The following is a 57671-nucleotide window of genomic DNA, read 5'->3' on the forward strand; positions in this document are numbered from 1 at the left end:
CAAGTTTTTGCAGAACCCAGCGCGGGAAATCATCAGATTTCCCGTGATGTGTTCTGCGTACCCGACTGTCCGGCAGTGGGTGTCCTAGGAGCAGTTTGCAGCGCGGGTGCATATCGCAGCGGCATATACAGCCCCAGTACCTCCCCGGCATCCCTGTCATTAAGCGTCCCCGTCCGCGCCGAGACTAAAGCTCGTCGCTATATCCCGATTTAGAAGTAATTTAAAAATTCTTCTGCGGCTTTCGAAAGCGGCATCTGTTCGTTATAAGCGATGACCAGCTCTCTTTCCGGCAGTTCCTCTTTTGTCTCAACTATGAAAAGATCCTTCTGTGTATCCGTGATACAGTAGTCCGGGATAAATGCAATGCCCAGGCCGATGCGGGCAAGGTCTATGAGAAGGTCATTGCTGGTCAGTTCGATCTCCGGGACAAGATCCAGCTGGTGCTGCTGGAATAACCGGTGAAGAAATTCACTCGTGGTACTGTGTTTGTCCAGCATAAGGATCGGATACTGGGAGAGCTGTTTGTAGGTGAGTTTTTTCCCTTTCAGATCATGGAATGCCTGGTTTGCTATAAATACATCATGGAAGGTTTTGATTTTCTTGATGGAGGATACGTTGCTCAGATAGCTGTTGGGGTAGTTGACAACGATCAGGTCAACCTGACCGGTTTCCAGCATCTCCACGCATTTGATGGAGGTCTGATTGTTTACTTTGATGTGTGCGTTTGGAAATGTTTTGTGGAATCTTTCCAGATATGGAACAAGGAAATAGCGGCAGATTGTGTCGCTGGCTCCTATACGGATCTGCCCTCCTGTCGAAGCGGCATCCAGCAGCTGGGCTTCACCGCGCTGAATCAGATGCATGGCCGGCTCGATATGCCGGAGCAGAATTTCCCCCTCCGGTGTCAGAAGAACCCGCTTGGTACTCCGGATAAACAGGGTCTGATCCAGTTTGCGCTCCAGTGTTTTAATAGACTGACTGACTGCTGACTGTGAGATAAAGAGTTGTTTTGATGCTTCCGAAAAACTGAGTGTGGATGCAACATGAAAAAATACTTTATACAGTTCGTAATTGATATCCATTATTAGACCTCCTAATAAGTACTGCTTGTATTATAAGCCAAATTGGGATGAATTACAATCCGTATTATGATAAAATAAAAACGTTAAATAAAATAAGATCTGTACTTATTGAATCACTGTCTGCCGGGAAATGTCTGCCGGGCCGGAAAAGCATCAATAAGATACGGTAAGGACAGGAGATGGCAGGATGAAAAAAGTACACTGGGTATTGGGGGTTATACTGTCGCTGGCTGTGATTCTAATCCTTTTGATCACAGGCTTTCAGGCGGCGATGTATGCAGATTTTGGCTTCTATGAGAAAGAGTATGAAAAATATGATGTGCTCACGGATCTGGACATGGAGATGGAGGATGTGATGTATGTGACGCACGAGATGATGGATTATCTGAAAGGAGACCGGGAGAAGCTGGAAGTGATCACAACGGTTGAGGGGAAGGAACAGGATTTCTTTAACGATCAGGACAGGCTGCATATGGCGGATGTACAGGGACTTTTCATCGGAGGTCTGCGTCTGAGGACCGGAGCCATTGTGGTGCTTCTGGTCTGCCTGGGAATTCTGATTGCAACAAAAGCAAGATGGAAGTATCTGATCCCGAGAGCCTTCCAGATTGCGCTGGGGATCACTGCGGCGGGAACGGCGCTTCTGGCGTATGCGTTTACCAGGGATTTTTCGGCCGCTTTTACAAAATTTCATGAGAACTTTTTCTCGAATGATCTGTGGTTGTTTGATCCTGCCGAAGATTATATGATCAGAATGCTCCCGGAAGGCCTGTTTTCCGATATGGTAATCAGAATCGGCGTTATTTTTATAGCGGGGCTTGCAGTGCTTTTGATTGTCAGCATCATATGGAGAAAAAAGACAAAGATTAACTGTACTAATCAATAAGTTTAATTATATTAATTGTACTAATGAGAAAAAATATGGTAGGATAGTAAAAGAGCTGAGGAAATGTGCGCAGTTATCTGCGGCAGAATAAAATGCGAAGGAGATAGTTTATGAGTAATGTAAGACGTGTGTATGTGGAGAAAAAACCGGAATTTGCTGTTTCGGCAAAGGAACTGCGGCATGAGATTAAACACTACCTGGGAATTCAGACGGTGAGCGCTGTCCGCGTTCTGATCCGTTATGATGTGGAGAATATTTCCGATACCACTTTTGAAAAAGCATGCAGCGGGATATTTGCAGAGCCTCCTGTTGATACACTTTATCAGGAGAATTTTCCTATGACAGAAGAAAGCCGTGTGTTTTCTGTGGAATATCTTCCGGGGCAGTTCGACCAGAGAGCAGATTCAGCAGAGCAGTGCGTTCGGTTTATCAATGAAGATGAAAAGCCGATCATCCGTACTGCAACTACTTATGTAATAGAGGGAAGTGTAACAGAAGAAGAGGTTGAGGCGATTAAGAACCACTGCATTAATCCTGTGGATTCCAGAGAGACAGGGATGGATAAGCCGGAGACACTGGTTGCCGTATTCGAAGAGCCGGAGGATGTGAAAGTATTTGACGGTTTTCAGAATATGCCTGAGGAGGAGCTGAAAAAGCTCTATGATTCTCTGGGACTGGCTATGACATTCAAAGATTTCCAGCATATTCAGAATTACTACTGCAGGGAAGAGTACAGAGATCCGACGATGACAGAGATCCGTGTGCTGGATACCTACTGGTCAGATCACTGCCGTCATACGACATTCTCTACGGAATTAAAGGAGATTACATTTGGCGAGGGCGATTATAAAGAACCGATCGTGAATACATACAATCAGTACCTGAAAGACCACAGCGAGATTTTTGCCGGCAGGGAAGACAAGTTTGTCTGCCTGATGGACCTTGCGCTGATGGCGATGAGGAAGCTGAAAAAAGAAGGAAAACTCCAGGATCAGGAGGAGTCCGATGAGATCAATGCCTGCAGCATTGTAGTGCCGATCAAAGTGGACGGAGTGGAAGAAGAATGGCTGATTAACTTTAAAAATGAGACACATAACCATCCGACAGAGATCGAACCTTTCGGAGGGGCTGCGACCTGTCTGGGCGGTGCGATCCGCGATCCGCTTTCAGGGAGAACCTATGTCTACCAGGCGATGCGCGTGACCGGTGCCGCAGATCCTACCGTGTCCGTAAAAGATACCTTAAAAGGAAAACTACCGCAGAAGAAACTGGTGCGCGGTGCGGCGTCCGGTTACAGCTCCTACGGGAACCAGATCGGACTTGCAACCGGTGCAGTGAAAGAGATTTACCACCCTAACTATGTGGCGAAACGCATGGAGATCGGTGCGGTTCTCGGTGCGGCTCCAAGACGTGCGGTTATCAGAGAGACTTCGGATCCGGGAGATATCATTATCCTTCTTGGCGGACGAACAGGGCGTGACGGATGCGGCGGGGCGACCGGATCTTCCAAGGTGCACACGGAAGAATCCATTGAGACCTGCGGTGCAGAGGTACAGAAAGGAAATCCCCCTACAGAGCGTAAGATCCAGCGCTTATTCAGAAGAGAAGAAGTGAGCGCTTTAATTAAAAAATGTAATGATTTCGGTGCGGGCGGCGTCTCAGTTGCAATCGGGGAGCTTGCGGACGGACTCAGGGTAGATCTGGATAAGGTGCCCAAAAAATATGCCGGCCTTGATGGAACGGAGATTGCGATCTCCGAGTCACAGGAGAGAATGGCTGTTGTTGTTGACCCCAAAGATGTGAAGAAGTTCCTGGATTATGCAAGAGAAGAGAATCTGGAGGCAGTTGAAGTGGCAGTTGTTACGGAGTCACCGAGACTGGTGCTGGCATGGAGAGGAAAAGAGATCGTCAATATTTCCCGTGCATTTCTGGATACAAACGGCGCTCACCAGGAGACATCCGTTGAGGTAGAGATTCCGAACAAAGAAGGAACTCTTTTCGTTAAAGAAGAAGTAAAAGATGTAAAAGAAAAATGGCTGGCTATGCTGAGCGACCTGAATGTATGCTCTCAGAAGGGGCTCGTGGAGATGTTTGACGGTTCCATCGGCGCCGGTTCTGTTTTCATGCCGCATGGCGGAAAATATCAGATGACAGAGACACAGGTTATGGTTGCCAAGGTACCGGTGCAGACTGGCAGTACGGACAGTGTTTCTATGATGAGCTACGGTTTTGACCCCTATCTCTCCAGCTGGAGCCCCTATCACGGCGCGGTTTATGCAGTAGTGGAATCTGTGGCTAAGATCGTGGCAGCCGGTGGAGATTACAGTAAGATCCGGTTCACCTTCCAGGAATATTTCCGCAGAATGACAGAAGATCCTAAGAGATGGAGCCAGCCGTTTGCAGCCCTGCTCGGCGCTTATGACGCACAGCTGGGATTCGGCCTGCCTTCTATCGGCGGTAAGGACAGTATGTCAGGAACATTCCAAGATATTGACGTGCCGCCGACCCTGGTATCTTTTGCTGTCGATATGGCAGTGGAGAAGGATATTATCACGCCGGAACTGAAAAAGGCGGGGAATAAGCTTGTATGGATGAAGATCGAGAAAGATGAGTATGATCTTCCTGTATACAGCCAGCTGATGGATCAGTATGGAAAATTTGAGAGTGACATTCACAGCGGAAGAATTGTATCCGCATATGCTCTGGACCGCCACGGCGTTATGGCAGCGGTCAGCAAAATGGCCTTCGGAAATGGCCTTGGGCTGAAGATTGAGCACAATATGGACGCCGGAGAATTGTTTGCGCCTGCATTTGGAGATCTGGTTGCGGAAGTGCCTGCCGATAAACTGGGAGAGTTGTCCATTACTTATACCGTGATCGGTGAGGTGGCAGACAACGGTACCTTTAGTTATGGAAATACAGAGATCGTTCTGTGCGAGGCAAAGAAAGCCTGGACAGAGACACTGGAGAAAGTATTTGCTACGAAATCTTCTGCGGACAGCAGCGAGGTGCTGGAAGAAAAGTTATATGATACAAAAGATATTCATATCTGCAGCCATAAGATCGGACAGCCGACCGTATTCATCCCTGTATTCCCGGGGACGAACTGCGAGTACGACAGCAAGAGAGCTTTTGAACGTGCAGGGGCAAAGGTAATCACAAAGGTATTTAAAAATCTGGACGCGGAAGACATCCGACATTCTGTGGAAGAGTTTGAAAAAGCAATTTCACAGGCACAGATGATCATGTTCCCGGGCGGCTTCAGCGCGGGTGACGAACCGGACGGTTCCGCCAAATTCTTTGCCACAGCGTTCCAGAACGCAAAGATCAAAGAGGCGGTAGAAAAACTGCTTCACGAGAGAGACGGACTGGCTCTTGGTGTCTGCAATGGCTTCCAGGCGCTGATTAAGCTCGGACTTGTACCTTACGGCAGCATTACAGGACAGAAAGAGGATTCTCCGACACTGACTTATAACACCATCGGACGCCATATTTCCAAGATGGTGTACACAAAGGTCGTTACAAATAAGTCTCCATGGCTTCAGGAGGCGGTTCTTGGCGGCATATACACAAATCCGGCATCCCACGGGGAAGGCAGATTTGTTGCAAGTGAAGAGTGGCTGGACAAACTGTTTGCAAACGGACAGGTTGCCACGCAGTACTGCGATATTGACGGCGTGATCAGCATGGATGAAGAGTGGAATGTCAATGGATCCTACCGGGCAATTGAAGGAATCACAAGTCCGGACGGGCGTGTGCTCGGTAAGATGGCACATTCAGAGAGACGGGACAATTCTGTTGCCATAAATATTTACGGAGAGCAGGATATGAAAATCTTTGAGTCCGGAGTGAAATATTTCAGGTAGGTTTGGCAATTAAATAATAAAGCGGGCCGCATCCGGATCATAAAGTATATCTAAAAAGTGGATGCGGCCCGTGTTTATACGGGGTTCAAAGTGTAGCACCTGGAGAAGATTCTGATTTGTTAAAAAAATTTGAAAAAATAGGAAAAAAGGTGTTGACATTTGATGAAAAATAATAGTATAATAGCAAAGCGGGTTGCGGGTGAGACAAACTAACAAACGCAAACCGGGAGAAATATGGGATCTTAGCTCAGCTGGGAGAGCATCTGCCTTACAAGCAGAGGGTCATAGGTTCGAGCCCTATAGGTCCCATACATTTCAAAAATTTAATATGGCGGAATAGCTCAGTTGGCTAGAGCACACGGTTCATACCCGTGGTGTCGCTGGTTCAAATCCAGTTTCCGCTACTGAGAAGCTTCGGAAATTTCCGAAGCTTTTTTGTGTCTGATTATGGCAATACTTATCTAAGTATGATAGAATCAGAGAATGAAAAATTAAACGGAGGACAAAAAAATGAATGAAAAATCCTGGCTAGTGATAAGAACTGTAGCCGGCCTGTATGTGGTTTATCTGGGGTATCAGATCGTAAGCGGGGTGCTGGCTGACAGACCCGGAAACATGGCATTTATGATGACTGCGGGCATTTTCTTTATAATCATAGGAGCAATCATAGCGATTATATCAATAAAGAGTGTGATTGCGCTGAGAAATAAAGTGCAGACTGAAGAAGAGGAGTCGTCAGAGGAGGAGAATTCTCTGGAGGAGGAAGACTCAGATGAGGAAGAGATTTCAGAAGAAGCAGTTCTGGAAGATCGCGGTGAGGAGAATAACAAAACCGAAACTGCAGAAGCTATAGAGGACGATGCAGCTGCGGGGATAGAGAAAGATACAGATGGGGGCACAGGTGAAGATGATACAGCTGTGGACACACAGAACGTTATAGCTGCGGACACCGTTGAAAATATAGCAGAGGATGCGGTTATAAATATTGACGAAGATGTTCCGGAAGAGGTAATTGAAGAGACAGACGAGGAAGAAAAATAGAATTTAAATAAGGAGTGACAGGACATGCGTGTAGGTATGGGATATGATGTTCACAGACTTGTGACAGGAAGAAAGCTGATTCTCGGAGGTGTGGAAGTTCCATACGAGAAAGGGCTTATGGGACATTCGGATGCAGATGTGCTTGTTCATGCTATTATGGATGCACTTCTCGGTGCAGCGGCTCTGGGGGACATCGGAAAGCATTTTCCGGACACGGATCCGCAGTACCAAGGTATTTCCAGCATCAGGCTGCTGGAGCGTGTGGCGGCACTTCTGGAGGAACAGCAGTTTATTGTTGAGAATATTGATGCCACGATAGTTGCACAGCAACCGAAGATGCGTCCCTTTATTGATGATATGATTAAGAATGTTGCGGATGCCCTTGGCATTATGCCGGATCAGGTTAATATCAAGGCAACCACGGAAGAGGGGCTTGGATTTACCGGAAACGGGGAGGGGATTTCCTCTCAGGCGGTTTGTGCGCTTGAAAAGATTATGAATTACAGCAGTTATGATGTTACCCCTAACCCAAATGGATGTGAGGGTTGCAAGGGGTGTTCCAGGAAGTAGGAAAAGAGGAGAGATATATGCAGCTTCGAAAGCTGGACAGCAGTGAACACAGCGGAACAAGAAAGTTGTGGGAAATGGTGTTTCCGGAAGACAGCAAAGAATTTCTGGATTATTATTATTTTATTAAAACCAGAGACAATCAGATTTATGTAATAGAAGAGGACGGGGCTGTACGTTCCATGCTTCAGCTGAATCCTTATGTACTGCAGATTGGCAGTACGCAGCGGCTATGCAATTATGTCATTGCCGTGGCGACAGAGGAGGCATATCGTAAGAGAGGTTACATGGGCAGGCTTCTCAGAGCCTCCATGGCGGACATGTATGAACAGAAGCAGCCGTTTACCTTCCTGATGCCGGCAGCGGAGTCCATATACAGGCCGTATGATTTCCGTTTTGTCTACGCACAGAACCAGGAGGAGTCCTGCGGACAGCCGGGCACAATGACGGTCAGCATATCTGACGCCGGCCTGTCTGATGCTTCGGCTATGGCAGCATTTTTTAATACCCATTATGCCGCCGGATATCAGGTATACGCCGTGCGCGATGACCAGTATTACCAGACAATGATCTTTGAACAGCAGAGCGAAAACGGCGGTGTAAAGCTCTTAAAGAAAGGCATCGATATCGTGGGAATGTTTGCTTATGCCAGGGAAGAGGAATCGATTGAGATCAGGGAACCACTGTATCTGCCGCAGTTCGAATCAGAATTCCGGACAGCCGTATATCAGATGAGAGAAGGTCAGAGCGCCCCGGCAAAGATATATGCGGGAGCGGAAAGCGGACAAACCAGAAAAGTACCGCTCATTATGCTGCGCATACTGCATCTGGAGACACTCCTGTCTGCCATGCGGGTGAAAGAAGGCAAAGAGATAAACTGTTCTTTCGCTGTGCTTGATTCTATAATTACAAAAAACAGCAGAGTGTGGAGATTAAAGAACAGTGATGAAGATCAGAAAATACTGGTAAGCGAGACAGAGGACTCGGAAGGCGTACTTACAATCGGAGCATTGACGGCCCTTCTGTTTGGGTATCAGACAGTAGAAGAAACAGGACGGGAAGAAGGAGTAATCCTCTCGCCGCGTCTAAAACAGGAACTTGGGAAATTGCAGCCATTACACCCCCTTTACCTGAACGAAATCGTGTGAAGGGGAGAAACTGGGGGGAGTTTAGGATGTCTTTCTATATGATGAAATTATGGCTTTAGAGATATCTGTAATATTTTCTTACAGATGCATGTCACGCATATCCAGTCACATCCGCCGCTCCCGTTAAAATCCCCCATGCAACGAATTCTTTTCCGCCAGGATGCACCCAGCCTGTCCGGTACGGGGATTGTGCTGTGGGGTGGGGGAGGTTTCGTGTGCTTTCTGTATGCATAGAGTGTTTGTTGCAAACGGACAGCATACAGAAAGCACACGAAATCTCCCCCGCCCCACAGCACAATCCCCGTACCGGACAGGCGTCCCCCTCCCCGCGAAAATTCAGTTGACAAATTTTGCTTTTTTGCATAATATATATCTATATTGATTTTGTGAAAAGCTATGAACGGAAAGAGTAGCTGATTCTGAGATTGCAGAGAGGGACCGCCACCGGCTGAAAGTGGTCTTAAAGGAAGAATCTGTGAAGTGCGTCCGGGAGCTGATTCTGTGAACACGGTAGATCGCTGTGAGTAGCAGAATACGTTTGGCATACGTTACATGCATCGAGTGAAAGAAGAGATTCTTTTAGTAGAGTGGAACCGCGGATATGACTTCGTCTCTAACAGGAGACGGGGTCTTTTTTTGTATTGACAGGGAAAACAAACGCTGCAAAGCGTGGTTTGAAATTAAGGCAGAACTGGTAAATATTGTATCTAATTGGTATGGAGGATCATTAAATGGGAATTATATCTTATATTAAGAATGAGATTCAGGTCATCCGGGAGCGGGATCCGGCGATTAAATCTAATATGGAGGTCTTGCTTTACCCAAGTTTTAAAGTTATACTAAGGTACAGAGTTGCACATAAGCTATATCTTAAGAAACACTATTTCCTTGCCAGATGGATGTCACAGAAGGCTGCGAGAAAGACGGGGATTGAGATTCATCCAGGTGCGACTATAGGAAAAGGGCTGTTTATTGACCACGGGAGCGGCGTTATTATCGGCGAGACGACGATTATCGGGGACAATGTAACACTTTACCAGGGCGTGACTCTGGGCGGTACAGGAAAAGAGCAGGGCAAGCGGCATCCTACGCTGAAGGATAATGTTATGGTCAGTGCAGGAGCAAAGATACTCGGATCCTTTACGATCGGTGAAAATTCCAAGATCGGGGCGGGATCGGTTGTGCTCGAAGAGGTGCCTCCGAACTGTACAGTGGTCGGCGTGCCGGGACGTGTGGTGCGTATGGGTGACCAGAAGGTTCCGAGAACGGATATGGATCAGATTCATCTGCCCGATCCGGTGCTGAATGATATCAGAGAGCTTCAGAATGATAATATACGCCTGTATAAGCAGTTGAAAGAGATGGAGAGACATATGCGATGCATGCTGCCGGACGACGCAGAATTTGCCGGTAATTCGGGGAACACAGAAGAGCAGTGCAGCGGATGCAGAGAAAAAGAAAAGAAAGAGGAGAAATCAGATGAAATTATATAATACACTTTCAAAAAGAAAAGAAGATTTTGTACCTATTGAGGAAGGGAAAGTAAGAATGTATGTCTGCGGGCCTACAGTCTATAACTTTATCCATATAGGGAATGCAAGGCCGATGATCGTTTTTGACACGGTCAGAAGGTATTTTGAATATAAGGGATACGATGTAAATTTTGTCTCCAACTTTACAGATGTAGATGACAAGATTATCAAAAAAGCAATAGAAGAAGGCGTTACTGCGGATGAAGTGTCCAAACGTTATATTGCGGAATGCAAGAAAGACATGGAAGGCATGAATGTGAAGCCGGCCACAAAGCATCCTCTTGCTACCGAAGAGATATGCGGAATGGTGGATATGATCGGGACATTGATTGAGAAGGGCTATGCATACGAGAAAAATGGTACGGTTTACTATCGTACAAGAAAGTTTAAGGAGTACGGAAAGCTTTCCCATAAGAATCTGGATGACCTGCAGTCAGGAGGGCGTTCCCTTCTTGTAACCGGAGAGGATGAGAAGGAAGATTCTCTGGATTTCGTATTATGGAAGCCGAAAAAGGAAGGAGAACCGGCATGGGAGTCACCCTGGAGTGAAGGGCGTCCGGGCTGGCATATTGAATGTTCTGAGATGTCTAAAAAGTATCTGGGAGAACAGATTGATATCCATGCGGGCGGTGAAGATCTGGTATTTCCGCATCATGAGAATGAGATCGCCCAGAGTGAGGCGGCGAACGGCAAAGAGTTTGCACGCTACTGGATGCACAATGCATTCCTGAACATTGACAACCGGAAAATGTCAAAATCGCTGGGGAACTTCTTTACCGTTAGAGAAATCAGCGAAAAGTATGATCTGCAGGTACTCAGATTCTTTATGCTCAGTGCACATTACAGAAGTCCGCTGAATTTCAGTGCCGATCTGATGGACGCTGCTAAGACCGGGCTGGACAGAATTATAACCGCAGCAGATAACCTGAAATTCCTGAAAGGCAATGCAAAAGTACAGGAAATGACATCTGCGGAGAAAGAAGCTTTCACAAAGACACAGGAATATATTGACAGCTTTGAGAGAGCGATGGATGATGATTTCAATACGGCAGATGCAATTTCTTCCGTATTCGAGCTTGTAAAATATATCAATACCAGTGCAGACGGAGAAAGCTCCGCTGAATATCTGCAGGATCTTCTGGATCTGCTTGTTAAGCTGACGGATGTTCTTGGAATCATCGTAGAGAAGGACGAAGAGATGCTGGCGGAGGATATTGAGGCTCTGATTGAAGAACGCCAGGCCGCCAGAAAGGCGAAGAACTTTGCCAGAGCAGATGAGATCAGAGACGAGCTGCTCTCCAGGGGGATTGTCCTGGAGGATACCCGAGAAGGAGTAAAATGGAAGAAAGCATAAATTTTGAGTTTCATGATTATATAACAGAAGTATTAAATCTTCAAGAGGTGGATGCGGCAAGCTATTCACCTCTTGTTCTGGCGTATATAGGAGACTGCGTATATGATCTGGCAATCAAGACAATGATCATCAGCAGAGGAAATAAGCAGGTACATAAGCTGCATGAAGAGACAAGCAGATTTGTGCAGGCATCTACCCAGTCCCTGATGATGCGCACCATGCAGGAACATCTGACGGAAGAAGAACATGCCGTCTACAGAAGAGGCAGAAATGCAAAATCAGTCTCCCCGGCTAAAAACCAGTCCATCACAGACTACCGGAGAGCCACGGGCTTTGAGGCTCTGATCGGATATCTTTATCTGAAAAAGGAATACAAAAGACTCATGGATCTTGTTAAAACCGGGCTGGACAGCCTGGACGAAGAGTATTTCAGGAAACAGTAAAATCTGCTGCCCTTAGGGGATACATTAAGGGCAGGTCTGCAGCAAGGCTATAGAATAAAGGATGAATAAATGGAGAATAAAATGCAGGAAAATAACAGAAGTGAAAATGGACAAATCGAAAATACACTGATAATTGAAGGCAGGAATGCAGTACTGGAAGCTTTCCGTTCAGGCAAGCCGATCGACAAGGTATTTATACTGGACGGCTGTCAGGACGGCCCGATCCGGACGATTGTAAGGGAGGCAAAAAAGCACGATACCATATTGAATTTTGTAGAAAAGGAGAGGCTTGCACAGCTTTCCGAGACCGGAAAACATCAGGGAGTTATCGCTTATGCGGCGGCATATGAATATGCGGAGATTGAAGATATGTTTAAACTGGCGGAAGAAAAGGGGGAAGATCCATTTTTTATTCTGCTGGATAACATAGAAGACCCGCATAATCTGGGGGCAATCATCCGTACAGCCAATCTGGCAGGGGCCCATGGTGTTATCATACCAAAGCGCAGGGCAGTTGGACTGACAGCTACAGTGGCAAAGACTTCTGCGGGCGCACTGAATTATACACCGGTGGCAAAGGTGACAAATCTGGCGAAGACTATGGAAGAATTAAAGGAGAGAGGTCTGTGGTTTGTCTGCGCTGATATGGGCGGAGAATCCATGTATAAAATGAACCTGACAGGTCCCATCGGGCTTGTTGTAGGCAATGAAGGTGAGGGTGTGGGACGCCTTGTCAAAGAAAAATGTGATTTTGTTGCTGCCATACCGATGAAAGGGGAGATAGACTCTCTGAATGCATCTGTAGCGGCGGGCGTGCTTGCTTACGAGATTGTCCGGCAGAGATTGCAGTAGGAAAACGGGAAGGCCTGATAGCAATACGGGTATCTGATAACAGAACTGGTTTCCGGCAGGAAAGGAAAGAGCTGATGGAGAAATATGATGCAGTTGCGGATGAACAGCTGATTTCTGAATTTCGGGAAGGTAATTCGGACATTATGGATTACCTGATGGTAAAATATAAGTCTATGGTACGCAAGAAGGCGAGAGCCATGTACCTCATAGGCGGTGAGAACGAGGACCTGATCCAGGAAGGCATGATAGGGCTTATCAAGGCGGTAAGAGATTACAGTCCTTCTCAGGGGGCCTCTTTTGCCAGCTTTGCGGAACTGTGTGTATCACGGCAGATGTATACGGCAATTGAAGCTTCCAAGAGGAAAAAGCATATGCCGCTGAATTCTTATATATCCCTGTATGAAGCGAGGGAAGGGGCGGACGAAGAAAAGAAAATCCCTCTTATAGACACGATAGAACCGGCGGTGGAGAACAATCCTGAGACGCTGTATTTCGGTAAAGAGTTCACAGAAGTATTTGTGGAAGAGCTAAAAGAAAATCTCAGTGCGCTGGAGAATCATGTTTTGTATCTGCATCTTCTTGGAACAGACTACAGAACAATTGCAGAACTGTTGGGAAAGAGTCCCAAAGCTATAGATAATGCACTTCAGCGGATTCGCAGCAAGGCAGAAAAACTGCTGGCAAGATAAGCGGGAGAACCATTGATCATAAGAATCATAAGCGTATAGAAAAATCTGGCAGGACCGAAAGTCTTACCAGATTCTTTTATTTTATAGGAAATTACTCCTGTGAAATAAAAAGCCCTCTTGGCGGGATGTTCACTGCGGTGTAAGCTGTAGATGTTGCGATGCGATCGCCGCAGGCGCGAGTTTCGCAAGCGAAACTTTATTTCATCATGTGGATAAACAGTATAAAACAGTTGACAACAGTATTGCACTGTTATATACTGTTTATAAATAAAGGAGGGGCAAGATGAAGCTGATTATTAATAATTCTTCCATGCAGCCAATCTATGAGCAGATTGTTGCACAGGTCCGGAATAAGATCATGCAGGGGGAGCTAGAGGAAGATACAGCGCTTCCATCCGTCAGAACATTGGCGAAGGACTTAAGGGTCAGTGCACTGACTGTAAAAAAGGCCTATGATGCCCTGGAACAGGAAGGCTTTGTTGTGACCGTCCATGGAAAGGGCAGTTTTGTAGCCTGTGCGAATCAGGAGCTTATGCTGGAAGAAAAGAAAAAAGAAGTGGAAGCCGACCTGGAGAAAGCGATCAGGAAGGGCAGAAGCTGTGGAATGAGCAGTGAAGAGATTACGGAGTTATTTCAGATTATCTTGGAGGATTAGCGATGGTATTAAAATTAGACAACGTTGAAAAACATTATGAAAAGTTTGATCTACAGTGTTCTCTTGAGGTACATAAGGGATGTGTTACAGGACTGATCGGTCAGAACGGGGCAGGAAAGAGTACAACATTTAAGGCAGTACTGGGATTAATCGGTATTGACGGCGGGAAGATGGAACTCTTCGGAAAAGATATTCAAAAAACTGGAAAAGAAGAAAGAGAAAAACTGGGTGTCGTACTTTCTGACTCCGGATTCAGCGGTTACCTTTGTACAAAGGACATTATTCCGGTGCTGGCCAGTATGTATCCGGGGTTTGATAAAGGCGAATTTGAGAAAAAGTGCAGAGCATTTGAGATTCCATTTGACAAAAAGATTAAAGAATTTTCAACCGGCATGAAAGCAAAGCTGAAAGTACTGGTAGCGATGTCGCATAAAGCCCGCCTGCTGATTCTGGATGAGCCGACGGTCGGGCTGGATGTGCTGGCCAGAAATGAGCTGCTGGATATGATGCGTGAGTATATGGAGGACGGAGAGGGTTCCATTCTGATCAGTTCCCATATATCAAGCGATCTGGAGGGGCTTTGTGATGATATTTATATGATTCATAACGGCAGGATTATTATGCACGAAGAGACCGACAGGCTCCTGAGCGACTATGGACTGATCAAGGTGACAGAAGCACAGTATGAGAAGCTGGATAAACGTTTTATCATAAAAAGAAAGAGAGAAGGGTACGGCTATAGCTGTTTGACAAACGAAAAGCAGTTTTACCTGGATAATTATCCGAATGCCGCAATTGAACGGGGAAGCATTGATGAAACAATTGCAATGATGATACGAGGTGAAGGAATATGAAAGGACTAATTATTAAAGATCTCTGTTTACTAAAAAATCAGTTGAATTTCTTTTATATTATATGTATTGTTGGTGTCATGATGGCATTTACCAATATGAATCTGGTATTTATCGTGAATTATATTACAATTATTTTCACGATGTTTATACTGACCACCATCAGCTATGATGAGTTTGACAATGCGAGAGAGTTTTTATTTACACTTCCCATTACCAGGAAAGGGTATGTTGCAGAGAAATATATGCTCGGTTTTCTGATAGCAGTTGTGGCATGGGCAGTTTCGGGCGGAATTGTTTTGGTATTCACAGCGTTCCGGCATCCGGGTAAGGATATTGTGGAAAGTATGATAACTATGGTCTTTTATCTGATCATAGCGCTGGTATTCCTGGACTTCACACTGCCTGTTCAGCTGAAGTTCGGGGCTGATAAAAGCAGAATAGCGATTATCGGAGTGATCGGGTTTGTTTTTTTGGTAGGATTTGCTGTGGTGAAGTTTTTGGGGCTGATGGGAGTAGATCTGGGGCTCTTATTTAACAGCCTTTCATCGGCAGGCCTTGCAGTTGTGGCTTTATTTGCGGGGGCAGTATGCGTTGTGCTGACGGCGGCCTCTTATTTCGTGTCGGTAAAGATTATGGAGAAAAAGTAGTATTAGCATATGGGGGATGGGGACTTACTTTTCAGGCGGGGGGATTCGACAAGTTTTTGAATTGGTGGGGGCGCGAAATGAAGGAATTGGCACTGTTCGGAGTCACTCCCGACAGGGTTCAGGCTTCCCGGTTTTTTAGCGTCCCCAATCATTCGCAACCCCGAGGCTCCCTCTATTTATAAATTTTCAAATATATATTGACAATTACACCAGATTTAGTGTATATTAATATCGTTGCGTATGAAGCACGCACAGGCTGTCGTGGCTCAGTCGGTAGAGCGTCGCCTTGGTAAGGCGGAGGTCGGCGGTTCGATTCCGCTCGACAGCTTTTTAATTTTTAACTCCCTCAGGGGAGTATTTTTTTTGCAGTAAACCAGAAAAAGATATAAGGTAAAGTGTATATAAAGAAATGGTTTACAAGAAAAATCAGGAATGCTAAAATTGTCATGTACTAAGTTTAAAATGACAAAGGATAACATTATGCCAGATTCATTGCTTTATACCATATTAATTTACTGCCTGGATTCTCTCAGTTCCCATCTCGTCCTGTACTTTTTTCTGTTTGCTCTTGCAGATTATCATATCCGCTGGAAAGCAATCGGAAAGATCTTTCATGTTACGATACCGATCACTGTTTTTGTGAGCTATTCCGGGTTTCAGATATTGGGCGAGGGCTCGGTTGCTGCCTATGCTGCCGCTTCTGTTGTTACCCTGATTCTTAATATCTTTATGACTGCCCGTGTGCTCGAATGGAACTTGTGGAAAGCTTTTTCTGCAATCTGTCTGGCCGCTGCCCTCCAGGTGGGATGGGGAGCGGTAATGAGCTCATTTCTTTCTCATGCAGCGCTGTCCCGTCTGGCAGGGGTTCTCCGGTATTTACAGCAGATGTTTGTTCTGTATCCCCTGAGTGCGCTGGTACTCAGCTGCATTCTGATCCGGCTGGGGGTGGGAGGGAGACTCCGCTTTTTATACGAGGATAAAAGACATCTGCATTTTACTGCCGCAGCGGCTTTTCTGCTGGAACTGCTTGTAGAAGTTATATTTACGGTGGGAAGACTGCTGGATCACAATTATATTTTTTTCTATGTGGTCAGCGTGATCTTGCTGCTTCTTCTATGCATACTTGTTTTTGTCTATATTTCCGAACGGGGAGAACGCGACCTGAAGATCCAGATGCAGAATGCAATGCTTCTGGAACAGAGACATTATATGGAAAAACTGGAGGCCATGCAGAAGGAAATGCGGGCATTCCGGCATGATTATAAAAATCTGCTCTCAGGAATGTCGCTGTATGCAAGGGAGGGGAATACCGAGGCAATACAGGATGAGCTGCAGCGGCTGGAAGCCGATTTCGATGAAAAAGTAGGAGAAAATATCAGGCAGGCAGTTCAGCTTGGGAATATACGCATCCCGGAGCTGAAGAGCCTGATCCTTGCTAAATTGAGCCGGATGAATGAAAAGGGAATCACCTGTAATCTGGAGGTGCTCTATCCGGTCACCCGGCTGGCGATGAATGTACACGACTGCAACCGCTGTCTCGGAATTCTGCTGGACAATGCGATAGAGGCAGTGGAAGAGGAGGAGACACCGTCCATTGATCTGATGATCAGCAGCCAGAAATCAGAGGTTGTGATTCTGATCAGAAATACATGGCATGGGGAGATCGCTCTTCACAGCATCTGGGAGGAAGGATATTCTACCAAAGGAGTCGGCAGGGGGCTGGGACTGTCAGGGTATCAGCGCATTCTGGAAAATTATCCGAATGTGCTTCCGGCGACCCGGTGGGAAAACCACGTATTTACACAGGAACTGCAAATTATTTACGGGAGATAATAGACCATGCTGCCAGTTTATATATGCGATGACGATGATAAGATTAGAGAGGCTCTGTGCGGGGAGATCAGCCGGCAGATTATGATCGGGGATTACGATATGCAGATTGTACTGAGTACGGGATCTCCGGATGAACTGCTGGAAGCGGTTTGGAAGGAAACAAAAAGGGGAGTCTATTTTCTGGATGTAGATCTGAAGCAGGAGGATGAAGGGCAGGACGGTTTCTGGCTGGGCAGAGAAATACGCGCCCGGGATTCCAGAGGCTTCATAATCTACATTACATCCTATGGGGATCTGGCCTTTAAGACCTTTCAGTACCACCTGGAGGCACTGGATTACATCGTGAAGGATAACATGCTGAAAATGATACCAGCAATCCGGGAATGTCTTCGTGTGATTGTGAGGCGGATCCAGGAGGAAGGAAGACTTCTTTCACCCACAGCCTGCTTCACTGTAAAAACAGGGGAAGTAGTCCGACACATTCCTCTGACGGATATTATCTGTTTTGAGACTTCCTCACGGACCCACAGGATTATTCTATATACAGAAACAGAAAGGCTGGATTTCATAGGAAAAATGTCTGAGATCGAGGAAAAAGTGGGGGAGACATTCATCAGAGCTCATCGTTCTTTTCTGCTCAATAAGGAAAAAATCCAATCTGTGGATTTCCGGAAAAATGAGATCACAATGATAAGCGGACAAACATGCCTGCTGTCACGTTCCATGAAGAATAGGCTGATGAATATTCTGGAAAAATAGGCCTGCTGCCTCCGTAACAGATGCTCTTACGGGCGGTGCGGCAACAGTCTGCAGAGCAGGCATATATCCGGGAGTGTCCGTTTGGGCATTGAAAACTGCAGTTCAGGCATTATTTTCCACGCCGTATGGAAGAACTGGTATAGTAAAGTACATCACACGAAAGAGAGGATGATTACTATGCCGGAGGCAAAGAATAGGGAAATGATCACGCTGCGCCATATTTCTAAAAAATACAAGACAGAAACAGCTCTGAAAGATATCAGCTTTCAGGTACACCAGGGGGAGATTCTCGGATTTCTGGGACCATCAGGAGCTGGAAAAACAACGACTATTAAAATTCTGACAGGGCAGCTGATGCAGACTTCAGGGGAGGCATACATTCTGGGGACAAACACAAAAGACATCGACTGCTCCATCTATGAGCAAATTGGAATCGTTACGGACAACAGCGGGATCTACGAGAAAATGTCCGTCTATAATAATCTGTTATACTTTGCAAAAATCTTAAAGGTCAGCCGTGAGAGGATCAATGTTCTGCTGAAGAGAGCCGGCTTGTGGGAACACCGAAGAAAAGCAGCGGGCAAGCTTTCAAAAGGCCAGGGACAGCGCCTGATTCTGATTCGTGCTATTCTCCATCAGCCCCAAATATTGTTTCTGGACGAGCCAACCAGCGGCCTGGATCCATCCACAGCGCTGGAGGTCCACAAGCTTCTTATGGAACTGAGGGCCCAGGGCATGTCAATATTCCTTACAACCCACAATATGGAGGAGGCAGCAAAGCTGTGCGACACAGTTGCCCTGCTCAATGAGGGCAACATTGTAGAGATCGGAGCTCCAAGAGATATCTGCCTGAAATACAATACCAAAAAGCATTATCGGATTCTTTTAGATACCGGGGAAGAAAGACTGCTGGAACAAAGTCCGGCGAACGCGGAAAAGATCGCCGCATACATGATCGGTGACAGGATTGAATTTCTCCACTCCTGTGAACCAACCCTGGAGGATGTATTTTTAGCAGTAACCGGAAAGGAGTTAAGATAATGAAGATTAACAGACGAAAATTACTCGCAGTAACAGAAATGAAAGCAAGGGCACTTTTTGACAAAAATGTGATTATGGTACCGATCATGATTCTGGGAATTACGATGATACTGCGGCTTGTATACGGCGCGATGATGAATGGGAAAGAACTCCCGACTCAGCTGCTTGCGACAGTCCTCAATCTGGGGCTGACAATGAACATTACGATGACAGGGACATTTGTCACAAGCGCCGCACTTGCGGAAGAAAAGGAAAAATATACACTCAGGACGCTTATGACCTCCTCCGTAAATGGAACCGAATTCTTTCTGGGAAGTATTATCCCGCCGTTTATTGAGATTATGATTCTGAATGTGGTTCTGATCCCAATCAGCGGACTCTCCCTGGCGACGATCAACCTGGGCACGTATCTGCTGGCAACGGCGCTTGCCAGCATTACAAGCTGCATTCTGGGCATGCTGCTCGGCATTTATGCTAAGAACCAGATGAGTGCCAGTACGCTGACCACGCCGGTGATCCTTGTATTCATGCTGATCCCCAGTTTTTCAGCGTTTATCCCTTCACTGGAGAAGATCTCAAAGTTCCTATTCACAGGAGTTGTCTCCGAGATGGTGTATTCCTATGCGAACGGAACTGCATTTACCATGAAGGCTCTTCATATGATCGTTCTGGTGGGAGAAATCCTGCTTGCGTTTATACTGTTTCTCTTCTGTTATAAGAAGAACGGCTATGAAAAAGAATAAGCGTATCAGAACTTAAAGCTGTTCTGAATCCAGTATAATCGTGAAAGGACCGTCATTGATAAGACTGACTTTCATTTCCGCCCCGAAACGCCCGGTCTGCACGTTGGGTACGGATGCTCTGCATTTTTCTATGATATATTCATAGAGGGCATTCGCCCTGTCCGGCTGGCCTGCTTCTATGAAGCTGGGGCGGTTTCCTTTTTTACAGTTCGCGTAGAGCGTGAACTGGGAAATAAGCAGAAGACTGCCTTCCACATCTGCAAGGGACAGATTAGTCTTACCATTCTCATCCTCAAAAATTCTTAAGCCCGTCATTTTACGAATCAGCTTATCTGCCGTTTCTTCGCTATCACTGTCGGATACTCCGATCAGCACGAGAAATCCCTTTTCAATTGCTCCGATCACATCGCCGTCCACGGCTACGGAAGCTTCTGATACTCTCTGTATTACAAATTTCATGTTTCATTCCTCCATATTTACATTTCATACAGCATTTATTTTATACTGGGGGCACAATAAAGTCCAGATGGTATGAAGAACAAAATAAAATATTTGTCCGAAGCCAGTAACGGTTCGGACAGGTCTGAACTGTTATCGAGGCCATTTCAGCTGACGCATGATCCGGCTGCACCTGAGGGCTGTTTTCTTACCACTTGGATTCACTTTTATACCACATACATCTTTTGGGTTTACAAGACAATTGATTTATGGTTAGATAAATGCGTGGAGAGGGAAATGAGATGAAGATACGAATTGAAATTGATGAGAACTTAACAGAGGAAGAAGTCATAATCAGAAGCAGCAGCCTGAATGATCAGGTACAGAAAGTGCAGAAGGCACTGAGTGAGATCTCCAGGCAGGAGCAGCGGATTGTATTCTACAAGGAAGAGACAGAGTACTATCTGATGCTTTCCGAGATTCTTTTCTTTGAGACTGACGGAAAAGCGATTCATGCACACACGGCAGACGATATTTACAAGATCCGGCATCGTCTGTATGAACTGGAAGAAATTCTGCCGGGATATTTCATGAGGGTATCGAAATCAACGATATTGAACACGAGAAGCATATATGCGATCAACCGTTCCGTATCCACTTCCTGTGTGGTCCAGTTCAAGGACACACACAAACAGGTATATGTATCCAGATATTATTACAAGCCGCTTCGCAACCGGCTGGAAGAAAAGAGGTAGAGACATGAAAAAAGAGAGATTATTCTGGGGGATATTTTTTATTATCGGAGCGGTGCTCCTGATTATCAGCAGGCTGGGAATACTGAATACAGAGATCAGTATCTGGATGCTGCTCCTGTCAGTGATATTTGCGGCGACACTGATCAAGAGCGCTATCCACCGCAGTATACCGGGGGTACTATTTTCACTGGCATTTCTCTGTATTATCTATGCAGACCCTCTGGGAATTACAGCGCTGACACCGTGGACGGTTCTGGGAGCCGCGCTTCTCGGAAGTATTGGTTCCGCGTTTTTGTACCATCCAAAGCGGAGCTGGCATCATCACAGCACTCATTACGATGACAGCTTCAGCGATGTCGAAACGATAGAGGGGGAGGCGATGAGAATGGAAAGTTCATTTGGTTCCAGCATTAAATATATCAACTCGGAGGATTTTAGAGGAGCCGGTATCCACTGTGCTTTCGGAGCAATGAAGATATACTTTGACCATGCAGAGGTTCCTCAGGGGCAGGCATCTGTTAAGCTGGATGTTTCTTTCGGCGGAGTGGAACTCTATGTTCCGCGCAGCTGGAAAGTGGTAAATCAGATCAGCGCGGCCTTCGGGGGGGTTGATGAGAAGGGGAGATACCAGCCGGACGGTTCCGTTACTCTGGTACTCAACGGAAAGGTAAGCTTCGCCGGAGTCACAATTATTTACATTTAGAAACTGTATTTTAAGGGAAAGGCAGCCCTGCTCATCCAAAATGAAATGAGCATCCGCTGCTTTTCCCTTATTTCACACCATGATACTGTCCCGGGCCATTTCTCGATTAAGCACATCAGGAGGGCGGAAGAAAAAGGCCGGCTGCGGGCGGATAATATGTGAAGATCAGAAAGCATACTCCTGTTATAATGAAGCATAAAAAATAGAAGAAGGTATAACCAGACATACCATGGCGCTTACCCTGCGGGCGCGTCCTGAGCATGCTGCCAAACAATGTGTGCTGTATATGCCCGGGCAGAAGAAGAGAGCGGCAGCGCACGTAAAATGCAAACAGGATACCAAGTAGAAAGGTCAGGATATCCAGGGGAAGCGTGTGGAACCCCAGAATTCCTGTGTAAGTATAAAAAATGACGGGAATCAGCCATGTCCCAGCCAGTATGCCGGCGAGGTCAGCCCGGATCAGCCGCTGATAGTGTCTGTACAGGAAAAAATATTCCGCAGCGCAGAAAAGCAGCATAGGAAAATACAGAAGTTTCATATGTTCCCAGGTGGATTCGTTCACCGGCGCAAACAGCCCGGTGATAAAATTGTTACCTGTCCAGCTGTAGACAAAATGAAGCAGTGTTCCGGCAGCGGATACAAAAATAACTCCGATTATCGTACTGATATACAGCCGTTTATTTCTTTTGTCAAAAGGTTTCATTGCGGCACCCTCCAAAAAGGATATTTTTTCTAATAGTATGTACGAAATAATAAGATATATACCGGAATTTTAAAGAACGCCACATTTTGTCGATTTTTGTAATAATATGTCGCAAAGTAGAGTGATCTATATGAGATTATGATATAATACAAAAAAGATTCAGAGGTGATTTTTCGGTGCGGGCCCGACTGAGGGGGAATACCATGACGAGCCTGGACAGAGAAGAACTGGTTCCATTGAAAGAATGCCTTGATGAGCTGCTGGATTTTATCCGTGAGCTGCAGATTGAAGAGATTCCATATTTTTACAGATGTCTTGAAAATATGAAATACAATCTGGAGATTTGTTTTCTTGTACGGTATGAGGGCTGGGAACAGATGGAACTGATTTTAATGCGGGACTGGAGCGCAGCAAATCATGCGCAGATTGGTATATCGGGATTTGATTTTTCTGCAGATAGTGCAGCAGAGAAGGCAGAATTAGACTGCCGGTTTATTGAACTGATTGCCAATATCGAAGGTTTTTTAAGGAAATAGCAGTTTTTGTTTATAATCAGTAGGTGTCATGCCTGTATAATTTTTGAACAGGGATGAAAAGGTGTTTGGCTTTTGAAAGCCGCAGAGCAGAGCGATTTCTTTTATAGAATACTGTGGATTCTCAAGCAGTAACCGGGCTTTGGCCATGCGGAGATTTAAAAGGTAGTTGTAAGGCGTTTCACCGATTGCTTTCCTGAATGCAGTTATAAAGTATGTGCGGGACAGGCCGCACATCGAAGCCAGTGTATCAATCTGAAGGTTATCCGCATAATGCTGGTTCATATAAGAGACAATCTGATGGATTCCCTGCTGATATTGCGGGGGAGCCTTCAGGCGGTCTCTTTTTTCCTGAAATTCACATTCTGTGAATACAGAGGCAATAAGGGCTGCGAGATGGTAAAGCTTGGAAGGATCGCAATTATTTTCTTTTGAAAATTCATCTTTAAAGTACTGGATGTAGGTTCCGGCTTCTTTTGTCAGTTCAAAACGCTGATCAAAATTTTTTCCCATACAGTCTTTCCACACACAGTCTTTATCGATCAGGATCTGTTCAAAAAAATCCTTATCGATGACGATGTTATCGTAGGCAATATTGGGACTCCTGAATCTGTAACTGTGGATCCGGCCGCTTGGTACAGGATATACATAGCCAGCCTCCCCTATATAAACGGCATTTTCATATATAATGAGGGGAAGAGGGCTGTAGGGTATCATAAATTCATAAGCGCTGTGTGAGTGACAGAGGGGATTGGAAATAAATTCCTGTGCATTCGCAGCAGATACAATCGAAAGTACATCACAATAATAACACAGACAGTTTCTACTTATAAAATGCTTATCATCAAAATGTGCCTTCAACAGGCATTCTAATTTATTATTCATAATGCCACCTCCTTTTTTATAGAATAACATGGATATAAACTGAAAAACAATTAAAAGAAATCGTAATGTTAATAATATTTCGAAATATTACGATAGAATTCAGAAAAGAATCAGGACAGTAGTTGTACGGAATGATAAAATAGAAAGTACCATTTCTTTTTATTTTTCTAACTGTGGTGTGAAACTATTTGAGATACCGCTTCGTCTAATAAGTGAAAGACAATCAAGCCGGCATTGATGAGGGGAAGGAGGTCTTCTTTTGAAATACCTGATAAAAAGGGCACAGAAGCACGACGATCAGGCTTTTGTGGAACTGATCGAACTGGTAAAGAAGGATATGTATAAGACTGCAAGAAGCTACCTGCATACACAGGAGGACATTGCAGACGCCATACAGGAGACGATTATCACATGTTATGAAAAAATCGACAGGCTGAAAGAGCCTAAGTATTTTAAAACATGGATCATACGCATTCTGATTAATAAGTGTAAGGACATTTTGAGAGCCGGAAAACGGGAATATCTCTCAGACACTGTTCCGGAACAGGAGGATACATGTATGGCACTTCAGAATTATGAATTTGAAGAACTGATGAACCAGATGGATGACAAGTATCGGATTGTTTTGCTTTTGTACTATTCGGAGGGCTTCAAAATCAGAGAGATTGCGCAGATACTGGAGCTTGAGGAGAGCACAGTCAAAACGAGACTGGTCCGGGGGCGCAGGCAGTTTGAAAAAGTATATGGGCTGGAAGTAGCAGTTCAAAGGAGGTAGTGGGTGTGAGGAACGAATATTCAAAAAAGGAAATAGAAAGAATATTAAAACAGGATGTAGAGATTCCGGAGAAAATAGAAGAGCGGATTCAGGACACTTATGAGCAGCTTGGAATCGGGAAAAAGGTTACAATGAAGTATACGAAGAAGCGCCGTACATGGGCTGCGATTGCAGCAGTGGCGGTGCTGGCAGCGGGAATGTCGATTGTTACGCTGGCGGCAAACAAGTTTCTTTCCGCAAATCTTGTGGAGAATGAGGACTCTGTTAAATATGATTTTCAGGTGGACAGAGAAAAAGAAGCCCATAGGATATCCGTGGAAGAAACCTATATACCTGAAGGGTATACGCTGTACGGAGAGGACAGCCCATACGGAAATAAGTGGCATAATGAAGAAAATGGAGGAGCCATTTCTATTATTCCGTATAATGCGGCTGATCTGGACTACTTAGAGCGTACCGGCGGCGCGGAATTCATGTCCTATTCAAAGGACTCTCATTTGGAATCGCTGGATATCAGCGGCATGAAGACAGATGTATTCGTTAATGACAGTTTTTACACAGACAGTGAAGAGACTGTAAAGCGTATTTATCTGTTTAACGAAGAGTATGGATACGGAGTAATGGTATGGAGTGAAAGTGACCTTCCGGCAGAAGAAGTGGTCAAGGTTGCAGAAGGGCTGAAGATTGAGGTACTGGATGAGACCGCTCCATACATGACGGATGAAGAAATTGATGAAGAAATTAAAGCGAGGGAAGCTTATGCAGAGGGCAGTGCCGAGTCCTATCAGGCAGGTGTTGCAGCCGACGATATCTATGCAATCGGAGAGGAAATCAGTTCTCCGTATATCATGATGGAAAACGGAGAGCAGGTGGAAGGGACGGATGATGTCCGTTTTACCGTGCAGGATGTGGAAATTCTGGACGCACTCCCGCTTTCAGAATACCCGGCAGAGAACTTTGCCCGTTATGAGGAAGTGGCTCCGTGGATGGCGGAAGACGGAACTCTGAAACCTCATGAGAGATACCGGTATACGGTAGATGGCGATGGTTTACAATCACAGGACGGTGTGCTTGAAACCGTGAATTCCAAGTATGTTGTTGTTAAGATGAAGGCGAAAAACTATTCAGATGTGCAGTCAGAGAGCAATCAGCTCATGGGCATTTCAATCGCCCCTGATCTGACAACGCTGATACCAAGAGCGGACGGCAGCTGTGCTTATCCGACCGACAGCTTCAGATCAGCAAATGAAAGTTATGGCATGCAGTGGCTTTCCGGCAATGGCAGCAGCTTCCCGATCTACTTCGATGATATCTATTATACAGAAGGGATCGAAAGACTGAAATCTTCATTTTTCCGTCCTATGGCTGCAGGCGAAGAGATAGAATACACTCTTGTTTATGTTGCAGACGAAGACCAGCTGGATAATCTGTATCTCAAGCCATTTCAAGGCGGTTCGAATGGGGACGGCAGTGCCATTACAATACCTTACGTTCGAATCAGCGAGTAGGAGACAGGCAGGAATTTGTACGGAACTATAATTATGAATGCAGCTGTTTACAGAAGGCATAAAATCTCATATAATAGAAAAGCGGGACGGGGAAACATCCTCGTTCCGCTTTTCTAAGAAATTAAATGCAGCAGGAGGAAAACAGATGCCATCATTTTTAAAAGATATTACGCCATTTTACGGAACCCATGAAAAGAATCAGGCAGGACAGACTCTGGAAGAGTTTCTGGAGGATTATGATCCTTATAAATATAAAACACCAAGCTGTACCACAGATACAGTTGTATTTTCCCATGACGCAGCACTGTCTGAATCCCTGGAAGGACTCAAGGTCCTGCTGGTAAAGCGCAGCAACCATCCCAGCATCGGTTTCTGGGCGCTGCCCGGAGGATTTATTGAATTGGAAGAGGATCTGGAGGCAACAGCAAAAAGAGAACTTATGGAAGAAACAGGAGTCGCGAATCCTATAATGGAGCAGATTGCCACATACGGGGCATACAACCGGGATCCCCGGGCCAGAGTCATCACGACAGCCTATATGGCCCTGGTGCAGGAGAAGGATGTAACCGTAAAAGCCGGCGATGACGCGGCAGATGCGGTATGGTGCAGCCTGGATCTGGAGCTGGCTGCAGAGAGCAACGAAAAAGAAGCAGTAAGAAGAACCTATATCCTTCAGTTCGTGAACAGAGAAAAGGGACTTGATACAAGAGCCGTAGTAGAACACACGCTGAGACGCGGCCTGGTCCGCGAGGAACACTTTACCGTTTCCGAACAGGGTATGATTGCGGTAGATCATGCGGCAATTGTGGTGCAGGCTATGCTGATCTTGAGGGGTAGGCTGGTGGGGGAGTGATTACGCCATTCTGGGGCGGGGCTTCTGCCGGTGGGCGGGGATCATTGTGTGCGCTTTCTGTATGCGTTCCGTTTGCCCACAACTACTAAATAAAAACCATGCCGGATGGAAAGGCACCGAGTAGGCGTTCCCCATACGCCGCTCCCGTTTAATGCACACTATAGGGTATGGGTTTCACTCCAATTTGGGTGCGCCTAGCTGAGTAAAAGGGAAGGAGGCGTTCAGCCGGGACTTTGCATGCCGTTTTTAAATCCTCATAGCGCGCGGTTAGAATCCGTTACAGGAAAAACAGGGAAAAGGGAGGGCGAGATTTGATTTACAAAATCAAATCTCGTAGCCGCCTGCGGTGTGAAATTATCAAATTTCACGCCAAATGCGGCTAGTCCCTCCCTTTTCCCTGTTTTTCCTGTTACGAATTCTCCGCAAGCGGCCGGCTTTAAAAACGGCATGCAAAGTCCCGGCTGAACGCCTCCTTCCCTTTTACTCAGCGTCCCCCAGTCTTCTTCCGCCCGGTAACAAACAATATCATTGCAAGGAAAGCCAGCGCTATAATCATCCATATTGTGAAGATGGCTGTGCTTTGTTTGCTGAACATATCGTAGTAGCCCTTCAGATAGATGATGACGACGATCCATGGCAGTACGTAAGTCATATAGCCGCGGACTTTTTCCGGGAATTTCATTCCCTGGCCGCTGTTGGCCTCCTGAATGAAGTTTTTCCATCCCCAGCCGTTTTTGTGGGTGCAGAAGAGCAGGTATACCACGGAACCGAGGGGCAGAATATTGTTTGATACAAGGAAATCTTCCAGATCCATGATGTTTGTTCCGGTGCCAAGCGGCTGGAAGTCTGACCATACGCTGAATCCGAGAATACATGGAATACTCAGCACTGCAATCAGAAGGATGTTGATTCCAACGGATTTTTTGCGGCTGAAATGAAACAGATCCATTCCAAAGGATACAATATTTTCAAAAACACCTACAATCGTAGAGAGCGCGGCGCAGAACAGGAACAGGAAGAACATAGCCCCCCAGATCCGGCCTCCTGACATCTGTGTAAAGATGTTGGGCAGTGTGATGAATACAAGTCCCGGGCCTGCGGACGGCTCTACGTTGAACGCAAAACAGGCCGGTATGACGATGAGGCCCGCCATGAGGGCTACAAAAGTGTCCAGAATCACGATGCTCAGTGACTCCCCTGTCAGGGAACGGGATTTGTCCAGATAGCTTCCGAATATGGCCATACCGCCCATTCCGATGCTGAGCGTGAAGAATGCCTGGCTCATTGCACCGAATATAACATTTCCGATTCCATTTTCCACCATCTTATGGAAATCCGGCACCAGATAGAAGCGCAGGCCTTCGCTGGAACCGCTCAGAGTGACTGAACGGATTGCGAGAATGACCATGATGCACAGAAGGCAGATCATGGTTACTTTCATGATTTTCTCAACGCCCTTCTGCAGTCCGATGCTGCATATTCCAAAAGCAAGAAGAATGACAATCACGGTCCAGAACATCAAAGTTCCGGGAGATGCCAGCATTTGATCATAGTTGACGGTGATCTGTTCCGAAGAAATGCCGGAAAAATCACCTCTGGCCATGCGGAAGCAGTAATACAGCATCCAGCCACCCACCATGGAATAAAACATGACAAGTATGTAATTGCCCGCGATTGCGAACCAGCGTGTAAAATGCCATCTTGTGCCGTCCGGTTCCAGGGCGTTATAAGATGTGGCAATACTTTTCTGACTGGCTCTTCCCACACTGAATTCACATACTATAATAGGAAGACCAAGGATCGCCAGGAAAATCAGATATATCAGAATGAATGCCGCGCCCCCAAATTTACCGGCCATATACGGGAATTTCCACACGTTACCGAGCCCGATGGCACATCCCGCTGATACAAGGATAAAGCCAAGACGAGAACCAAATTTTTCTCTTTTCATAAACAACCTCCCAAATTATCAGAAAAAGGAGAGCAAGGGGGTCAGACCCCTCTGCAGAGGGGTCTGACCCCCTTGCTCTCCTTTTTCGCTTTAAACCATAACAGTATATCATATTTTAGCACAAAGTGAAATGAAAATATTGCGCAGCAGTCCTTGTCGTTGTATACATTTTATGGTAAGATAATTGGCAGAATGTTACTACTTGAGGAGGAAACTATGGAAAACGAGACAGTTTCAAAGAATTTTATTGAGCAGGAGATAGATAAGGACCTGGCCGAGGGCGTATATGACCATGTGTGCACAAGATTTCCACCGGAGCCGAATGGTTACCTGCATATAGGACATGCCAAGTCTATTCTTTTGAATTACGGCCTGGCTCAGGAGTATGGCGGACAGTTTAACATGCGTTTTGACGATACCAATCCTACAAAGGAAAAGATTGAATTTGTAGATTCTATTAAGGAAGATATTAAGTGGCTGGGGGCGGACTGGAAGGATCACCTGTATTTTGCTTCCGATTATTTTGACCAGATGTATGAGTATGCTGTTAAGCTGATTAAAAAGGGAAAAGCATATGTCTGTGACCTTACAGCAGAAGAGATCCGCGAATACAGAGGAACTCTGACGGAACCAGGCAAGGAAAGCCCTTACAGGAACCGTACAGTGGAAGAGAATCTGGAATTATTCCAGAATATGAAGGACGGAAAGTATGGGGATGGGGAAAAGGTTCTCCGTGCTAAGATTGATATGTCATCCCCGAATATTAATATGAGGGATCCGATTATCTACCGTGTTGCCCGTATGAGCCATCATAACACAGGCGACAAATGGTGCATTTACCCGATGTATGACTATGCACATCCGCTGGAGGATGCGATAGAAGGCATCACACATTCCATCTGTACGCTGGAGTTTGAGGATCACCGCCCGCTGTATGAATGGGTGGTAAGTGAGTGTGAATTTGAACAGCCTCCGAGACAGATTGAGTTTGCAAAGTTATACCTCACAAATGTCGTGACAGGCAAGCGCTATATCAAGAAACTTGTGGAGGACGGCATTGTGGACGGATGGGATGATCCGCGTCTTGTGTCAATTGCAGCATTGCGCAGAAGAGGATTTACTCCTGAATCCCTCAAAATGTTTATTGAAATGTGCGGTGTTTCCAAGAGCCAGAGCTCTGTGGACTACGCGATGCTGGAGTACTGCATTCGGGAGGACCTCAAGATGAAAAAGCCTCGTATGATGGCTGTACTGGATCCGATCAAGCTGGTTATCGACAACTACCCGGAAGGAGAGGTTGAATACCTGGATGTGGCAAACAACTTGGAAAACGAGGAGCTTGGAAACAGAAAAGTACCGTTCTGCAGAGAACTCTATATCGAAAGAGAAGACTTTATGGAAGAGCCTCCAAAGAAGTATTTCCGGCTTTTCCCGGGAAATGAAGTCCGCCTGATGCATGCATATTTCGTTAAGTGTGAGAGCTTTGTAAAAGATGAAAATGGAAATATTACAGAAGTTCACTGCACCTATGATCCGGAGACAAAATGCGGCAGCGGTTTTACCGGAAGAAAAGTCAAAGGAACAATCCACTGGGTACCGGCTCCTTACGCGGTAAAAGCCGAAGTAAGGCTCTATGAGAACCTGGTAGATGAGGAGAAGGGAGTGTATAATAAGGAAGATGGGTCACTGAACCTGAATCCAAATTCCCTTACTATTTTAAAAGACTGTTTTGTGGAGCCAAGCTTTGGTGACGCGGCGCCTTACGACAGTTTCCAGTTTGTCAGAAACGGCTACTTCTGCATTGATGCCAAAGACTCCAACCCGGAGGCACTGGTATTTAACCGTATAGTATCGCTGAAAAGCTCGTTTCGATTACCAAAATAAACAACAAAGGGGCAGGTCTTTTAAGCGGACCTGTCCCTTTGACAATTGAGAGTTCCGGGCATTCCGGGATGTTGGAGAACGTGGAATGAATGAATTGACGATAAACCTTCAGAGTAAATCAAATATCCCGCTGTATGAGCAGATTTATAACTATATTAAAAAAGATATACAAAGCGGCAGGATCCAGAGCGGGGAAAAACTGCCTTCCACCCGTGCGTTGAGCCGTTATCTGGAAGTGAGCCGGAGCACAGTGGAACTGGCCTATGAGCAGCTGCTTTCGGAGGGATATGTGGAGGCGGAGCCTTATCGGGGATTTTTTGTGGCGCAGATTGAAGAACTGTATCAGTTAATGCAGAGCCCCAGGAAAATCCAGGAAGGGCCGGTGCGGGAGGAAAAAAAATATTTATATGATTTTACGCCAAATGGCGTTGATCTGAAAAGTTTCCCTTACAATGCATGGAGAAAGCTGTCCAGGGACTGCCTGATGGATGACCGGGCGGAAATGTTCCGCCTCGGGGAACCACAGGGGGAATATGGACTTCGGGGGGCCATATGTGATTATCTGCATCAGGCAAGGGGCGTGAACTGCCAGCCGGAACAGATCATCGTGGGGGCGGGAAATGATTATCTGCTGATGCTTCTGACCACAGTCATCGGCCACGGGCACAAGGTAGCACTTGAAAACCCTACTTACAAACAGGCATACCGGCTGTTTAAGAACCTTTCTTATGAGGTCTGCACGGTGGATATGGATGCTAAAGGTATGGAAATCACAAAGCTGACAGAATCAAAAGCGGATATTGCTTTTGTGATGCCTTCCCATCAGTACCCACTTGGAATTGTGATGCCGATCAAACGAAGGCTGTCACTTCTGAAATGGGCCAATGAACAGGAAGGCCGTTATATTATAGAGGATGATTACGACAGTGAATTCCGCTATAAAGGCAAGCCGATCCCGGCGCTGCAGGGCTATGACAGCCGTGATAAAGTGATATACATGGGGACATTTTCGAAGTCCATTGCACCGGCCATTCGTATGAGCTATATGGTGCTACCAAAGTCTATGCTGGCTTTGTATCAGGAGAAAAGCAGCTTCCTGAATTCTACGGTTTCAAAGGTGGATCAGCTGATCCTGCAGAAATTTATCGAAGAAGGGTACTATGAACGTCATCTCAATAAAACAAGGGCCCTGTATAAGAGCAGGCACGACACTCTGCTGGGCTGCCTGAAAAGTCTTCAGGACCGCTGTGAGATTTCCGGGGAAAATGCAGGCGTGCATCTGCTGCTGCATTTTCATAACAATATGACGGAAGAAGAGCTGATGACGCGGGCAGAAAATAAGGGAGTTAAGGTCTACGGGCTGACGGAATATTTTATAGAGCCGCAGGAGAAAAAACAGGCGACGATACTGTTGGGATATGCCAATATGAATGAAGAGAAGATACAGGAGGCAGTCGGGATTCTGGATGAAGCGTGGAAATAGTAAAAAGAAAAACAGAACCTGAACAGTTCAGGTTCTGTGAGATATAAAATCTATTCTTTTTCTTCGACAGGAGCTTCGGCAGACCCTTCTTCTTCCTTGTCAGTTCCTTCCGTTTTACTGTCGGAAGCAGCATCAGATGTTCTGTTCAGCGGAACATATTCCCTGTCGGGAACGGGCTCCAAATCGCTGTCTAAGTCAAAATCATCCTCTTCTGTACAGTCCTGGCTGTCATCACAGCAACCGTCACAGCATCTGCCCTTACAGAAATAAGCTATGATAAGGCCAATTGCAGAACCAATAGCTGCAAGACTTATGAACCATTTTAAAAACTTTTTCAATGTATAAGTCTCCTTTCTATGGGATAATAACTAAACTCATTTTCTATTGTAATACTTTTTGGACACAATTACAACAATGTACTCAAAAATAAACTATACGAATTAAGTGTTACTGTGCACGCCCGGCGGGGGAGAACGGTAAAATTAAGCTACTAATATACTGAAAAATATGATAAACTATTGAAATATAACGAGAATTGAGGAGTGTGTGTAAAGAAATATGGAAAATAGAACTGCAAAAAAGGCGAAGAAGGGCGTGCTCAGCGTTGTATTCAGCCGAACTGCGCTGATTCTGCTGCTTGTAGTGGTACAGCTCCTGCTGATGCTTGGATTGGCTACGTATCTGACGGACTATGTTGTATATGTCTACGGTGCAATGAATATATTGGGTGCCGTTATCGTTGTATACATTATCAATCAAAGAGGAAATCCGGCGTTTAATATGACCTGGGTGCTTTTGATCCTGATTTCCCCGGTGTTCGGCTGTCTTTTTTATCTCTATGTCAAATCCCAGCTCGGCACCAGATATATCGGAAAGCGTCTTGGCAGGCTGAAGCTGGATACCTGGCAGTATATGGAACAGAAACAGGAGATCATCGATGATCTGCGCCTGAGCAAGCCCGCGAATGCGAACCTTGCCCATTATATGAAATATCAGGTGGGATTTCCCACATACAGAAATACAAAGGCAGTTTATTTTGCATGTGGGGAAGAGAAGTTTTCTGTTTTGATAAAACAACTGGAAAAAGCAGAGAATTTTATATTTATGGAATACTTTATTGTGGAAGAGGGATATATGTGGGATACGATCCTGGACGTCCTGAAGCGCAAAGTACAAGAGGGCGTAGAGGTACGCTTTATGTATGACGGAATGTGCAGCATTTCCCTGCTTCCCTATAACTATCCTAAAACCATACAGAAGTACGGGATTAAATGCAAGATGTTCAGTCCCATACGGCCGGTGCTGTCTACCACCCAGAACAACCGGGATCACCGTAAGATCTGTGTTATAGACGGAAAAGTCGGATTTACCGGAGGCATCAATCTGGGAGACGAATATATCAACCGGAAAGTCCGTTTCGGATACTGGAAGGATACAGCAGTGATGCTGGAAGGCGATGCAGTGCAGAGCCTTACAATGCTGTTTCTCCAGATGTGGAATGTGACCGAATTTAAGCCGGATCCGTATGACCGGTATGTAACGCCCATGTCAGAAGAGCTGCACCGTGAACTGGGATTTATGATCCCATATGGAGACAGTCCGTACGACAACGAGGATGTGGGGGAAGAGGTGTATTTCCATATTCTGAACCATGCGAAGAAATACGTGCATATCATGACCCCCTATCTTATTTTGGACAATGAAATGCTGGATACACTGACACGTGCGGCAAAAAGCGGGATAGAAGTATGCATCATTATGCCGCATATTCCCGATAAATGGTATGCATTTGCAGTAGCCAAGACATACTATCGTGAACTGATTGAGGCCGGTGTACAGATCTATGAATTCACCCCTGGATTCGTACATGCGAAGATTTTCGTCTCGGATGATGACACAGCAACCGTAGGAACTATCAACCTGGACTACCGCAGTCTTTACCTGCATTTCGAATGCGGTGTCTTTATCTACAACAATCCGGTAGTCAGAGACATAGAAAACGACTTTCAGAAAACCCTGGAAAAGTGCCAGAGAGTCTCTGTGACAGACCTGAAAAAGATCAGTCCCATTATGTTAATATGCGGGAGAGTGCTGAGATTGATTGCTCCACTGATGTAACACTTTAACGCGAGAAAAGGGGTCTGACCCCTTTGAAGTGACCTTCTCCAGTAAAATAATAATTTACATATTGGGAAAAATATAGTATAATTCATAAGGTGGTTCATTTATAAGAGCTGCTAATGGAGACTTATAAGTAAAATACACAGGAGGGTTTGAAATGGTAAAAGCAGTAGTAGGTGCTAACTGGGGCGATGAAGGAAAAGGCAAGATTACTGATATGCTTGGAAAAGAAGCCGATATTATAGTCCGTTTTCAGGGAGGAGCGAATGCAGGCCATACAATTATTAATGATTATGGAAAGTTTGCACTGCATACGCTGCCATCCGGAGTATTTTATAATCATACAACCAGCATAATCGGCAACGGTGTGGCTTTGGATATTCCTGTACTGTTTAAGGAAATCCAGTCAATTGTCGACCAGGGAGTTCCGAAACCGAAGATTCTTGTGTCCGACCGAGCACAGATCGTGATGTCCTATCACAAAAATTTCGATGCATATGAGGAGGAGAGACTTGCAGGCAAATCTTTTGGCTCTACAAAGTCGGGGATTGCACCGTTTTATTCTGACAAGTATGCAAAAGTCGGATTCCAGGTAAGCGAGCTGTTTGATGATGGCCTGCTCAAAGAAAAGGTTATACGCGTAGCAGAACAGAAGAATATTCTGTTAGAGCATTTATACCACAAACCACAGATAAATCCTGACGATTTATATAAGGAATTGAAAGAATATAAAGAAATGATTGAGCCATATGTGTGCGATGTATCTCTGTATCTGTACAATGCAATCAAAGAAGGAAAGAACATTCTGCTTGAGGGACAGCTGGGGACATTGAAAGATCCTGACCACGGCATATACCCAATGGTAACTTCTTCTTCCACACTGGCGGCCTACGGTGCAATCGGTGCAGGTATACCGCCATATGAGATCAAACAGATCATAACGGTGTGCAAGGCATATTCCAGCGCGGTTGGAGCCGGTGCATTTGTCAGCGAGATTTTCGGTGAAGAGGCGGATGAACTGAGACGCCGCGGCGGTGACGGCGGTGAATACGGTGCAACCACTGGACGCCCGAGACGTATGGGATGGTTTGACTGTGTTGCCTCCAAATACGGCTGCAGAATGCAGGGCACAACAGATGTTGCGTTTACGGTACTGGATGTACTGGGATACCTGGATGAAATACCGGTATGTGTAGGCTACGAAATCAACGGTGAGGTGACAACCGAATTCCCAGTAACTCATATGCTCGATAAGGCAAAACCGGTACTCAAGACACTGCCGGGATGGAAATGTGATATCCGCGGAATCAGGAAGTACGAAGACCTTCCGGAAAATTGCAGAAATTACATTGAGTTTGTAGAGAAGGAGATTGGCTATCCGCTCACTTTGATCAGTAATGGTCCGGGAAGAGAAGACATTATTTACCGTAATAAGATTACAAAATAATCGTACAGCAGGATTTTATGAAACCATAAAATCCTGCTGTTTTTACATTAAGAATTAGATAATAAAATCTTTATATTTCTGCCATAACTCCGACACATTTGGACAGTAAAATGAAACTATGTCAAAAGGGGTGAAATATAACGGCAGGCCAGCTGAAAATAATTATGTTTAAAGCTGCTGCAAGGTTAGATATTTTGGCATATTTACGGGTGAGTATTCATATAATAATAAGGCTGAGGCTTATAAGAAAAGGAGGTATTTTTATGCGTCAGAGCAATACTGAAAGAACTCAAGAGATAATATCGATGGAAGAATACCTGGAGAGAAGACAAGAAAAAAGAAGAACAGAATTCATGAAAGAACCGCAAAAAAGAAGAGCAGCAGAATGGAGCGCTGCCCTGGAACTGGCAACATTATTCGTATAGAGGATTAACGATCCTCATCTGAGTCATCCGGTTTTTTCTTTTGGGATAAGCGATAAACTAAAGTGTAAGCATACAACAGAACCGGCAGTAATATCGTAGCAGCAATGGAAGCTTTCAGCAGGCCTAAAGATGCAGAACGGTCAACAAAAGCGAAAATTAATGTACTGCCGTATAGACATATGAGGAGAATGGCACCGATCAGTGCTAAAATACGTTTAGATTTTTTCATAATAAATCCTTTCTATCATACATAATGAGATAGATTTATTATAAGCGAAACAGAAGCGTATTTCAAATAAGATTTCAGCAGGCGGCGCTTTTTTCACGAAAAGCATCAGAGTGGAATGAAAAACGGGGTATCCAGGCAATTGTAACTGTCGGGAATATCCCGTATTTTGCGGTCTTTGGCTGAACCATATGAGTTTGAAGAATACTTTTTGGGTTTGCAGAGGTTTGCGGAGGTTTGCACACGAAATTCTTTACTATCTGTAAATTTTGTTATATAATGGGAACACGAGCGAAATTTTGAAAAAAGGAGTTATATACAATGAGTGAAAAATGTTTACTGGACCAGTGGCGTGACACGGCCTATGACAAAGAACTGACAAGAGAGCAGCTGGAGAACTTCTGGGGCGAGTATTTTAATATTGAAAAGGAGATTTACAGACAGCTTCTGGAGACACCGGATGTTGAAGTAAAGGGGACCGTAGAAGAGCTGGCAGGAAAATATGGACAGGAAGTCCTGACCATGGTTGGATTCCTGGATGGTATCAATGACAGCCTGAAGGAGCCTAATCCAATAGAGACTATGACAGAGACCACAGAAGTCAGCCTGGCTTTTGATGCGGAAAAATTATATATGAACATGGTGGATGCAAAAGCAGACTGGCTCTATGAACTTCCGCAGTGGGACAAGATTTTCGATGATGAGACCAAAAAGCGCCTGTACCGCGAGCAAAAACAGGCAGGAACTGTCCGCAAAGAAAAGAAGGTCGGCAGAAATGATCCATGTCCGTGCGGAAGCGGCAAAAAATATAAAAAATGCTGCGGTAAAAACGCATAATGTTAATTTGTATACCAAAAGGTAATACTTAAATACTGCAAGTCAAATACCCCCTAGCAAGGTGTGAGGTATTTGACCCTCGCGGCAGTCGCCAAGATCAAGCAAACCTGACTTTGGCTCGTTGCCCGCGGGAATAAATCCTCTGGACACGGAAGCCGGAGGATTTTTAAATATCTGAAAAAATATCCGGGAGAACCTGATGAGAATATATTATTTGATAACTGGACTTTTTTGTTTCCTGTACTATCTGGTGATGCTGCTGTACACAAGAAAATGGAACTCTACCTTTTCCCTGTTTTGGCCTGCTGCCGGAGTGCTGCATCTGCTACTCGCGTATTTTGCGCCGGGAGGGACGGCCGGGCATCTGGCAGTTACTGTGGTTCTGATCTGCTGGGGCGTCTTTCTTTATACTGAGGCCTGGATCTGCGGGGCTATGCTGAAAAAGACAAGGGACGAGGTGCCTTACATCATTATTCTCGGTGCACAGGTGAGAGGCACCAGAATAACAAATTCGCTGAAGCGGAGACTGGATGCCGCCTGTGAATATCTGGAGCAGCATACGGATACAAAGGTAATTGTTTCCGGAGGACAGGGAATAGGCGAAGATATAACGGAAGCGGCTGCTATGGCGGACTATCTGGAAATAAGAGGGATTGACAGCAGCAGGATTTATAAAGAAGATACCTCCACATCCACCTGGGAGAATATGAAAAACAGCAGCAGGATTATTGGCGATCCGAGACAGCCGTGTGCAGTGGTGACAAACAACTTTCATTTGTACCGGGCTCTGCTGATCGGAAAAAAAGCTGGTTTTACGAACCTTCATGGTATCTCGGCAAGCTCAAATCCGGTTTTGCAGCTGAATTATATGGTGCGTGAATTCTTTGCCCTTCTCTGGTTGAAGATGCATCGGTAATAGTGGAAATCTAAATTAAATGAAAAAAATTAAAAACAGACCTTTCATAAAATTGGAAAATCTGTTAAAATAAAATCTGGAATTAAGGAAATGGCTTTAATCTTCCGCAATTGTTTTGCGGCATATAATACCAATAGAAATAAGTCTGTAAGGCGTAGTCTATGAGTTAAAATTCAAAGATTATACGCCTTTTTCTTATGTCTGAAGTAAAGAAGCAGGAAAAGAAATATCAGAAGGAGGGCTTCTTATATGTGGGTACTGGTTTTCATCTTTTCAAATCTGTGGGGAAACAGACTCGGACACCGGATCGCCGGTAAAATCATCTGCCCGGAGACAGATAATCCGTTTTTTATCACACTTATAGTATCGGGATGTACCGTTCTGGTTATGTGTCCCACCATGAGCCTGGCTGCAACCATACTGTTTAACATCATATTGGGGCATGCGCCTGTGAGCCAGCTGCCGGCAATCTGGGCCGGAACACTGCTAAAAAATTTCCCCATGGCGCTGCTCTGGAATCTGTTTGCAGCAGGTCCTCTTACCAGGCTGCTTTTCAGGGCAATTATAAAAATCAGGTGTCCGGCTCCAGTCAGCAGTACGGCCGGACTGGATATCGAAAACATGGTTGACAAAAATAACTGCGATGTTATAATGAGTCTAGATTCGAAATAATAACACGTTGACGAGACGAGTAAAGTGTGGAAGGACAACCAGAGAGGGGAGCCGAGGCTGAAAACTCCCTGTTGCGGAAGCATTTGAAAACTACCTCCGAGTGGCTGAAAACAGTCCGGTGATTCCGTTATCATCATGAATGAAGTGGTTCTGGTATCAGCATGCCAGCACAATTAGGGTGGAACCGCGAGATTATTATAACTCGTCCCTTTCTGCAGTTTTCTGTGGAGAGGGACTTCTTTTTTTCTCTTCATTCCATGGAAGGCTGCCGGTTAGATTCTATATGCGAAGAGAGGAGAACAAAATGAAGATTACTTTGAAAGACGGTACAGTGAAAGAATACGCAGGCAGCAGATCTATTATCGAGATTGCGTCAGATATCAGTGAAGGGCTTGCGCGTATGGCAACAGCAGGGGAAATTAACGGAGAGACGGCAGATCTGCGGACAATCGTGGACAGGGACTGCGATCTGAATATCCTTACCTTCCAGGATGAGAAAGGGAAAGGCGCGTTTTGGCACACCGCATCCCATATTATGGCACAGGCCGTGAAAAGACTGTATCCTGATACCAGGCTGGCAATTGGCCCTTCCGTGTCGGATGGTTTTTACTATGATATAGACAGGGAGACACCGCTGACGGTGGAAGATCTCGAAAAAATTGAAGCAGAAATGAAAAAAATTGTAAAAGAAGCTCTTCCTATTGAACAATACACAAAACCGCGTCAGGAAGCAATTGCATATTTCGAAGAAAAAGGTGAACCATATAAAGTAGAACTAATCGAAGATCTTCCGGATGATGCTGTCATCAGTTTTTATTCACAGGCCGAATTTACCGATTTATGTGCGGGACCGCATTTAATGACAACAAAGCCGGTGAAAGCTTTTAAACTGACAAGTCTTGCCGGCGCATACTGGCGGGGCAGTGAAAAGAATAAGATGCTGCAGCGTATCTATGGAACCGCATTTCCGAAAAAGGCTGAACTGGACGAATATCTGACTATGCTGGAGGAAGCGAAAAAGCGCGACCACAGAAAGCTGGGGAAAGAGCTTGGCCTCTTTATGATGAGGGATGAAGGCCCTGGTTTTCCGTTTTTCCTCCCAAAAGGCATGGTGCTGAAGAATACGCTCCTGGATTACTGGCGTGAAATACACAGCAGAAACGGTTATGTGGAGATTGCTACACCGATTATGCTCAGCCGCCATCTGTGGGAGACCTCCGGACATTGGGACCATTATAAGGACAATATGTACACAACTGTTATTGATGAAGAAGACTTTGCGATTAAGCCAATGAACTGTCCCGGGGGAATCCTTGTCTATCAGTCGGAACCCAGATCTTACCGCGATCTGCCGCTCAGAATGGGCGAGCTGGGTCTTGTTCACCGCCATGAAAAGTCAGGGCAGCTTCATGGTCTGATGAGAGTGCGCTGCTTTACTCAGGACGATGCCCATATTTTTATGATGCCGGAGCAAATAAGAGATGAGATCAAGGATGTTGCGAGATTAATCGATGAAGTATACAGCCTGTTTGGATTTAAATACCATGTAGAGCTCTCTACACGGCCCGAAGACAGCATGGGAAGCGATGAGGACTGGGAAATGGCGACAGAGGCGCTCAGGGGCGCGCTTGACGATCTCGAGCTTCCTTATGTAGTAAATGAGGGAGACGGTGCGTTTTATGGCCCTAAAATAGATTTTCATCTGGAGGACTCCATAGGAAGGACATGGCAGTGCGGAACGATCCAGCTGGATTTCCAGCTGCCGCTTCGTTTTGATCTGGAGTATACAGGCGCTGATGGAGAAAAACACAGACCGATTATGATTCATCGTGTTGCATTCGGTTCCATTGAGCGGTTCATCGGAATTCTGATCGAACATTTTGCGGGTGCATTTCCAACCTGGCTGGCGCCTGTACAGGTGAAGGTACTTCCCATTTCAGATAAATATATCAAATATGGAAAAAAAGTGCAGGACACTCTGAATAAAGCCGGCATCCGTGCAGATATTGATATGCGCGCAGAAAAAATCGGATACAAAATACGAGAGGCCCAGATGCAAAAAATTCCATATATGCTTGTAGTGGGTGCAAAGGAAGAAGAGGACAGACTTGTTTCCGTAAGAAGCAGATTTGCGGGTGATGAAGGCCAGAAGAGTATGGACGAGTTTATTGCCTCTATTACCAGTGAAATTGCAGGAAAGAAAGTGCGTGAGATAGAGGAACAGGAATAATCCGAGGGACTGCAGGGCATAATGATACTGATTTTATTATAAGAAGGAGGTATGATCATGCCAGAATTAAAATGTACTGTGCAAACATGTATGCACAATAAGCAGTTTTTATGTGATCTTGACAAAATCCAGGTGGGCGGCAACAATGCAAAAACACCAAGAGAGACCTGCTGTGACAGCTTTCAGGAGAGAAAGGATGACAGCTACTCAAACAGTTATTCTAACAGTTACAGTAATGTAACCGGAACAGCTTCTGACCTCAGCTGCGTAGACTGTAAGGCGACGGATTGTATGTATAACTGTGATTGTGAATGCCACGCTGGAAAGATCAGTGTGGAAGGAAGCGATGCCTGTCAGTGTGAAGGCACAGAATGTGCAACATTTAAATGTAACGGTTGAGGAAATTAAATACTGCACTTTGATAAAGTGGAGCGAGAGAGCAGGTATCCGGTATGATAAAGCCGGATACCTGCTCTTCTTGGTTGACTAGAGTACATAGTACGCGTTATAATCATAATATCTGCATAAAAATTGGAAGGATCTTAATGTGAATGAGTGGAGAAAAGCGGTATCAGGAGAATAAAAAAGTAGAAGAAAGCAGCGGTTATTACGTAAACCGGCCTTCTTTCGGACATAACGGACCATCAAAACTGAGGCAAAAGTTCAGCCGGGGTATGACTATTTTTGTAGTGATTGCAGCCTGCATTATCTTTTATTTTGCGCTGCTGCGCCTGCCGGCTATTTCAGGAGTTTTCAAAGAGATATTTGGTGTTTTGAAACCGATTGTCTATGGCCTGGCGATAGCCTACCTTCTAAATCCGATTGTGGATTTTGTGGAGGAACATTTACGGCCGTTTTTGGAAAAGAAACTGCAGGATCAGAAACGGATCCATGCAATTTCCAGAGGAACAGGGATATTTGCGGGGGTTTTGGTGCTGCTCTTTATCATCATCGCGCTGTTCAACATGATGATCCCGGAATTGTACGGCAGTATCAGAGATATGATCTTGACGGTGCCGAGCCAGCTGAACCAGCTGGTGGACAAGGTGATGGAGATGAATTCTCAGGATTCGACACTGGGCCAGCTTTTAAGCAATATTTTAAAAGAAGCAACGGATTTCATCCAGACATGGATGCGCACGGACCTGCTGAATCAGATCAATGTTGTCATGTCTAATCTGACCGTGGGCGTTATTAATATTATCAGCGAACTTCTGAATGTGGTAATCGGCATCATCATATCCATTTATGTCCTATTCAGTAAAGAAAAGTTTGCAAGCCAGTCTAAAAAGCTGGTGTACGCAGTGTTTAAGCCTTCACATGCCAATATGATCCTGCATTTAACGATCAAGAGCAACGAGATATTCGGTGGATTCATCATTGGTAAGATCATAGATTCTGCAATCATTGGAGTACTTTGCTTTATCGGACTTTCAATGCTGAAGATGCCTTATACGCTTCTGGTCAGTGTAATTGTAGGAGTTACGAACGTTATCCCATTTTTCGGGCCATATATCGGGGCAATACCAAGCGCAATCCTGATTATGCTGACAGATCCGAAGATGGGCATTTACTTTATTTTATTTATTCTCGTTCTGCAGCAGCTGGACGGGAACGTAATCGGGCCAAAGATACTGGGTGACTCTACAGGACTTTCTGCATTCTGGGTAGTGTTTGCAATCCTCCTGGGGGGCGGGCTGTTTGGGGTCATAGGCATGATTCTGGGCGTGCCAACATTTGCGGTTATCTACTATATTATAAATATGCTGATCAACCATATGCTTGAAAAGAAGAAGCTGCCTACGGAGACTGCCGCATACGGGGAGTTAAGTTACGTGGAATCCGATGGGACGTATGTACATTCAGATGACAATGAAACAAATAAAGAAAAAGGGGAATAAAATATGCCAATACGAGTACAAAATGATTTACCGGTAAAAGAACTACTGGAGCAGGAAAACATATTTGTGATGGATGAATATCGCGCGGCACATCAGGATATCCGTCCGATCAGCATCGGCCTCTTAAATCTGATGCCTCTTAAGGAGGATACAGAACTGCAGATTCTGCGTTCACTTTCCAACACCCCTCTGCAGGTGGATGTGACCTTTGTGCGGGTGAGCAGCCATGTATCCAGAAACACATCCACAAGCCATATCTACAAGTTTTATGAGCCGTTCGACAATATCAAAAACCAGAAGTTTGATGGATTTATCATAACAGGCGCACCAGTAGAGCAGATGCCTTTTGAGGATGTGGACTACTGGGAGGAACTCAAGGGGATTATGGACTGGACCAGAACCAATGTCACATCTACGCTGCACCTGTGCTGGGGTGCCCAGGCGGGGCTGTACTACCATTATGGAATCAATAAAATCCAGCTGCCCGAAAAGATGTTCGGTATCTTCCCTCATCATGTCAGAAACAGAAAGATTCCTCTTGTAAGAGGGTTTGATGATATTTTCTTTGCTCCGCATTCCAGACACACAACAGTGCCTCAGGATCTGCTGGAGGCAGATGACAGGATTACTATCCTGGCAGATTCAGAGGAGGCGGGGGTATTTCTCTGCATGGCAAAGGAAGGCCGCCAGATCTTCGTAATGGGACATCCGGAATATGACAGGGTGACGCTTGATACGGAGTATAAAAGAGACAAGGGAAAAGGACTGGATATTAAAGTACCGGCAAATTATTATCCGGACAACAATCCGGATAACATGCCTCAACTGCTCTGGAGGGCGCACGCAAACAATCTTTATACGAACTGGCTCAATTATTACGTTTATCAGCTGACTCCTTATGATTTGTATGGGACTCCGTTTTAAAAGGTTTTCCTGTAATTTTTCTATGCAAAAACATGAAGCGGATTTTGAAGAAATCCGGTTCATGGTATAACATAAAAGTATACCCAGAGGGCACACCGTAACTCATGCCCATACGGGCGGATCTGCAGCACAGCTGCAGAATAAGGTATACCCAAAGGGCACATTGAATCACATGCCCTTTGGGTATACTTCGTTTTATAGCCTGTTTGTAAACCAACCTGTCAGGGAGTGTATTAAGGAATACCAGAAATGGCATACTTAAAGGGAAAGTAATGACTGCATAAAATGAGTAATATTTTGTGTTTGTAATATTAGAGAAATTAAAAAAGTTGGCAGATGGAGTCAGGAAAGAGGAACGATATGAAAAAAGTTACATTAGAAGCATGGAAAGAAGACCTGGAAGAGTTCAAGCAAAAAACAATCCAATTTTACGAGGGAGGGCTTAGTAAACAGGAGTATAAAGGATATTCAGGCGGGTATGGAAGCTATGCCCAGAAAGGCGGCAATGCAAGTATGCTCAGGCTGCGTCTGCCAGGCGGCAGGATAACAAAAGATAAGTTGAAATTTATTGCTGATTGTATTGAAACCCACGGGATTGACTGCGTGCATTTGACGACCTGCCAAACCATCCAGCTGCATAATCTGCAGCCGTTGGTTGTATTCGATATTATTGAAAAAGCATTAGATCATAAAATTGTGACGAGAGGGGGCGGCGGGGATTTTCCAAGAAATGTAATGGTATCACCGCTATCAGGGGTAGAACGAGGAGAGTATTTTGATGTACTCCCCTATGCGGAAGCCGCGGGAGAGTATCTGCTGACTTTTATTAAGGAAGAAAAGATGCCAAGAAAATTGAAAGTAGCATTTTCTAATAGTCCGGCAAATGAAACACATGCTACGTTTAGAGACTTGGGATTTGCTGCGCGAAAAGACGGCACTTTTGATGTATATGCAGCCGGCGGTCTGGGAAATAACCCTAAAATGGGGATAAAAGTCGCAGAACAGATTGATCCGTGCAAAGTGCTTTACTATATCTGTGCAATGCGGAAAACATTTCTGGAACATGGCAATTATGAACAGAGGGGGAAAGCGAGAACCAGATATATGCAGGATACCCTCGGAAAAGAGGGTGTGGCTGCAGTCTTTTTGGAAAACCTTAAGGAAGTGCTTGAGACTGCAGAAAATCTGGACATTGAAGTTGATTCTTCACAGATTCATAAGCAGGGCGATGGGACCACAGCCTTCGGAAGTAGAGTAATCGGGCAGAAACAGGAGGGTCTTTATGCTGTCAAATACCATCCGATTGGCGGCTGTCCCCACCCTTCTATGTTCAGGGCAATATATGACCTTATAAAGGATATGGAGGCAGCAGAACTTAGAATTTCGCCGGATGAGACGATGTATATCATTAACCTCACCGGAAGGGAGACTTCAAAAGTCCTTGAACTTACCTCTGATGGGGCCAGGACACCATTTGAGGCATCTGTTTCGTGTATTGGGGCTTCCATTTGCCAAGTGGGAGTGAGGGATTCACAAAATCTGTTAAGAGCCTGCATTCATGCAGTAAAGGAGGCAGGACTGAAAGCAGAATCACTTCCGCAGATTCATATTTCGGGATGTCCGTCTTCCTGCGGTACTCATCAGATTGGTGACATTGGATTCCATGGCGGAGTGAAAAGTATCGACAAGGTATCTCATCCCGTTTTCACATTACATCTATCAGGAAGTGACAAACAGGATGCGGAACGGTTTGGTGATAAGCCAGGCGTAATGTTGGAAAAAGATATACCTGAATTTATCATAGAGGTTGGCAGAGCGGCAGAAGCGTCTGAAATGTCATTCCATGAGTGGAACGAAGCGTATCCGGGAGAATTGAAAAAAATAGCTGCAAGATATTTGAAATAAGAACTCTCAAAGAGGAAAAAGTTTCGGGGAAACAAAGCACGGTATCAGTCGGATGCCTGGTATAAGGTTCATAAGTGGTTTCAAATAGGCAGGCAGGTGGGTGCCAGGAATCCTTCTGACTCCTTACTTATAAAGGGGTTAGAAGGCTGGCATGGAACAAAACAAAACTATTAAGAATGACATTTGAAGGAATAAATTACCAGGCCTGTACATATACTTTATTGTAATAGCTATATCATGCAAAATTTGACGATAGGAGAGACGTATAATGGCAAGACAGAGGAGATCACTGGAAACACAAATCAATAGTTTGGACGAGCAGATTGATAAACTGCAGGAAAAGCTGAATTCATTAGTGCAGCAAAAGAAAGAACTTTTGGGCAAAAAGAGGGAAGAGGAGCTTAGAGAGCTTTATGATTTTATGACGACTAATAATATGTCTGTTCAGGATATGTATAATTTGATTGGGCAGGAAGAACATACTGCTTAAGATGGGGATTGGTCACGGAAGTTCATTTACTTCATCCATGCTTTACTTTTTTTGCTGAAAGTGTTAAAATATTTTAAGATTATTTCTTGAAATTGGTACTAAATGTTTGATTACATGGTTAAACGGGAATTTATGACCTTGCAGATTGAAGGAAACAAATTTGAGATAAAGCAAAACTGCATCAGACGGCGGGCTTAGAGAAGCCCGCTTTTCTATATTTAAACGGGAAAGTGGTACGGAGTTATTATGCATGGACAGGCGACAGCCATCTGTCTTTCCTGCTGTTCGATCATTTTCTTAACCATAAAAAATTTCGGATACATGAATTCCAAAATACATGCAGGGAATCAGGGTGATTTATGATTAGAATAGGTATTGTGGACGATGAAGAACCGGTTAGAAATATGATATGCCAGTGTATTGAGCAGTCTCTTGAGAATTATGATGAGACGGAGTTTATTACATTTTCGAAAGGTGAAGCGTTTATAAAGGAACTTCAAAATGGAATTAAATTTGATATTTTGTTTTCAGATATACAGATGGCAGAAATGGATGGGATAGAGCTGGGGAAAGAAGTCAGGAAACTGCAGCCGGAAATGTATATTATATTTATTACTTCCTATGCAGAATATGCTGCCGAAAGCTATCTTATAGAGGCGTATCAGTACATATTGAAGCAGGATCTGGAATATCGCCTTCCAATTGTGGCACAGCAGCTGGCTGAGAAAATAAAGCGGATGAGCAGGCAGTACCGGATTGTAGGGAACATTTCAGAAAAGATGAAGATCTTTTACCGGGATATTATTTATATTTATAAGTCAAAGGGATCTAAGTATGTAAACTTTGTTACAATGGACGGGGAATACCGGGAACGGATTGCGTTAGAGCAGGTCTTTTATGAGCTGGAGAGCAGGGAGTTTGTGCTTGTTGACCGGGGATATATCGTGAATATGAAACGCATCTGCAGACTGAGCGGAGATACAATTTACCTGGAAAAGAATTACCAGGTGCAGATCAGCGGTACAAAACTGCCGGAAGTAAAAAGAACAATCAACCGCTATTGGAGGGAACTGTAAATGGGGAATCCGGTTATTTTTCGGATTATATGGTTTGTGCTGTCATTTTTTGAAATTGGATTGTATTACTGGCTGCTTTCCGGGATTTTATCTGACCGAAAGCATAAGGGCAGGATCGACACGGCTGTTAAGTGGGGAAGCATCGCAGTGATGAGTATTTTATTGGCGCATCTGCAGACCAGGATGTTTTTCTCTCATATTGTGTTTTCGCTTATACTGGCGGCGATGATACTTTTTACGTGGCTTATGTACAGAAAACAGATGCTTTTACTTACAGGTATCGCATCGACATATTTTTCTTTTACCGCACTTTTAGACTTTTCTTTTGCCTTTCTGGAAGCCGTTCTCATCGAAAGCGATGTGAATGGAATCATCTATGTAACCGGAATCAATGTAGAAGCAATCATGATATTTGCGTGTATAGGCTCCAGAATCATTATGCTGCTGATCATCCGGGCGGCCAGGAGAAGCAGTGTTCAGAAGGATATAGCGGAATACCGTAATATACTGTTGATTATTGGTACTGTGCTTACTGTTATGGCATTGGAGTATCAAAGGCTTCTGGAACATGGTATCACATATTCAACTGTTGACATGGGAATTTTAAAGACTGTGATCAGGAACAGCATGATCACCCTATTGACCATGGTGGCAATCGTATGTGCCATGGGAATCCTTTTGTTAAAGAACAAAGGAATTAAAAAAGAAAATGAATTTCTGCTGATCAAAGAAGAAATGGAACGGCAGAAATATGAAGAACTCACTGCTGCTATAGAAATGAACCGGGAGCTGGTGCACGACACGAAAAACCATTATCTCATTATTAGTGAGTATGAACGAACCGGGGAATACGAGAAGATGCATCAATATATTGAAGAGATTAAGAAAGATTTTATAAAAATAAACCCTCAGATTTATACCGGAAACAGGATATTAGATCTGGTCCTTAGCCAGAAACGGATGCAGGCAGAGCGGAGAGGAATCGCATACGAACTGCAGGCAATGCCACTTGCAAAGCTGCCGCTTGAGGACCGGGAAATCTGCACCTTATTCGGGAATCTTCTGGACAATGCAATTGAAGCATGTGCGAAAGTAAATGGGGCAGGCAGGATCAGGGTAAAAATTGAAAAACAGAAGAATTTAATTTTTATAGAGATTGCAAATACTGCAGAAGAAGTCCCTGTGAAAAGGGGAAAGGGCTTTCTGACCTCAAAAGCCGACAAAGTTGGACATGGGTATGGGCTTAAGAGCGTGCAGCGGATTGTAGAGGCATATGAAGGAGTTGTTTCATATGAGGTAAAAGAAAAAGAATTTATTGTAACGCTTTCCTTTTTCGATATGGGGCATCAGATCGGGCAGTAAAAAAATTAATGTCCAGAAAAACTACAGTTTATGGTCAGAAACTTGTTTATCTGTGACCCGGGATCTATGCTGAATGCAACATCAGATCTATCAACCCTGCTGGGCTGGTTGACGTGAAAAGGGAGGGGTTATATTGAAAAAAAGAAGAGGGATCATTGTCTTATCTATTATTCTGGCCGGTATGACAGCTATAAGCGGCTGCCAGAAAACGCCTGAGAAGAGTTCTGTTGTGAGCAAGGCTGGAGGATTAAGTGAGGATGTAATCGCAGAACCGTTAAAAGAGGGTGATACAAAAAAGGTGGATCTGCCGGACCACTGGAAGGTATCCGAAAAGCGCGGTAATGACAGGGCAATACTTACCGCAGATGTTTACCTGGATCCTATTACAGTCGGCAATCTTCCGGTAGTTGAAATGGAAAACCATGCAATGACGGATGAAGAACTGGGGAAACTGGTAAAGTATTTTGCAGGGGATGAGGAGCTGTATGTTCCCCAGTTAAACACGAGAGATATATATCAGGGTATAAAAAACCGGATAGATAATAAGGAGGGCGGTTTTGCAGACACTATTCTGTGGCCGAATTTCCAAAAGATGGCCGAGGGTCTGGAGAAAGCAATTGAGCTTGCGCCAGAGAAAGAGCAGGAGCCGAAAGAGGCAGAGGTGAAATTTCAGAAGAAGCAGGAAGACAAAGCAAAAGATGCAGCGCAAAGCTGGTACGAATCAGATGAAACGGATACAACGGTAAAGGACAGCATGGAGCTGTACTTTTCTGCGGAGGCGGGAGAAGACCGACAGATATATGTCAAAGCTGAACGGTACGACCCGGATGCCGGGAACAGCAGCAGGTTTTCATGGAGAAAGGGAATGCGCCCTGTTTATCTGGGAGATGTTGAGTCATCTGAAAGACTAAACGGCATTGGCCAGGATTTTACCGGCTATGGGGAAGCCTTTCAAAAGATACTGGATCAGTTTACATCCGTTATGGAGCAGCCTCCATTTACACTGGAGGAGGGACAGAAGCAGGCGGAACAGTTGCTGGATGAGCTGGATATCCAGAATATGTCCCTGTCATCTACAGAAAAATTATTATGGTATCCTAAAGGTATAATAGCGGACGATGAGTTGGGACATTTTGAAGATCAGCTGTGGCAGCTGAATCCACAGGAGGGAAAGGCCGGATATGAGTATATATTTGTGCCTGCAGTCGGAGGAATTCTTGTGGATCAGTTTGCGCAGAGCGTTGTAATGGAACAGTCAGAAAGTTCTTATACGCCTCCGTTTCCGGTAGAACAGATTAGTATAGCAGTGACAGAAGACGGGGTTGTATCATTTACCTGGAAAGGCATATGCAGCGAGGTGTCCACAGTGGCCGAAAATACGAATTTGATTCCCTTTGAAGAAATCCAGGACAGACTATTTGATCAGATGTTTTACTGGTACACCATGAAGGGGCAGCCGGCGGAGAGTAAGACGAAATTCACCTATAATGTTTATGATGCAAGACTTAGATATACTTATATAACTGCCTACGGACAGCCGGATCATGCGTGGCTGGTTCCGGCCTGGCTTTTTGAGGTAATGGAAGGGGAAGACAACAGGGAAGAGATGGGAGAACTGGGCAATCAGAAGGATATGCAGATTCTGCCGTTTACGATCAATGCGCTGGATGGCGGGATGATTGGTGAAACGATCCAATAAAAGTTGATCCGCGCTGTGATACAAAAGTTGAGAATGATAGGATCATTCTTGTTGTAAAAGATATCAATAATAGACTTACCAGAATTGAAAACAAACAAGAAAAAGCGAGTTGAAGCGAACCATTGTTAAAAGGTGCAGATAAATAGGGAAAGATCGCAGACACAAAGGGCGCAGCAGGCGCCCTTTATTTTGTCTTATAGGAAATTCGCCTATAAGATAAAAAGCCCTTCCGGCGGGATGCGCACTGCGACGTAAGAGGTAGGTGTCGCGATGAGACCGCCACAGGCGCGAGTTTTGCAAGCGAAACTCTATTTTAGTATTCTTTTTAAGCCGGTGATGTCTAATAAATTTACTGTCTCAAAGTTGCCTTTATAAAACACACTTAAGTTATTGAAAACACAAGGCAGTTCCTTTGCTTTTTGCAGCGTATCTACCTGCATTAGTGATACCGGAACGTCATTCACTTTACAGTACTGTCTGATTTTCTCAATATTCAGGAGGATATAGGGGCATTGCATATCATAGAAAATTGTCAGCTCTTTGTTATCAATTTTCTGTCTTTTGGCATTCTGTGTAAACTTGGGGAATGTTCCATCGAAAGAAAGTGCAAGCAATTCATATCCATTATCGGTAGTATCAACAGCTTCAAAGCCGAACTTCTTAGCAAATGACTGGTCAGAAAGCCAGGCCTTTTGTTTTTTTGCTCCCAGCATACAAATGCCGGATTTCCCTTTTTCTTTTGCATCAGTCAAACAATACTCCATCAGCGATTTTCCATATCCATTTCCTTTGTGGCTGCCAGAAACCCATAAACAATACACATAGAAATAGTTGTCGCCAGTTATGGGAACCCAGGCCGTTTCAAGAGGCGCATATTCGATGAAAACCACGCCATTCTCATCCAGTTTTCTAAAGACATGTCCTTCTTTAAGACGGTATCCATACCCTTCGGACGGGCCCTTTGGGTATAACATAAATATCTAATTGCGGCTGCATAAGACTTATATCAATATTAGCACATCTACATAGGCTGAGTAAATATCTGGTACGGTTTATAACTGAAAACTCTCTTTCTTTGTGGCAGGAAAAAGAACAGCCGGCTGCTTTTGAAAAAGCCTTCTGTCCTAATCCCCATATCCGGGAAGCCTGTTTTTATTTTCCACTTTACCGTCCAGCATTCTTCCAGATCCGTCTACTGGTCCGGCTTCTTAAGCTGACGGATTTTCTTCAAAATATTTTGATAGATTTCATCGTTTTCCAGATCCGCTTTATCCTTCATATTAAGATAACCACACAGAAAATCAGGTGTCTCTTCGAAGAATCTTATCTGTGCATCTTCCGGCAGGTCCACAATAAATTTCTCAAAAAATTCGAGATCATCCATGAATACAAATCTCCAAAATCGTTTTTTCTGTTCTAAATTCATATCGGGCAACAAAACGAATACCTCCTTTTAACCTATTATAGTCATTTTATAGACTATAGTCAATTGAAGGACTGCATACTATCCTATAAAAAAGGGGAGATTTAAATGATTGATTATAGTCCTTTCTGGATGACACTTCAAAATTCGAAGGAATCCACTTATACATTAATAAATGAACACAAAATATCAGGCTCAACAATAAACAGACTAAGAAAAAACGAGCCCATCAGCACAGTCACAATAAACGACCTGTGCACAATCCTGAATTGCACTGTGCAAGACATTGCACAATACATAATGACAGAAGAAGATAAAGAGCGGATTAAAAAAAGAAAAGATCAATAAACAAAGAAGCCTGCCTGAAGTGCGAAATCAAACCTCACATTTCAGACAGGCTTCATCTGTATACACCAAATTCATTCCCCCCACATCGCTTCACCTCCCGACCTGTTGCACCCAGCTAAGTGAAAGGCAAGGATGGCCGGGGGCGGGGATGTGCATGCCTTTCACTTAGCGTCCCCCCATTCCATAATCACAAAATGCGTGTTATAATACTTTTATTGTTTAAAGAGGAGGCACAAAAGATGGAGAGTTTTCATTTTTCAGAAAAAGTCAATGATATTCAGCCCGGAATTTTTTCTGCGTTGAACCAGAAAAAGGATGAGCTGCTTGCCCGGGGACGCAGGGTATATAATTTGTCGGTCGGAACCCCTGATTTTAAGCCAGCTTTGCATATTATGAAGGCGATGCAGGATGCCTGCGGGGATCCGGAGAATTATAAGTATTCGCTTTCTGATCTGCCGCAGATGATAGAAGCGGTACAGTACCGGTATGAGAAACGGTTTGGCGTGAAACTGGATGCGGATGAGGTGATGTCGGTTTACGGGTCCCAGGAGGGGATGGCTCATATTGGGCTGGTCCTGTGCAATCCGGGGGAATCAATCCTGGTACCGAATCCGGGGTATCCTCTGTTTGAGATGAGCGGTATTATGGCGGGAGCAAAGGTAGATACTTATAAGATAGAAGAGAAGAACGGATATCTGCCGGATCTGGAACATATACCGCTGGAGGTTTTAAAGCGGACAAAATATATGGTTGTTTCTTATCCGCTCAATCCGGTGTGTGTCTGCGCACCCGATGAATTTTATGAAAAACTGATTGTATTTGCCAAAAAGCATCAAATTATTATTCTGCACGATAATGCTTATTCCGATATTATTTATACCCGTAAACAGGGACGGTCTTTTCTATCCTTCGAGGGGGCAAAGGAGGTTGGCGTAGAATTCTATTCTCTGTCAAAGTCCTATAATCTTACGGGAGCTAGAATATCTTTTGTGGTGGGAAACAGGGAGATTGTTGAAAAGTTTAAGACACTGCGTTCCCAGATTGATTATGGCATTTTTCTGCCGGTACAGTATGCGGCCATTGCAGCACTGACCGGACCGGATGGTTTTATTGAAGAGCAGCGTTTAGAGTATGAGAGGAGGAACCGGGCACTGTGTGCGGGAATGAGACGAATCGGATGGGATGTCCCTGACAGTCAGGGCACGATGTTCGTCTGGGCCAGAATACCTGAAAAATACGAGTCTTCGTTTGCATTCTGCATGGAACTGATGGAGCGGACCGGACTTATTGTAACACCGGGCAGCGCTTTTGGAAGTGAAGGGGAAGGATATGTCAGAATGGCACTCGTAGTCGGAACAAAGAAGATAGAAGAAATACTGAAGGTAGTTGAAGCAGCGGATCTATTTTAATGGAGGGATAAGTATTCTGCTGTACGGCGGTTGCGGACATTGAAAAGCAGAACGATGAATTGAGGCTTCAGGCGTATTGCAAAAAAGAAATTCTTTTCTTAATAAAATGCATTCTCAAAAGGAATAACGATAAAAACAGCAGCATGATTTTATTTTTTACTTTTAAGTGTGCATTTTATATTGACAGTAAATTGGTATTATCATATAATACCAATTATAAGGATAGTTTTTTTGAGGAAGGAAAGGAGGATGTCATGAGGATATTTCAGAAAGGGTTTAATTATTCCCAGGATGGATTTGGAAACCGACTGGTCTATCATTTACAGGGATGTAATATGAAGTGCCCGTGGTGCTCTAATCCCGAGGGCATGAGATGGGAAGGAGTGCTCATTACGGAAGAGGAGTGGCTTCTGGATGAAGTCTGTCCCCATCATGCGATCCGGGATAAGCAGCTGGACAGAGCAGTATGCCGGGAGTGTAAAGGCCGGGAATGTGTCACGGAGCACCGGACAAAAGGAATACGGCTCTCTTATGAAGAGATTGAAGTAGATGCCCTCGTTGAAGAGATTATAGGGAACAGCCCCATGTTCTATGATGGGGGCGGAGTTACCTTTACGGGCGGCGAGGCGACGCTGCAGTTCGATGAACTGCTGGAGGCTTTGAAACGGCTGACTGCCGCCGGGATTCACACAGCCGTAGAGACGAACGGGGCACATCCCCGGCTGCAGGAATGCTTTCCCTATATCAGCCAGCTGATTATGGACTGCAAACTGTGTGATGAAGAAAAGCACCGCCGTGCAACCAGCATATCCAATGCGCAGACCATAGAAAATATCAGACGTGCAGCAGAACTTCATCCATGCTTACATATTCGGGTGCCACTGATCGGCAAAGTGAATGACAGCGAAGAGGATATCAGAGATTTTCTGGAATTTTTCCAATCCCTCAGGGACGGGAACGTAACCTTTGAGCTGCTGTCCTACCATGAGTTCGGAAAAAAGAAATGGGAGCAGTGCGGATGGGAATACCAGATGACCGATGCGGCACATGTGAAAGAGGAAACCGTAAAAAAATTCCGGGATAGCATCCGCGGACTCGGCCTGAATTATATGCGAACATAAATTGAATTACATAATATTTATCAATACATAAACAAAACGAAGAGAGGAGCAACGATTATGAAAGCAGAAAGAACATTAACTGCAGAAAAGATTACGGAGCTGGCCAAGGAAAGATTTCAGGAGGAGCGCAGAATTGACCATCTGGAAGGGTGGTTTCTGGCGAAAGAGACGATGCGTTGGTGCGACAGTGAATTCCGGGACGAACCGGATGCTATCCGTATCGCAAAAACACTTGTGGAAATCGCAAAGGAGCTGCCACTGTGGATCAGTGACTATCACATGTTTGCCGGAACCCAGGATGACTCATTTGCACGCTCCTACGCACTGATCAATCCAGCGTTTACCGTGGACTCTTTCAGCGGATACTGCGATCCGGTAGCCGTGTTCGGAGATATTGATCCCATCGGCGATATCACCAGTGAAAGGATTGAAGATCTGCGGGAATATAACAATCACACGCAGTTTGCAGATGCACTCCGCAGGGCATATGACATAGCAGGCGACAGCACCAGCGAAGCAATCTTCTTTATTGAGCAGGTGACAGGACATCTGATACCGGATGTACGTCCGATGCTGAGATCCGGAGTGCAGGGCATCAAGGAGCAGATCAGGGAGAAGCTGGCATCTGGGACAGAGGAAGAGAAGAAGATTTATTACACTGCTATGGATACGGCATTGGATGCAGTTCTCATACTGGCAGGCAGATATGCGGATCTTGCACATGAAAAATGGGAAAATGCAGTGGACGAGGATAAGCCGAGATTTGCAATGATGGAAGCCGCTTTGAGAAAAGTGCCGGAACACGGGGCGGAGAACCTGTATGAGGCAATCCAGTCCTTTATCTTAATCTGGCAGACCATGTGTCTGGAGCAGACACCCAACCCGTTCGCATTTTCCGTAGGCAATGCAGACCGGATTTTCGAACCATACCGGGCTATGGAAGGGACGGACAGAGAGATGGCTGCCGCTTTATTTAAGCACCTGCTTGTATTCTTCAATGTTGCAGACAGAAGCTGGGCGATTTCTCAGAACCTCATCATAGGCGGAAAGTCTAATGAGGGGGAGGATATGACAAATCCATCCTCATACGCGCTGTTGGATGCTTACTATGACATGAATCTGCCGCAGCCGATTCTCTCCGTAAAACTGCACAAGAATACACCCCAGGAATTATATGAGAGCATGGGCAGATTTTTCTTCACTCCGGGATGCCTGACCCCGTCACTATTTAATGACGACGCGGTATTTTGTATCCTGAAAAATGGGAGCCATGTGGCAGATGAAGATCTGCAGGACTATTCGGTTGCCGGATGTCAGGAACCGCTGATCATGGGGAAAGACAATGGAAATACGACAAACAGCTGGCTGAATCTCGGTAAGGTACTGGAACTTTCTCTGAATGGCGGCGTATCAACCATCACAGGAAAGAAGCTGGGAAAAAGCGATGAGGAGATGGGATACAAGAATAAGCGGGAGGTGCTTGAAAATATCCGCGGCATATTCTACAGCAATCTGGAAGAATATGTAGACAAAATGGTTTCCTGCGCCAATGCGGCAACTGAGGCGGTCGGCCTGCTGCAGGTTCCGTTTCTCTCGGCCATGATGGGCGGAGTTGAGAGTGGAATAGATACCAGAGATACAAAGCGTCAGGGAACAAAATATAACGGAAGCGGCTGTCTGATCCATGGCCTGTCTGTTGTGGCAGATTCCTTTATTGCCATCGACACGCTGCTTGCGGAATGTCCTCAGGATGCAGACCGCCTGATTGAGGCCCTCAGAACCGACTTTGAAAAGGATCCGGAGATGCAGCAGTATCTTCTGACAGCGCCGAAATTCGGGAATAACATCGCAAAAGTGGACGATGAGGCTGCGGAGATTGCAAACCGGGTGAGCGACATGGTTGCATCCAAAAAGAATTATCTTGGCAATCCGTTCCGGCCGGACTGGTCTACCCCGTCTACACATCTGCTTTACGGATACTGGGTAGGCGCAACACCAGACGGCAGGAAAGCAAGAGAGCAGCTGGGATACGGAGTAGATCCGCTGTATGGAGAAGCACACCAGGGACTGGGCTTTCGAATGCTTTCCAATATGAAACTGCCTTTTGAAAAAATGAACGGCGGCTATGCTTCCCATCTTGGAATCAATCCAAATTATTTTAAGACTCCTGCATTTGAGCAGAAGGGGCTGGAGTTCCGGGATAAGATTATATCTCCTTTGTTCTACAACCCGCAAAATGAGGGAACGGCCCCATTTTATCTGTATGTAAATGTGACGACACCTGATATGCTGCGCAAGGTGCTGGCAAACCCGAAAAAATATGCTCCCAGCGGCGTATATATCATGAGAATCCACGGAACATTTGTGAACTTCCTGGATCTGTCACCGGATATTCAGGAGGATATTATCAAACGTCTGGACCTGGAGTCTACGAGTATCTAAAAAGGAGAATCATATGCAGTATTATATAGGGATTGATCTGGGAACCTCCAGTGTGAAGTCGCTCCTTATGGAAGAGGGCGGAAGAGCAGTCGATACAGCACAGGAGGGGTATGACATTATAAAACAGGAACAGCAGTACGCAGAGCAGGATATAGACCTGCTCTGCGATGCAGCCCTTGGCACAATCAGGACATTGATGGAAAAGCATCCTGAGACGCGGGACTATATCAAAGG

The 57671-nt window shown here is 45.0% G+C and carries 54 protein-coding genes, 3 tRNA genes and 2 other annotated features (1 of these 59 running past the window's edge); of the genes, 48 read left to right on the plus strand and 9 right to left on the minus strand.

The window, feature by feature from the left end:
• Window positions 1-209: 209 nt before the first annotated feature.
• Window positions 210-1082: a LysR family transcriptional regulator gene (locus HMPREF0240_RS13910; RefSeq protein WP_009004057.1), complete on the minus strand. Its 873-nt coding sequence runs from the start codon at window positions 1080-1082 to the stop codon at window positions 210-212.
• A 187-nt stretch (window positions 1083-1269) separates the two neighbouring features.
• Here HMPREF0240_RS13910 and HMPREF0240_RS13915 point away from each other — a divergent pair, with 187 nt between their 5' ends.
• From HMPREF0240_RS13915 to HMPREF0240_RS14010, 20 genes are all read left to right on the plus strand, one after another.
• Window positions 1270-1968: a TIGR01906 family membrane protein gene (locus HMPREF0240_RS13915; protein ID WP_009004058.1), complete on the plus strand. Its 699-nt coding sequence runs from the start codon at window positions 1270-1272 to the stop codon at window positions 1966-1968.
• 110 nt (window positions 1969-2078) lie between these two features.
• Complete coding sequence (locus tag HMPREF0240_RS13920) at window positions 2079-5834, plus strand: phosphoribosylformylglycinamidine synthase (RefSeq protein ID WP_009004059.1); 3756 nt, start codon at window positions 2079-2081, stop codon at window positions 5832-5834.
• A gap of 236 nt (window positions 5835-6070) precedes the next feature.
• Window positions 6071-6143 (plus strand) — tRNA-Val (locus HMPREF0240_RS13925).
• Between the two features lie 21 nt (window positions 6144-6164).
• Window positions 6165-6238 (plus strand) — tRNA-Met (locus HMPREF0240_RS13930).
• A 106-nt stretch (window positions 6239-6344) separates the two neighbouring features.
• Entirely contained in the window at window positions 6345-6875 is a 531-nt protein-coding gene (locus HMPREF0240_RS23505; protein ID WP_009004060.1) for a hypothetical protein, read from the plus strand.
• A 24-nt stretch (window positions 6876-6899) separates the two neighbouring features.
• Window positions 6900-7445, plus strand: coding sequence for a 2-C-methyl-D-erythritol 2,4-cyclodiphosphate synthase (ispF, locus tag HMPREF0240_RS13940; protein ID WP_009004061.1), 546 nt, complete (start codon window positions 6900-6902; stop codon window positions 7443-7445).
• 17 nt (window positions 7446-7462) lie between these two features.
• A complete protein-coding gene (locus HMPREF0240_RS13945) occupies window positions 7463-8590 on the plus strand; it encodes a GNAT family N-acetyltransferase (RefSeq protein WP_035313537.1) in 1128 nt (375 codons plus the stop codon).
• Between the two features lie 387 nt (window positions 8591-8977).
• Window positions 8978-9208 (plus strand) — a binding site (T-box leader).
• Window positions 9209-9321: 113 nt separating this feature from the next.
• Window positions 9322-10083 (plus strand): serine O-acetyltransferase EpsC, encoded by a 762-nt coding sequence (gene epsC / locus HMPREF0240_RS13950; protein ID WP_009004063.1) that lies wholly within the window; start codon window positions 9322-9324, stop codon window positions 10081-10083.
• The gene (gene cysS / locus HMPREF0240_RS13955) at window positions 10070-11476 is read left to right on the plus strand and encodes a cysteine--tRNA ligase (protein ID WP_009004064.1); all 1407 of its coding nucleotides are present in this window, start codon (window positions 10070-10072) and stop codon (window positions 11474-11476) included. Before epsC ends, cysS begins: the two co-directional genes overlap by 14 nt.
• Window positions 11461-11919, plus strand: coding sequence for a ribonuclease III domain-containing protein (locus tag HMPREF0240_RS13960; protein ID WP_009004065.1), 459 nt, complete (start codon window positions 11461-11463; stop codon window positions 11917-11919). Before cysS ends, HMPREF0240_RS13960 begins: the two co-directional genes overlap by 16 nt.
• 81 nt (window positions 11920-12000) lie before the next feature.
• Complete coding sequence (gene rlmB, locus HMPREF0240_RS13965) at window positions 12001-12771, plus strand: 23S rRNA (guanosine(2251)-2'-O)-methyltransferase RlmB (protein WP_035313658.1); 771 nt, start codon at window positions 12001-12003, stop codon at window positions 12769-12771.
• A gap of 74 nt (window positions 12772-12845) precedes the next feature.
• Window positions 12846-13460 carry a sigma-70 family RNA polymerase sigma factor gene (locus tag HMPREF0240_RS13970; protein ID WP_035313539.1) on the plus strand — a complete coding sequence of 205 codons (615 nt, stop codon included), beginning with the start codon at window positions 12846-12848 and terminating at the stop codon, window positions 13458-13460.
• A 283-nt stretch (window positions 13461-13743) separates the two neighbouring features.
• A complete protein-coding gene (locus tag HMPREF0240_RS13975) occupies window positions 13744-14115 on the plus strand; it encodes a GntR family transcriptional regulator (RefSeq protein ID WP_009004068.1) in 372 nt (123 codons plus the stop codon).
• 2 nt (window positions 14116-14117) lie between these two features.
• Window positions 14118-14969: an ABC transporter ATP-binding protein gene (locus HMPREF0240_RS13980; RefSeq protein ID WP_009004069.1), complete on the plus strand. Its 852-nt coding sequence runs from the start codon at window positions 14118-14120 to the stop codon at window positions 14967-14969.
• On the plus strand, window positions 14966-15616 hold the full coding sequence (locus HMPREF0240_RS13985; protein WP_009004070.1) for an ABC-2 transporter permease: 651 nt from the start codon (window positions 14966-14968) through the stop codon (window positions 15614-15616). The genes HMPREF0240_RS13980 and HMPREF0240_RS13985 overlap by 4 nt, the downstream gene beginning before the upstream one ends.
• Before the next feature lie 255 nt (window positions 15617-15871).
• A tRNA-Thr gene (locus HMPREF0240_RS13990) sits at window positions 15872-15944 on the plus strand.
• A 152-nt stretch (window positions 15945-16096) separates the two neighbouring features.
• Window positions 16097-17449, plus strand: coding sequence for a GHKL domain-containing protein (locus HMPREF0240_RS13995; RefSeq protein ID WP_157134249.1), 1353 nt, complete (start codon window positions 16097-16099; stop codon window positions 17447-17449).
• A gap of 6 nt (window positions 17450-17455) precedes the next feature.
• Window positions 17456-18208 carry a LytTR family DNA-binding domain-containing protein gene (locus HMPREF0240_RS14000; protein WP_009004072.1) on the plus strand — a complete coding sequence of 251 codons (753 nt, stop codon included), beginning with the start codon at window positions 17456-17458 and terminating at the stop codon, window positions 18206-18208.
• An 81-nt stretch (window positions 18209-18289) separates the two neighbouring features.
• On the plus strand, window positions 18290-19249 hold the full coding sequence (locus tag HMPREF0240_RS14005; protein WP_347462609.1) for an ABC transporter ATP-binding protein: 960 nt from the start codon (window positions 18290-18292) through the stop codon (window positions 19247-19249).
• Window positions 19249-19992: an ABC transporter permease gene (locus tag HMPREF0240_RS14010; RefSeq protein ID WP_009004074.1), complete on the plus strand. Its 744-nt coding sequence runs from the start codon at window positions 19249-19251 to the stop codon at window positions 19990-19992. Before HMPREF0240_RS14005 ends, HMPREF0240_RS14010 begins: the two co-directional genes overlap by 1 nt.
• A gap of 12 nt (window positions 19993-20004) precedes the next feature.
• Here the strand turns inward: HMPREF0240_RS14010 and dtd are convergent, their stop codons facing one another.
• Complete coding sequence (dtd, locus tag HMPREF0240_RS14015) at window positions 20005-20451, minus strand: D-aminoacyl-tRNA deacylase (RefSeq protein ID WP_009004075.1); 447 nt, start codon at window positions 20449-20451, stop codon at window positions 20005-20007.
• Window positions 20452-20732: 281 nt separating this feature from the next.
• Between dtd and HMPREF0240_RS14020 the strand changes: the two genes are divergently transcribed.
• Together HMPREF0240_RS14020 and HMPREF0240_RS14025 are read left to right on the plus strand one after the other, a co-directional pair.
• Window positions 20733-21185, plus strand: coding sequence for a LytTR family DNA-binding domain-containing protein (locus tag HMPREF0240_RS14020; RefSeq protein WP_009004076.1), 453 nt, complete (start codon window positions 20733-20735; stop codon window positions 21183-21185).
• Window positions 21186-21189: 4 nt separating this feature from the next.
• The gene (locus HMPREF0240_RS14025; protein ID WP_009004077.1) at window positions 21190-21888 is read left to right on the plus strand and encodes a membrane protein; all 699 of its coding nucleotides are present in this window, start codon (window positions 21190-21192) and stop codon (window positions 21886-21888) included.
• Between the two features lie 115 nt (window positions 21889-22003).
• Here the strand turns inward: HMPREF0240_RS14025 and HMPREF0240_RS14030 are convergent, their stop codons facing one another.
• Window positions 22004-22591, minus strand: coding sequence for a DUF6512 family protein (locus HMPREF0240_RS14030; RefSeq protein ID WP_009004078.1), 588 nt, complete (start codon window positions 22589-22591; stop codon window positions 22004-22006).
• 203 nt (window positions 22592-22794) lie between these two features.
• Between HMPREF0240_RS14030 and HMPREF0240_RS14035 the strand changes: the two genes are divergently transcribed.
• Window positions 22795-23127: a hypothetical protein gene (locus tag HMPREF0240_RS14035; protein ID WP_050794546.1), complete on the plus strand. Its 333-nt coding sequence runs from the start codon at window positions 22795-22797 to the stop codon at window positions 23125-23127.
• On the opposite strand, the gene HMPREF0240_RS23510 is transcribed toward HMPREF0240_RS14035, so the two are convergent.
• Window positions 23116-24009, minus strand: a complete 894-nt coding sequence (locus HMPREF0240_RS23510) for an AraC family transcriptional regulator (RefSeq protein WP_050794547.1) — start codon at window positions 24007-24009, stop codon at window positions 23116-23118. The genes HMPREF0240_RS14035 and HMPREF0240_RS23510 overlap by 12 nt on opposite strands.
• 259 nt (window positions 24010-24268) lie before the next feature.
• Here HMPREF0240_RS23510 and HMPREF0240_RS14045 point away from each other — a divergent pair, with 259 nt between their 5' ends.
• From HMPREF0240_RS14045 to HMPREF0240_RS14055, 3 genes are all read left to right on the plus strand, one after another.
• Window positions 24269-24784, plus strand: a complete 516-nt coding sequence (locus tag HMPREF0240_RS14045; RefSeq protein WP_009004081.1) for a sigma-70 family RNA polymerase sigma factor — start codon at window positions 24269-24271, stop codon at window positions 24782-24784.
• 5 nt (window positions 24785-24789) lie between these two features.
• Window positions 24790-26292 (plus strand): hypothetical protein, encoded by a 1503-nt coding sequence (locus tag HMPREF0240_RS14050; protein WP_035313546.1) that lies wholly within the window; start codon window positions 24790-24792, stop codon window positions 26290-26292.
• 145 nt (window positions 26293-26437) lie between these two features.
• The gene (locus tag HMPREF0240_RS14055; RefSeq protein WP_009004083.1) at window positions 26438-27145 is read left to right on the plus strand and encodes an NUDIX hydrolase; all 708 of its coding nucleotides are present in this window, start codon (window positions 26438-26440) and stop codon (window positions 27143-27145) included.
• A 484-nt stretch (window positions 27146-27629) separates the two neighbouring features.
• On the opposite strand, the gene HMPREF0240_RS14065 is transcribed toward HMPREF0240_RS14055, so the two are convergent.
• Window positions 27630-29096 carry a sodium-dependent transporter gene (locus tag HMPREF0240_RS14065; RefSeq protein ID WP_035313549.1) on the minus strand — a complete coding sequence of 489 codons (1467 nt, stop codon included), beginning with the start codon at window positions 29094-29096 and terminating at the stop codon, window positions 27630-27632.
• Window positions 29097-29312: 216 nt separating this feature from the next.
• On the opposite strand from HMPREF0240_RS14065, the gene HMPREF0240_RS14070 reads away from it, so the two are divergent.
• Window positions 29313-30980: a glutamine--tRNA ligase/YqeY domain fusion protein gene (locus HMPREF0240_RS14070; protein ID WP_009004085.1), complete on the plus strand. Its 1668-nt coding sequence runs from the start codon at window positions 29313-29315 to the stop codon at window positions 30978-30980.
• 85 nt (window positions 30981-31065) lie between these two features.
• On the plus strand, window positions 31066-32463 hold the full coding sequence (locus HMPREF0240_RS14075) for a PLP-dependent aminotransferase family protein (RefSeq protein ID WP_009004086.1): 1398 nt from the start codon (window positions 31066-31068) through the stop codon (window positions 32461-32463).
• Between the two features lie 50 nt (window positions 32464-32513).
• Here HMPREF0240_RS14075 and HMPREF0240_RS14080 read toward each other — a convergent pair whose 3' ends face one another.
• Window positions 32514-32801 carry a hypothetical protein gene (locus HMPREF0240_RS14080; RefSeq protein ID WP_009004087.1) on the minus strand — a complete coding sequence of 96 codons (288 nt, stop codon included), beginning with the start codon at window positions 32799-32801 and terminating at the stop codon, window positions 32514-32516.
• A gap of 220 nt (window positions 32802-33021) precedes the next feature.
• Between HMPREF0240_RS14080 and cls the strand changes: the two genes are divergently transcribed.
• The 3 genes from cls to HMPREF0240_RS24425 all read left to right on the plus strand — a co-directional run bounded on the left by cls (window position 33022) and on the right by HMPREF0240_RS24425 (window position 36456).
• Window positions 33022-34581 (plus strand): cardiolipin synthase, encoded by a 1560-nt coding sequence (cls, locus tag HMPREF0240_RS14085; RefSeq protein ID WP_009004088.1) that lies wholly within the window; start codon window positions 33022-33024, stop codon window positions 34579-34581.
• A 160-nt stretch (window positions 34582-34741) separates the two neighbouring features.
• Complete coding sequence (locus HMPREF0240_RS14090) at window positions 34742-36031, plus strand: adenylosuccinate synthase (protein WP_009004089.1); 1290 nt, start codon at window positions 34742-34744, stop codon at window positions 36029-36031.
• Between the two features lie 164 nt (window positions 36032-36195).
• Window positions 36196-36456 (plus strand): hypothetical protein, encoded by a 261-nt coding sequence (locus tag HMPREF0240_RS24425; protein WP_148486347.1) that lies wholly within the window; start codon window positions 36196-36198, stop codon window positions 36454-36456.
• A 4-nt stretch (window positions 36457-36460) separates the two neighbouring features.
• Here the strand turns inward: HMPREF0240_RS24425 and HMPREF0240_RS24000 are convergent, their stop codons facing one another.
• Window positions 36461-36685: a hypothetical protein gene (locus HMPREF0240_RS24000; RefSeq protein ID WP_009004091.1), complete on the minus strand. Its 225-nt coding sequence runs from the start codon at window positions 36683-36685 to the stop codon at window positions 36461-36463.
• 318 nt (window positions 36686-37003) lie between these two features.
• On the opposite strand from HMPREF0240_RS24000, the gene HMPREF0240_RS14095 reads away from it, so the two are divergent.
• From HMPREF0240_RS14095 to HMPREF0240_RS14150, 12 genes are all read left to right on the plus strand, one after another.
• Complete coding sequence (locus HMPREF0240_RS14095) at window positions 37004-37519, plus strand: SEC-C metal-binding domain-containing protein (protein ID WP_009004092.1); 516 nt, start codon at window positions 37004-37006, stop codon at window positions 37517-37519.
• A 199-nt stretch (window positions 37520-37718) separates the two neighbouring features.
• Window positions 37719-38435 (plus strand): YdcF family protein, encoded by a 717-nt coding sequence (locus HMPREF0240_RS14100; RefSeq protein WP_035313550.1) that lies wholly within the window; start codon window positions 37719-37721, stop codon window positions 38433-38435.
• 249 nt (window positions 38436-38684) lie between these two features.
• Window positions 38685-39107, plus strand: coding sequence for a hypothetical protein (locus tag HMPREF0240_RS23515; protein ID WP_009004094.1), 423 nt, complete (start codon window positions 38685-38687; stop codon window positions 39105-39107).
• Window positions 39106-39320 (plus strand) — a binding site (T-box leader). Its footprint overlaps the gene before it by 2 nt.
• A gap of 91 nt (window positions 39321-39411) precedes the next feature.
• The gene (thrS, locus tag HMPREF0240_RS14110; RefSeq protein WP_009004095.1) at window positions 39412-41337 is read left to right on the plus strand and encodes a threonine--tRNA ligase; all 1926 of its coding nucleotides are present in this window, start codon (window positions 39412-39414) and stop codon (window positions 41335-41337) included.
• A 57-nt stretch (window positions 41338-41394) separates the two neighbouring features.
• Complete coding sequence (locus HMPREF0240_RS14115) at window positions 41395-41736, plus strand: DUF1540 domain-containing protein (protein ID WP_009004096.1); 342 nt, start codon at window positions 41395-41397, stop codon at window positions 41734-41736.
• A 152-nt stretch (window positions 41737-41888) separates the two neighbouring features.
• The gene (locus HMPREF0240_RS14120; protein WP_009004097.1) at window positions 41889-43238 is read left to right on the plus strand and encodes an AI-2E family transporter; all 1350 of its coding nucleotides are present in this window, start codon (window positions 41889-41891) and stop codon (window positions 43236-43238) included.
• A gap of 3 nt (window positions 43239-43241) precedes the next feature.
• A complete protein-coding gene (gene metA, locus HMPREF0240_RS14125) occupies window positions 43242-44162 on the plus strand; it encodes a homoserine O-succinyltransferase (RefSeq protein WP_009004098.1) in 921 nt (306 codons plus the stop codon).
• A 360-nt stretch (window positions 44163-44522) separates the two neighbouring features.
• Window positions 44523-46067: a nitrite/sulfite reductase gene (locus tag HMPREF0240_RS14130; protein WP_035313551.1), complete on the plus strand. Its 1545-nt coding sequence runs from the start codon at window positions 44523-44525 to the stop codon at window positions 46065-46067.
• A gap of 268 nt (window positions 46068-46335) precedes the next feature.
• Window positions 46336-46557, plus strand: a complete 222-nt coding sequence (locus tag HMPREF0240_RS14135) for a hypothetical protein (RefSeq protein ID WP_009004100.1) — start codon at window positions 46336-46338, stop codon at window positions 46555-46557.
• Between the two features lie 359 nt (window positions 46558-46916).
• Window positions 46917-47633, plus strand: coding sequence for a LytTR family DNA-binding domain-containing protein (locus HMPREF0240_RS14140; protein WP_009004101.1), 717 nt, complete (start codon window positions 46917-46919; stop codon window positions 47631-47633).
• Window positions 47634-48995, plus strand: a complete 1362-nt coding sequence (locus HMPREF0240_RS14145) for a GHKL domain-containing protein (RefSeq protein ID WP_035313552.1) — start codon at window positions 47634-47636, stop codon at window positions 48993-48995.
• Window positions 48996-49128: 133 nt separating this feature from the next.
• Window positions 49129-50694: a DUF6034 family protein gene (locus HMPREF0240_RS14150; RefSeq protein ID WP_050794548.1), complete on the plus strand. Its 1566-nt coding sequence runs from the start codon at window positions 49129-49131 to the stop codon at window positions 50692-50694.
• A gap of 308 nt (window positions 50695-51002) precedes the next feature.
• On the opposite strand, the gene HMPREF0240_RS14155 is transcribed toward HMPREF0240_RS14150, so the two are convergent.
• Both HMPREF0240_RS14155 and HMPREF0240_RS14160 read right to left on the minus strand, forming a co-directional pair.
• A complete protein-coding gene (locus HMPREF0240_RS14155; RefSeq protein WP_009004104.1) occupies window positions 51003-51668 on the minus strand; it encodes a GNAT family N-acetyltransferase in 666 nt (221 codons plus the stop codon).
• A gap of 218 nt (window positions 51669-51886) precedes the next feature.
• Window positions 51887-52078, minus strand: a complete 192-nt coding sequence (locus HMPREF0240_RS14160; RefSeq protein WP_242833349.1) for a hypothetical protein — start codon at window positions 52076-52078, stop codon at window positions 51887-51889.
• A 171-nt stretch (window positions 52079-52249) separates the two neighbouring features.
• On the opposite strand from HMPREF0240_RS14160, the gene HMPREF0240_RS14165 reads away from it, so the two are divergent.
• The 5 genes from HMPREF0240_RS14165 to xylB form a co-directional block, all read left to right on the plus strand.
• Window positions 52250-52465, plus strand: a complete 216-nt coding sequence (locus HMPREF0240_RS14165; protein WP_347462623.1) for a helix-turn-helix transcriptional regulator — start codon at window positions 52250-52252, stop codon at window positions 52463-52465.
• 239 nt (window positions 52466-52704) lie between these two features.
• Entirely contained in the window at window positions 52705-53874 is a 1170-nt protein-coding gene (locus tag HMPREF0240_RS14170; RefSeq protein WP_009004106.1) for an aminotransferase class I/II-fold pyridoxal phosphate-dependent enzyme, read from the plus strand.
• Between the two features lie 254 nt (window positions 53875-54128).
• On the plus strand, window positions 54129-54995 hold the full coding sequence (locus tag HMPREF0240_RS14175; RefSeq protein ID WP_009004107.1) for a glycyl-radical enzyme activating protein: 867 nt from the start codon (window positions 54129-54131) through the stop codon (window positions 54993-54995).
• A gap of 57 nt (window positions 54996-55052) precedes the next feature.
• A complete protein-coding gene (locus HMPREF0240_RS14180; protein ID WP_009004108.1) occupies window positions 55053-57437 on the plus strand; it encodes a pyruvate formate lyase family protein in 2385 nt (794 codons plus the stop codon).
• A gap of 13 nt (window positions 57438-57450) precedes the next feature.
• A protein-coding gene (gene xylB / locus HMPREF0240_RS14185) for a xylulokinase (protein WP_009004109.1) crosses the window boundary here: on the plus strand, window positions 57451-57671 show its beginning. Its footprint extends 1258 nt past the window's final position; the window shows 221 of its 1479 coding nt (coding positions 1-221); its start codon is at window positions 57451-57453; the stop codon falls past the right edge of the window.

Source organism: Clostridium sp. D5 (genome assembly GCF_000190355.1).
Taxonomy (GTDB): Bacteria; Bacillota; Clostridia; order Lachnospirales; family Lachnospiraceae; genus Faecalicatena; species Faecalicatena fissicatena_A.

What these genes read in the sequence shown, in the direction of transcription:
- HMPREF0240_RS13910 (WP_009004057.1), bottom strand. Translation starts at nt 1,082, where the DNA reads ATGGATATCAATTACGAACTGTATAAAGTATTTTTTCATGTTGCATCC.
- HMPREF0240_RS13915 (WP_009004058.1), top strand. Translation starts at nt 1,270, where the DNA reads ATGAAAAAAGTACACTGGGTATTGGGGGTTATACTGTCGCTGGCTGTG.
- HMPREF0240_RS13920 (WP_009004059.1), top strand. Translation starts at nt 2,079, where the DNA reads ATGAGTAATGTAAGACGTGTGTATGTGGAGAAAAAACCGGAATTTGCT.
- HMPREF0240_RS23505 (WP_009004060.1), top strand. Translation starts at nt 6,345, where the DNA reads ATGAATGAAAAATCCTGGCTAGTGATAAGAACTGTAGCCGGCCTGTAT.
- ispF (WP_009004061.1), top strand. Translation starts at nt 6,900, where the DNA reads ATGCGTGTAGGTATGGGATATGATGTTCACAGACTTGTGACAGGAAGA.
- HMPREF0240_RS13945 (WP_035313537.1), top strand. Translation starts at nt 7,463, where the DNA reads ATGCAGCTTCGAAAGCTGGACAGCAGTGAACACAGCGGAACAAGAAAG.
- epsC (WP_009004063.1), top strand. Translation starts at nt 9,322, where the DNA reads ATGGGAATTATATCTTATATTAAGAATGAGATTCAGGTCATCCGGGAG.
- cysS (WP_009004064.1), top strand. Translation starts at nt 10,070, where the DNA reads ATGAAATTATATAATACACTTTCAAAAAGAAAAGAAGATTTTGTACCT.
- HMPREF0240_RS13960 (WP_009004065.1), top strand. Translation starts at nt 11,461, where the DNA reads ATGGAAGAAAGCATAAATTTTGAGTTTCATGATTATATAACAGAAGTA.
- rlmB (WP_035313658.1), top strand. Translation starts at nt 12,001, where the DNA reads ATGCAGGAAAATAACAGAAGTGAAAATGGACAAATCGAAAATACACTG.
- HMPREF0240_RS13970 (WP_035313539.1), top strand. Translation starts at nt 12,846, where the DNA reads ATGGAGAAATATGATGCAGTTGCGGATGAACAGCTGATTTCTGAATTT.
- HMPREF0240_RS13975 (WP_009004068.1), top strand. Translation starts at nt 13,744, where the DNA reads ATGAAGCTGATTATTAATAATTCTTCCATGCAGCCAATCTATGAGCAG.
- HMPREF0240_RS13980 (WP_009004069.1), top strand. Translation starts at nt 14,118, where the DNA reads ATGGTATTAAAATTAGACAACGTTGAAAAACATTATGAAAAGTTTGAT.
- HMPREF0240_RS13985 (WP_009004070.1), top strand. Translation starts at nt 14,966, where the DNA reads ATGAAAGGACTAATTATTAAAGATCTCTGTTTACTAAAAAATCAGTTG.
- HMPREF0240_RS13995 (WP_157134249.1), top strand. Translation starts at nt 16,097, where the DNA reads ATGCCAGATTCATTGCTTTATACCATATTAATTTACTGCCTGGATTCT.
- HMPREF0240_RS14000 (WP_009004072.1), top strand. Translation starts at nt 17,456, where the DNA reads ATGCTGCCAGTTTATATATGCGATGACGATGATAAGATTAGAGAGGCT.
- HMPREF0240_RS14010 (WP_009004074.1), top strand. Translation starts at nt 19,249, where the DNA reads ATGAAGATTAACAGACGAAAATTACTCGCAGTAACAGAAATGAAAGCA.
- dtd (WP_009004075.1), bottom strand. Translation starts at nt 20,451, where the DNA reads ATGAAATTTGTAATACAGAGAGTATCAGAAGCTTCCGTAGCCGTGGAC.
- HMPREF0240_RS14020 (WP_009004076.1), top strand. Translation starts at nt 20,733, where the DNA reads ATGAAGATACGAATTGAAATTGATGAGAACTTAACAGAGGAAGAAGTC.
- HMPREF0240_RS14025 (WP_009004077.1), top strand. Translation starts at nt 21,190, where the DNA reads ATGAAAAAAGAGAGATTATTCTGGGGGATATTTTTTATTATCGGAGCG.
- HMPREF0240_RS14030 (WP_009004078.1), bottom strand. Translation starts at nt 22,591, where the DNA reads ATGAAACCTTTTGACAAAAGAAATAAACGGCTGTATATCAGTACGATA.
- HMPREF0240_RS14035 (WP_050794546.1), top strand. Translation starts at nt 22,795, where the DNA reads ATGACGAGCCTGGACAGAGAAGAACTGGTTCCATTGAAAGAATGCCTT.
- HMPREF0240_RS23510 (WP_050794547.1), bottom strand. Translation starts at nt 24,009, where the DNA reads ATGAATAATAAATTAGAATGCCTGTTGAAGGCACATTTTGATGATAAG.
- HMPREF0240_RS14055 (WP_009004083.1), top strand. Translation starts at nt 26,438, where the DNA reads ATGCCATCATTTTTAAAAGATATTACGCCATTTTACGGAACCCATGAA.
- HMPREF0240_RS14065 (WP_035313549.1), bottom strand. Translation starts at nt 29,096, where the DNA reads ATGAAAAGAGAAAAATTTGGTTCTCGTCTTGGCTTTATCCTTGTATCA.
- HMPREF0240_RS14070 (WP_009004085.1), top strand. Translation starts at nt 29,313, where the DNA reads ATGGAAAACGAGACAGTTTCAAAGAATTTTATTGAGCAGGAGATAGAT.
- HMPREF0240_RS14075 (WP_009004086.1), top strand. Translation starts at nt 31,066, where the DNA reads ATGAATGAATTGACGATAAACCTTCAGAGTAAATCAAATATCCCGCTG.
- cls (WP_009004088.1), top strand. Translation starts at nt 33,022, where the DNA reads ATGGAAAATAGAACTGCAAAAAAGGCGAAGAAGGGCGTGCTCAGCGTT.
- HMPREF0240_RS14090 (WP_009004089.1), top strand. Translation starts at nt 34,742, where the DNA reads ATGGTAAAAGCAGTAGTAGGTGCTAACTGGGGCGATGAAGGAAAAGGC.
- HMPREF0240_RS24425 (WP_148486347.1), top strand. Translation starts at nt 36,196, where the DNA reads ATGTTTAAAGCTGCTGCAAGGTTAGATATTTTGGCATATTTACGGGTG.
- HMPREF0240_RS24000 (WP_009004091.1), bottom strand. Translation starts at nt 36,685, where the DNA reads ATGAAAAAATCTAAACGTATTTTAGCACTGATCGGTGCCATTCTCCTC.
- HMPREF0240_RS14095 (WP_009004092.1), top strand. Translation starts at nt 37,004, where the DNA reads ATGAGTGAAAAATGTTTACTGGACCAGTGGCGTGACACGGCCTATGAC.
- HMPREF0240_RS14100 (WP_035313550.1), top strand. Translation starts at nt 37,719, where the DNA reads ATGAGAATATATTATTTGATAACTGGACTTTTTTGTTTCCTGTACTAT.
- HMPREF0240_RS23515 (WP_009004094.1), top strand. Translation starts at nt 38,685, where the DNA reads ATGTGGGTACTGGTTTTCATCTTTTCAAATCTGTGGGGAAACAGACTC.
- thrS (WP_009004095.1), top strand. Translation starts at nt 39,412, where the DNA reads ATGAAGATTACTTTGAAAGACGGTACAGTGAAAGAATACGCAGGCAGC.
- HMPREF0240_RS14115 (WP_009004096.1), top strand. Translation starts at nt 41,395, where the DNA reads ATGCCAGAATTAAAATGTACTGTGCAAACATGTATGCACAATAAGCAG.
- HMPREF0240_RS14120 (WP_009004097.1), top strand. Translation starts at nt 41,889, where the DNA reads ATGAGTGGAGAAAAGCGGTATCAGGAGAATAAAAAAGTAGAAGAAAGC.
- metA (WP_009004098.1), top strand. Translation starts at nt 43,242, where the DNA reads ATGCCAATACGAGTACAAAATGATTTACCGGTAAAAGAACTACTGGAG.
- HMPREF0240_RS14130 (WP_035313551.1), top strand. Translation starts at nt 44,523, where the DNA reads ATGAAAAAAGTTACATTAGAAGCATGGAAAGAAGACCTGGAAGAGTTC.
- HMPREF0240_RS14135 (WP_009004100.1), top strand. Translation starts at nt 46,336, where the DNA reads ATGGCAAGACAGAGGAGATCACTGGAAACACAAATCAATAGTTTGGAC.
- HMPREF0240_RS14140 (WP_009004101.1), top strand. Translation starts at nt 46,917, where the DNA reads ATGATTAGAATAGGTATTGTGGACGATGAAGAACCGGTTAGAAATATG.
- HMPREF0240_RS14145 (WP_035313552.1), top strand. Translation starts at nt 47,634, where the DNA reads ATGGGGAATCCGGTTATTTTTCGGATTATATGGTTTGTGCTGTCATTT.
- HMPREF0240_RS14155 (WP_009004104.1), bottom strand. Translation starts at nt 51,668, where the DNA reads ATGTTATACCCAAAGGGCCCGTCCGAAGGGTATGGATACCGTCTTAAA.
- HMPREF0240_RS14160 (WP_242833349.1), bottom strand. Translation starts at nt 52,078, where the DNA reads ATGGATGATCTCGAATTTTTTGAGAAATTTATTGTGGACCTGCCGGAA.
- HMPREF0240_RS14165 (WP_347462623.1), top strand. Translation starts at nt 52,250, where the DNA reads ATGACACTTCAAAATTCGAAGGAATCCACTTATACATTAATAAATGAA.
- HMPREF0240_RS14170 (WP_009004106.1), top strand. Translation starts at nt 52,705, where the DNA reads ATGGAGAGTTTTCATTTTTCAGAAAAAGTCAATGATATTCAGCCCGGA.
- HMPREF0240_RS14175 (WP_009004107.1), top strand. Translation starts at nt 54,129, where the DNA reads ATGAGGATATTTCAGAAAGGGTTTAATTATTCCCAGGATGGATTTGGA.
- HMPREF0240_RS14180 (WP_009004108.1), top strand. Translation starts at nt 55,053, where the DNA reads ATGAAAGCAGAAAGAACATTAACTGCAGAAAAGATTACGGAGCTGGCC.